Annotated in this window: 36 protein-coding genes and 6 pseudogenes; 23 read left to right on the top strand and 19 right to left on the bottom strand. The window is 60.5% G+C overall.

Going from position 1 to position 40,575, the window contains the following annotated elements; translation table 11 throughout:
* Window positions 1-691 precede the first annotated feature (691 nt).
* Together DN412_RS32265 and DN412_RS46020 are read right to left on the bottom strand one after the other, a co-directional pair.
* Window positions 692-1,117 (bottom strand): type II toxin-antitoxin system VapC family toxin, encoded by a 426-nt coding sequence (locus tag DN412_RS32265; protein WP_115215285.1) that lies wholly within the window; start codon window positions 1,115-1,117, stop codon window positions 692-694.
* Window positions 1,111-1,383 carry a type II toxin-antitoxin system Phd/YefM family antitoxin gene (locus DN412_RS46020; protein WP_115215284.1) on the bottom strand — a complete coding sequence of 91 codons (273 nt, stop codon included), beginning with the start codon at window positions 1,381-1,383 and terminating at the stop codon, window positions 1,111-1,113. The genes DN412_RS32265 and DN412_RS46020 overlap by 7 nt, the downstream gene beginning before the upstream one ends.
* A 600-nt stretch (window positions 1,384-1,983) precedes the next feature.
* Between DN412_RS46020 and DN412_RS32255 the strand changes: the two genes are divergently transcribed.
* Window positions 1,984-5,304 carry a DEAD/DEAH box helicase gene (locus tag DN412_RS32255; protein ID WP_115215283.1) on the top strand — a complete coding sequence of 1,107 codons (3,321 nt, stop codon included), beginning with the start codon at window positions 1,984-1,986 and terminating at the stop codon, window positions 5,302-5,304.
* 157 nt (window positions 5,305-5,461) lie between these two features.
* On the opposite strand, the gene DN412_RS32250 is transcribed toward DN412_RS32255, so the two are convergent.
* Window positions 5,462-5,914: a zinc-finger-containing protein gene (locus DN412_RS32250; RefSeq protein WP_115215282.1), complete on the bottom strand. Its 453-nt coding sequence runs from the start codon at window positions 5,912-5,914 to the stop codon at window positions 5,462-5,464.
* Between DN412_RS32250 and DN412_RS46245 the strand changes: the two genes are divergently transcribed.
* Window positions 5,821-6,381 carry a tetratricopeptide repeat protein gene (locus DN412_RS46245; RefSeq protein ID WP_341868086.1) on the top strand — a complete coding sequence of 187 codons (561 nt, stop codon included), beginning with the start codon at window positions 5,821-5,823 and terminating at the stop codon, window positions 6,379-6,381. The genes DN412_RS32250 and DN412_RS46245 overlap by 94 nt on opposite strands.
* 444 nt (window positions 6,382-6,825) lie before the next feature.
* On the opposite strand, the gene DN412_RS32240 is transcribed toward DN412_RS46245, so the two are convergent.
* Both DN412_RS32240 and DN412_RS32235 read right to left on the bottom strand, forming a co-directional pair.
* Complete coding sequence (locus DN412_RS32240; RefSeq protein WP_115215289.1) at window positions 6,826-7,140, bottom strand: H-NS histone family protein; 315 nt, start codon at window positions 7,138-7,140, stop codon at window positions 6,826-6,828.
* A 424-nt stretch (window positions 7,141-7,564) separates the two neighbouring features.
* Complete coding sequence (locus DN412_RS32235; RefSeq protein WP_115215281.1) at window positions 7,565-8,287, bottom strand: metallophosphoesterase family protein; 723 nt, start codon at window positions 8,285-8,287, stop codon at window positions 7,565-7,567.
* A gap of 429 nt (window positions 8,288-8,716) precedes the next feature.
* Between DN412_RS32235 and DN412_RS32230 the strand changes: the two genes are divergently transcribed.
* From DN412_RS32230 to DN412_RS32215, 3 genes are all read left to right on the top strand, one after another.
* Entirely contained in the window at window positions 8,717-9,091 is a 375-nt protein-coding gene (locus DN412_RS32230; protein ID WP_115215280.1) for a PHA-granule associated protein 4, read from the top strand.
* Window positions 9,092-9,320: 229 nt separating this feature from the next.
* Window positions 9,321-10,199, top strand: coding sequence for a hypothetical protein (locus tag DN412_RS44860; RefSeq protein WP_244222862.1), 879 nt, complete (start codon window positions 9,321-9,323; stop codon window positions 10,197-10,199).
* Between the two features lie 482 nt (window positions 10,200-10,681).
* A complete protein-coding gene (locus DN412_RS32215) occupies window positions 10,682-11,707 on the top strand; it encodes an IS110 family RNA-guided transposase (RefSeq protein WP_115215277.1) in 1,026 nt (341 codons plus the stop codon).
* Between the two features lie 922 nt (window positions 11,708-12,629).
* On the opposite strand, the gene DN412_RS32210 is transcribed toward DN412_RS32215, so the two are convergent.
* From DN412_RS32210 to DN412_RS32200, 3 genes and pseudogenes are all read right to left on the bottom strand, one after another.
* Entirely contained in the window at window positions 12,630-13,091 is a 462-nt protein-coding gene (locus tag DN412_RS32210; RefSeq protein WP_115215276.1) for a fumarate hydratase, read from the bottom strand.
* Between the two features lie 981 nt (window positions 13,092-14,072).
* Window positions 14,073-15,225, bottom strand: a pseudogene (locus DN412_RS32205) (IS110 family RNA-guided transposase).
* 263 nt (window positions 15,226-15,488) lie between these two features.
* Complete coding sequence (locus tag DN412_RS32200) at window positions 15,489-16,616, bottom strand: IS110 family RNA-guided transposase (protein ID WP_115215275.1); 1,128 nt, start codon at window positions 16,614-16,616, stop codon at window positions 15,489-15,491.
* Between the two features lie 27 nt (window positions 16,617-16,643).
* Here DN412_RS32200 and DN412_RS32195 point away from each other — a divergent pair, with 27 nt between their 5' ends.
* Complete coding sequence (locus tag DN412_RS32195; protein WP_341868085.1) at window positions 16,644-16,901, top strand: hypothetical protein; 258 nt, start codon at window positions 16,644-16,646, stop codon at window positions 16,899-16,901.
* A 292-nt stretch (window positions 16,902-17,193) separates the two neighbouring features.
* Here DN412_RS32195 and phaZ read toward each other — a convergent pair whose 3' ends face one another.
* The gene (gene phaZ, locus DN412_RS32190; protein ID WP_115215287.1) at window positions 17,194-18,435 is read right to left on the bottom strand and encodes a polyhydroxyalkanoate depolymerase; all 1,242 of its coding nucleotides are present in this window, start codon (window positions 18,433-18,435) and stop codon (window positions 17,194-17,196) included.
* Between the two features lie 304 nt (window positions 18,436-18,739).
* Between phaZ and DN412_RS45555 the strand changes: the two genes are divergently transcribed.
* The gene (locus DN412_RS45555; RefSeq protein WP_341868084.1) at window positions 18,740-19,105 is read left to right on the top strand and encodes an IS1096 element passenger TnpR family protein; all 366 of its coding nucleotides are present in this window, start codon (window positions 18,740-18,742) and stop codon (window positions 19,103-19,105) included.
* A 60-nt stretch (window positions 19,106-19,165) separates the two neighbouring features.
* Here DN412_RS45555 and DN412_RS32180 read toward each other — a convergent pair whose 3' ends face one another.
* Entirely contained in the window at window positions 19,166-19,459 is a 294-nt protein-coding gene (locus DN412_RS32180) for a hypothetical protein (RefSeq protein ID WP_115215273.1), read from the bottom strand.
* A 75-nt stretch (window positions 19,460-19,534) separates the two neighbouring features.
* Window positions 19,535-19,846, bottom strand: coding sequence for an H-NS histone family protein (locus DN412_RS32175; protein WP_115215272.1), 312 nt, complete (start codon window positions 19,844-19,846; stop codon window positions 19,535-19,537).
* Window positions 19,847-20,169: 323 nt separating this feature from the next.
* Here DN412_RS32175 and DN412_RS32170 point away from each other — a divergent pair.
* Together DN412_RS32170 and DN412_RS32165 are read left to right on the top strand one after the other, a co-directional pair.
* A pseudogene (locus DN412_RS32170) lies at window positions 20,170-20,738 on the top strand (XpsR family transcriptional regulator).
* A 67-nt stretch (window positions 20,739-20,805) separates the two neighbouring features.
* Window positions 20,806-21,006: a hypothetical protein gene (locus DN412_RS32165; protein ID WP_425267462.1), complete on the top strand. Its 201-nt coding sequence runs from the start codon at window positions 20,806-20,808 to the stop codon at window positions 21,004-21,006.
* A gap of 40 nt (window positions 21,007-21,046) precedes the next feature.
* Here DN412_RS32165 and DN412_RS44855 read toward each other — a convergent pair.
* Window positions 21,047-21,229, bottom strand: a pseudogene (locus DN412_RS44855) (SDR family NAD(P)-dependent oxidoreductase); the annotation flags it as partial.
* Between the two features lie 325 nt (window positions 21,230-21,554).
* Here DN412_RS44855 and DN412_RS32155 point away from each other — a divergent pair.
* Window positions 21,555-22,658 (top strand): aromatic ring-hydroxylating oxygenase subunit alpha, encoded by a 1,104-nt coding sequence (locus tag DN412_RS32155; RefSeq protein ID WP_115215271.1) that lies wholly within the window; start codon window positions 21,555-21,557, stop codon window positions 22,656-22,658.
* Window positions 22,659-23,507: 849 nt separating this feature from the next.
* Here DN412_RS32155 and DN412_RS32145 read toward each other — a convergent pair.
* A complete protein-coding gene (locus DN412_RS32145) occupies window positions 23,508-23,768 on the bottom strand; it encodes a hypothetical protein (protein ID WP_244222861.1) in 261 nt (86 codons plus the stop codon).
* 136 nt (window positions 23,769-23,904) lie between these two features.
* On the opposite strand from DN412_RS32145, the gene DN412_RS44160 reads away from it, so the two are divergent.
* Both DN412_RS44160 and DN412_RS43160 read left to right on the top strand, forming a co-directional pair.
* Entirely contained in the window at window positions 23,905-24,132 is a 228-nt protein-coding gene (locus DN412_RS44160; RefSeq protein WP_115215268.1) for a hypothetical protein, read from the top strand.
* Between the two features lie 100 nt (window positions 24,133-24,232).
* Window positions 24,233-24,421: a hypothetical protein gene (locus tag DN412_RS43160; RefSeq protein WP_133303115.1), complete on the top strand. Its 189-nt coding sequence runs from the start codon at window positions 24,233-24,235 to the stop codon at window positions 24,419-24,421.
* A gap of 376 nt (window positions 24,422-24,797) precedes the next feature.
* Here DN412_RS43160 and phaP2 read toward each other — a convergent pair whose 3' ends face one another.
* Window positions 24,798-25,364: a TIGR01841 family phasin PhaP2 gene (gene phaP2 / locus DN412_RS32130; RefSeq protein ID WP_115215267.1), complete on the bottom strand. Its 567-nt coding sequence runs from the start codon at window positions 25,362-25,364 to the stop codon at window positions 24,798-24,800.
* Between the two features lie 678 nt (window positions 25,365-26,042).
* On the opposite strand from phaP2, the gene DN412_RS32120 reads away from it, so the two are divergent.
* From DN412_RS32120 to DN412_RS32110, 3 genes and pseudogenes are all read left to right on the top strand, one after another.
* Window positions 26,043-27,220, top strand: a protein-coding gene (locus tag DN412_RS32120; protein ID WP_208647697.1) for an IS3 family transposase whose coding sequence is annotated in 2 segments (ribosomal slippage) — window positions 26,043-26,310 and window positions 26,310-27,220 — 1,179 coding nt in all. Because the reading frame shifts where the segments join, the coding sequence is not laid out codon by codon here.
* 338 nt (window positions 27,221-27,558) lie between these two features.
* A pseudogene (locus DN412_RS32115) lies at window positions 27,559-27,934 on the top strand (PHA-granule associated protein 4).
* 405 nt (window positions 27,935-28,339) lie between these two features.
* Window positions 28,340-30,379 carry a diguanylate cyclase domain-containing protein gene (locus DN412_RS32110; RefSeq protein WP_244222860.1) on the top strand — a complete coding sequence of 680 codons (2,040 nt, stop codon included), beginning with the start codon at window positions 28,340-28,342 and terminating at the stop codon, window positions 30,377-30,379.
* A 1,084-nt stretch (window positions 30,380-31,463) separates the two neighbouring features.
* Here DN412_RS32110 and DN412_RS32100 read toward each other — a convergent pair.
* Window positions 31,464-31,711: pseudogene (locus DN412_RS32100) on the bottom strand (H-NS family nucleoid-associated regulatory protein).
* Window positions 31,695-31,847, bottom strand: a complete 153-nt coding sequence (locus tag DN412_RS46015) for a hypothetical protein (protein WP_425267461.1) — start codon at window positions 31,845-31,847, stop codon at window positions 31,695-31,697. Before DN412_RS46015 ends, DN412_RS32100 begins: the two are co-directional and overlap by 17 nt.
* Window positions 31,848-32,426: 579 nt before the next feature.
* Between DN412_RS46015 and DN412_RS32090 the strand changes: the two genes are divergently transcribed.
* Both DN412_RS32090 and DN412_RS32085 read left to right on the top strand, forming a co-directional pair.
* On the top strand, window positions 32,427-32,945 hold the full coding sequence (locus DN412_RS32090; protein ID WP_115215263.1) for a DUF4142 domain-containing protein: 519 nt from the start codon (window positions 32,427-32,429) through the stop codon (window positions 32,943-32,945).
* 23 nt (window positions 32,946-32,968) lie between these two features.
* The gene (locus DN412_RS32085; RefSeq protein WP_115215286.1) at window positions 32,969-33,334 is read left to right on the top strand and encodes a cupredoxin domain-containing protein; all 366 of its coding nucleotides are present in this window, start codon (window positions 32,969-32,971) and stop codon (window positions 33,332-33,334) included.
* A gap of 276 nt (window positions 33,335-33,610) precedes the next feature.
* On the opposite strand, the gene DN412_RS32080 is transcribed toward DN412_RS32085, so the two are convergent.
* Window positions 33,611-33,952: a hypothetical protein gene (locus tag DN412_RS32080; protein WP_115215262.1), complete on the bottom strand. Its 342-nt coding sequence runs from the start codon at window positions 33,950-33,952 to the stop codon at window positions 33,611-33,613.
* A gap of 196 nt (window positions 33,953-34,148) precedes the next feature.
* Here DN412_RS32080 and tnpA point away from each other — a divergent pair, with 196 nt between their 5' ends.
* The 5 genes and pseudogenes from tnpA to DN412_RS46010 form a co-directional block, all read left to right on the top strand.
* Window positions 34,149-34,556 (top strand): IS66 family insertion sequence element accessory protein TnpA, encoded by a 408-nt coding sequence (gene tnpA / locus DN412_RS32075; protein ID WP_115215261.1) that lies wholly within the window; start codon window positions 34,149-34,151, stop codon window positions 34,554-34,556.
* The gene (gene tnpB / locus DN412_RS44155) at window positions 34,550-34,741 is read left to right on the top strand and encodes an IS66 family insertion sequence element accessory protein TnpB (protein WP_115215260.1); all 192 of its coding nucleotides are present in this window, start codon (window positions 34,550-34,552) and stop codon (window positions 34,739-34,741) included. The genes tnpA and tnpB overlap by 7 nt, the downstream gene beginning before the upstream one ends.
* Window positions 34,742-35,343: 602 nt before the next feature.
* Window positions 35,344-35,556 carry a hypothetical protein gene (locus tag DN412_RS43155; protein ID WP_133303114.1) on the top strand — a complete coding sequence of 71 codons (213 nt, stop codon included), beginning with the start codon at window positions 35,344-35,346 and terminating at the stop codon, window positions 35,554-35,556.
* Between the two features lie 310 nt (window positions 35,557-35,866).
* Window positions 35,867-36,157: a hypothetical protein gene (locus tag DN412_RS32060; RefSeq protein ID WP_039013194.1), complete on the top strand. Its 291-nt coding sequence runs from the start codon at window positions 35,867-35,869 to the stop codon at window positions 36,155-36,157.
* A gap of 489 nt (window positions 36,158-36,646) precedes the next feature.
* Window positions 36,647-36,810, top strand: a pseudogene (locus DN412_RS46010) (helix-turn-helix transcriptional regulator); the annotation flags it as partial.
* 607 nt (window positions 36,811-37,417) lie between these two features.
* Here the strand turns inward: DN412_RS46010 and DN412_RS32050 are convergent.
* Together DN412_RS32050 and DN412_RS32045 are read right to left on the bottom strand one after the other, a co-directional pair.
* Window positions 37,418-38,587 carry an IS91 family transposase gene (locus DN412_RS32050; protein WP_115215259.1) on the bottom strand — a complete coding sequence of 390 codons (1,170 nt, stop codon included), beginning with the start codon at window positions 38,585-38,587 and terminating at the stop codon, window positions 37,418-37,420.
* Window positions 38,588-38,608: 21 nt separating this feature from the next.
* The gene (locus DN412_RS32045; protein WP_115215258.1) at window positions 38,609-39,484 is read right to left on the bottom strand and encodes a tyrosine-type recombinase/integrase; all 876 of its coding nucleotides are present in this window, start codon (window positions 39,482-39,484) and stop codon (window positions 38,609-38,611) included.
* A gap of 608 nt (window positions 39,485-40,092) precedes the next feature.
* Here DN412_RS32045 and DN412_RS32040 point away from each other — a divergent pair.
* Entirely contained in the window at window positions 40,093-40,479 is a 387-nt protein-coding gene (locus tag DN412_RS32040) for an RNA-dependent RNA polymerase family protein (protein WP_208647696.1), read from the top strand.
* Window positions 40,480-40,575 lie beyond the last annotated feature (96 nt).

Here is a 40,575-nt window from a genome sequence, read left to right as displayed (position 1 = left end):
CGTCAACCTTGCCTGCGCCATGTGAGGCGGTTGAAAGAAGAGCGGGAAAGGGACGAGATACCGCGGATCGAGTGGAGCCATTCCGAAGCGGACGGGGCGACAAGATTACGGGTATTTTGTCTCTTTCAGGGAGGCGGCTAGTGCAGGACCTGACCGGCTGAGCGCCCCCGCCCGAGGGGTGAAGTGCATGCGCAATTCCGCGGCGAACGACGCGCCGGATGTGGTGGCACAGAACGCGCGCTCTGTTGGTACGGCCAGTCTCGCTGAAGCTATCTAGGCCATCTTCGAATGGCGGAGGCGAGACGGCTGATCCTATGAAAATCCACGAACCGCCTGTTGTAGCCACAACCGCAGGCGTCTACGGTATTTAACATAATATACACTCAGATTCGCGCATAAGAATAATTATGTTAAATGGTGGACGCAAGGGATGGTGTCCGTGGGAGCTTCGGTGTCTTCCGCATCGCGCTAGCACTATGCGTCGGTAAGCCATTGCGTGTAATCGCCGTGACTTCGACTGGGTACGACTCGGTTGGTGCCGATTGCCGAATGGGGTGACATGGTCTGGCAAGTGTTGGCGGTGCGATCCGTGTTCTGCTAAGCAGCTTGAAGCAAACAAGCCGACCGGTGCCGCTCCGTCGGCTGGACGGGATGTAGAAACAAGATTTTGCAAACCGACGCGTAGCGGCACTCAGAGGCCGAACCAGTTCGCCAGCCGCAAACCAGCCAATTCTGCAAAATCCTTTGTATTACGCGTCACCAGGGTTAGCCCGTGCGCTATCGCAACCGATGCAATCTGCCCATCCACGAATGGCAATGTGAATCCAGCCCGCTCGCGCGACTGGAGCAGCTCTGCGTGGATCCGCGCCGCGGCAGCGTCATAAGGCAAGACTGGCAAAGTGCCCACAACATCTTGTACAAATCGGCCAACAGCGTCCTTGCGTTGGCCGTCTGGCATGCGCAACCAACCAAAGCGGAGCTCATGCCAGACCGGGGCTGGAATTGCTAACTCCCCCTCGTAGCGGGCCAAATTATCCATTACCACGGCTTCAGGTCTCTGCCGCATGGCCTCTGAAACAATGTTGGTGTCCAGCAACCAACTCACGGCGCTCACCATGAGAATTCTCTTCCCCCATCGGGTTGACGCAATTGCTCAAAGGGATCGCCCTCATCCTCCCCTGCTGCATGTCTTTCGCGCCACTCGGCTAAGCGCGCAGAAAAGCCCGATGAAGACCCAACCAGCTGCCGATACTGCGACCACGACATCAAGACGCCGGCAGTCTGCCCGCGCCGGGAGATTATTAGGGGCTCTTGTGCCACTTCTACACCCCGGAGCGCATCAGCGAGATGTGCTCTTGCCTCAGAAAACGGGATAGTTTGCATGGAAACGTGCCTCTTGCTTGATGTGTACACTTCAATTGTACATCCTTGGGGGGCAAGCAGAAATTTCAAGGCAATGGCCGTTCTCCTCTGCGCTGCGCGTTCCAAGGGGGGCGACGATTGAACCACTTCAATACGCCCACCTTGATGTTGTCTTTAACGTGCCGAGCCGATTAGGGAAATCGCCTTCCAGAAGCGCAGGTGCCGTTGGGGGCGAACGTAGACCGACCGTCATGGGCATTGCCGGGGACACACCGACACCTAGCGTCGTCGGCCATATACCTGATCGTCGGGTTCGGCCGGGTGGCCGACGCCGTCGAGCCAAGCGATTCCGATCGAGGTGACCACCAGAGCCGGGCATCGACCACTGGCTACGGCACACGCCGGCCTCCCATCAGAACGACGCGGCGCCGACATCCGCCGGAAAAATCTCCGCCCCGCGTCGATCAAGGCGACTCGAATCGCTCGCTGAGGACGACCGCCGGTATGCCCAGCCTACCGAGAATACCCAGCTAACGTCGGAATCGGCATCCGTTGCCTTACCAGCCGTGAGTCCAGCCGCGTAGAATGCTCCCGGCGTTATCAACCGGCCTCCTACAGTCGATGTCTGTCCTCTACGATTCCAGGCAAATCGCGCGATGGCTGGATCCCTTCACGGTATCCAAAGCACGCGCTTATGCGAGTGCTGTCTCGGAGTTGCGCTGGATCGACGAGGATACCCTGGCGGGCCTGGTGCAAGGCACCCGCACGCGCCCGTATGACGTGCGTGTCTATTTCCACGACATCGACGACGACATCTGGGTGGAAGGGGAATGCACGTGTCCAGTCGGAGTCGACTGCAAGCACGTGGCAGCGCTGCTGATCGCCGGCATGGCGCACCAGCCGAAGCCATCGTCCACCGGCGTGCGTGCGGAACTGGTGACCTGGCTTGAAGGCTTTCGTGCCAGGCGTACGGCCGCCAATCCCGTGGCCAAGAAGAAGCCGTCCAGGCCCACGCATGCCTTGGCCTACGTGATCGGCCAATCGTATCGTGGCTGCGAAGTGACTATTTACAAGGCACGCGTTAGCGCCGAAGGCACGATTCGCTCGCTTGACGATCGATGGCAAAACGTCGAGAAAGCGCTTATTGAGCCCCCGAAATTTATCGCCGAGGAGGATCTGCCGATCCTGCGCGGATTGTGGCTGGGCCGCTCGCAGGCCTCCTATACCGGTGGTTTTGGCCTGCAGGGTGCAACCGGTGCCGTCATCTTGGAGCAACTGATGGCAACCGGACGTGCTTTTGTTTCCTTTTCCCCCGCGGGTTCCCACTATCCCGGAACGCACTGTGCGCTGCACTGCGGACCCGCGCGCAGCGCACAGCTGACTTGGCAGACGCAGCCCGACACGCGCGTGCGGCCACTCCTGCAAGCCGAGCCACCCGCTACCCTGTTGCTGACGACCACCCAGCCGTGTTGGTACGCAGACGCGGATTCTGGCGAAGCCGGAATCCTCGCCATGCCTTGGCCATCGGAGCAGATCGCGGATTTCCTGTCCATGCCGGCCATTACGCTGGACGAGGCAGTACTCGTTGGCAATGTGCTGCGTGAAGTGGCCCCCGACCTGCCCATGCCGCCTGCGCATGAAGCGGCGTCCGTGCGGAGGATCCACTGCGTGCCGGTGCCTGTACTGGCCCTGGACACGTTGTCGACATGGGCCTCGTCGCAGGATTTTGCGACGGTCAGCTTTGATTACGCAGGACACAGCCTCCCGGCACACAGCAGCACCACCCTCCTTCAAACCACCGGTGGCGAGGTCGTCCAGATCAAGCGGGACGCCGATCTCGAGCGCAAGCGTCTGACTGAGTTGCAAAAGGCCGGGTTCCGGAAAATTCGGGCCGGCCATGTTTTTGGGCCGGAACCGTTTCCGGCCGACATGCTCGGCCCCGAGGACGTCGGTGACTGGCCAAACCTCGTGAAGGCGCTGCTGCCTGTGCTTCGGGCAAACGGCTGGCGCGTCGTTATGACGGACGCTTTTCGGCACAACGTGATTGAGATCGATGCCATTGACGGCAACCTGCGTCAGACCGGCGATGGCTGGTTCGACGTCGAGATGGGCATCACTGTAAATGGCCGCACGGTGCGCCTGGAGCCCCTGCTGGCCGATCTTTTTCGCCGGGATTCGCGCTGGTTGTCGGGCAAGCTCAATGGCATCCCTGACGACGAAACGATTGATCTGAAGACCGACCGCCACGAGCGGCTTCGCCTGTGTGCCGACCGGCTTAAACCAGTCGTGCGCGTGCTGATAGATCTGTTCGACTCGCTCGCCACCGGCATGCGCATTTCCGAGTGGGATGCGGCCCGGCTCCATGCCCTGGATCAGACCGGACGCTGGCAGTTTGACGGCGCTGCATCGATCCGGCAGCTCGCGCAGCGCCTGATGGCGGGTCCCGGGGTGGCAGACGTGCCAGTACCGCGTGGCCTGAAGGCCGAATTGCGTGCTTACCAGCGCCAGGGCCTCGCCTGGATGCAGTTCCTGGGCGAGCACGGGCTGTCCGGCGTACTGGCCGACGACATGGGCCTCGGCAAGACGATCCAGGCACTTGCGCACATACTCACTGAAAAGGAACATGGCCGACTAGACCGGCCTGCGCTGATCGTCGTGCCGACGACCCTCGTGCACAACTGGCGCGAGGAAGCACAGCGCTTCACGCCAACGCTGCGCGTCCTGGATCTGCACGGCCCCCAGCGGCACGAGCGCTTTGACCAGATCCGCGAGCACGATCTCATCCTGACCACCTACGCCTTGCTGTGGCGTGACGAGGCAATCCTTGCCAAGTACGACTATCACCTGCTGATCCTGGACGAGGCGCAATACGTCAAGAACGCCGCCACCAAGTCCGCCGCGACCATCCGCGAACTGCGTGCGCGACACCGCCTCTGCCTGACGGGGACACCGCTCGAAAACCATCTCGGTGAATTGTGGGCCCAGTTCGACTTCCTGCTGCCCGGATTTCTCGGTACCCGCCAGGACTTCACCCGACGCTGGCGCACCCCCATCGAAAAGGGCGGCGATGCCGTTCGACGCGACCTGCTCGCGCGGCGCATCCGGCCATTCATGCTGCGCCGGCGCAAGGATGAGGTGGCCACCGAGCTGCCTCCGAAGACGATGATCGTGCGCACGGTGGAACTCGAAGGCGCGCAGCGCGATCTGTACGAGACGGTGCGCGCTGCCATGCAGGAAAAGGTGCGGGCAGCCGTCGCTGCAAAGGGCCTCGCGCGCAGCCACATCATCGTGCTGGAGGCGTTGCTCAAACTGCGCCAGGTCTGCTGCGATCCGCGGCTCGTCAAGATCAAAGAGGCCGCCCGGATCAAGGAATCGGCCAAGCTTGACCTGCTGCTGCACATGCTGCCCGAACTGATCGAGGAAGGTCGTCGTATCCTGCTCTTCTCGCAGTTCACCAGCATGCTGGATCTCATCGCGGCAGCCCTGCGAAACGCCGACACTCCCTACGTCATGCTGACCGGAGATACCACTGATCGCATCACCCCGATCGAACGCTTCAAACACGGCGAGGTACCGCTTTTCCTGATCAGCCTGAAGGCCGGTGGCGTTGGCCTAAACCTGACGGCGGCTGACACCGTCATTCACTACGATCCCTGGTGGAATCCCGCCGTTGAAAATCAGGCCACTGACCGCGCTCACCGTCTTGGTCAGGACAAGCCTGTGTTCGTCTATAAGCTGATCACCGGGGGCAGCGTCGAGGAGAAAATCGTCGCGATGCAAGCGCAGAAGGCAGCGCTTGCCGAGGCGATCCTGTCGGAAGATGCCGCCGGCGCCGTCAAATTCTCCGCCGCAGACATCGAGGTGCTGTTCGAGCCGATCCCGGCTGCACCGCCCGTCGTGGCAACGACAAAGTCTCGGTCCCGCATTAGGGCCGGAACATAACAGTGCCATGCCCCAACCGATATCGTGACTGCACTGCACGAGGGCATTCCGGCTTGCTAGCGCCAGATTTCGCACCAGAAGTACGATGACCCCCATGCTTGGATCCCTGAGCACCGCGAGCAGGAATTTCTGTTAGCGGAGTCTTCGTTACCCCTCATCAGGAACCCGACGGTTCACGCCGATGTGAAGCCTGGAACTCGGCGATGAAGTGGATTGCCTCTTCGCATTGCTCAAGCGAAAGGGCATGGATGCTGGGACTGTCGACTTGGATGTGGAGCGCTGCAATCAGCCACTTCATTGCTTTGCCCCGCGCCTCAAAGGCGTTGACACCGTCGCGCTGCATCTTCGCAGTGACCAAAGGCTCGAGGGCATCGTGCAGTCGGCTCTTCTTTTCGCGCAATGCCGCGTCGGCCAACCTTCCAAGCGGGGTGTGTTGCTTGCTTCGCGCACGCACGCCGATCCACGCCTGGCACGGGGAGCAGATCCACACAGGCCCGTGGTCCTCCAAATAGGGGTATGCCCCTTCTCCCACGCGGGCAAGAATCGCCTTCCCGCTGCAGTAATCGCAGAGGGGCTGAGGAGGAGCAGGTATCGGTCGGCCAACACGCATCAATTACCCTGAGTTGCTCAATGCAAGTGGGCGATTCTACGACATGGGATCGGGATCCTTCGTTCCCTACGCTGCCAACTGGTGCTCGTAGTAGGGCTGGTTCCGGTCGTCCAGGATTGCGTCGAGCGCGGCTCTCCAAAGAGCGCTTCGACGAAGCCATCGTGCTCTATGAGGGGGCGTTGTCCGTCCTTCCGAACGCGCCGCAGTTGCATTTCAACTTGGGGGTTGCACGCGAGGATGTCGGCGCCCCGCAGTCAGCTCTGGCAGAGTACGAGCGATGCATCGAACTTGCACCGGACGACGCCGATGCCCACTACTGCAGCGCGTTTGCATCAGGAACTGGGCCACTTCCAGAAGGCGCTGCGATACTTCAACGCATTCCGGAAGCTCGACCGTCCGTAAAGCCCAGTCGCGGCATTATTCGGCGACCAACCAACCTGATGTGCCGCCCCAAGAGGGCCGCATAAGGCACTTATCGTAAGAGGCTCAATTGATCACTTCCACGTGCAAAAGTGATGACCGCTCCATCCTAATAAGACACGGGAGCCTTCTGCTGAAAAAAAGCGCGTTAAATTCGGCCTAATTCAGACTTAAGCGATTCTTGCGGCGTCATATCATGCGTGGGCAGTCCTGCTACCGCCCGCTTCGCCGCCCTGGTGACGCGGGCTCTTTTTTTCGGTAAAGCAAGCGCCGATTGCCTGGCGCGCGCGACTGGGCAATACTGGGCGCGGGAAACTCACCAGTTGCCCGATTTCTTCATGGACGTTCTGCGGCTCTCTGATATCAGTCGAGAGCCGTCTTTCTTCGGTCTTCGCCCGATTTGACCGCGTGTGTTGCGCGGTCCGCCGCGGGCTGGCCATTCCCATGACGAGTTGCCTGCCCCGACCCGCTCACATTGGCGTTGCAATCGCTCATTCCTGCTGGATAAGGAAACGCTCGGGCCGTTTGCCCAGCCACGCCGGCGTCCGGCCACGTCCCGACCAGGTTTTGCCCGTTTTGGGATCCATGTACTTCGGCGGCAGCGGCGCTTTCTCGGTGGCCGCGGACGCTGTACTTGCGGGCCGGCCCCGACGACGCCGCGGTGCCACGTCTTCCGGCGACAGGCTATACCGAACCATTAGCTCGCGAATCTTTTCGACGACGCCCGCGACCTCAGTCGAACGCGCCTCTTCGATTTTGGCTTCCAACGCTTGCTTCTGCGCCAACAAATCCTGATAGGTTGCCATTTTTGCCTCCAATTGTTCAGTCACAATTGACTTATACGCATTCCAAAGACCATCTGCAAGGTATTCGTTCTCTACCTTCATACGGAACTTAACATTCCATTCACCTTAATGAATATTCGTATGGGCCTGTAACAGCGGTCGGCGGCGAATAAAGTGCCACGAAGATATCGTCCTCCCCAGGAATGGCGGAGATTTGCCCCGATGCCGTGGCTCGCAGAAACGGGTACGCTCGGCGGCCTGAAATCCGATTGGGCGATGGAATGGAGTTCGGTGCAAGCGATCCGCATACAACGAAGGCTTACGCTGCTGCGCATCTGCGGTTGAGTGGTGGGCCTCCCGTGAGCTGACCTTCGTGCACAATCCGGAAACGCGCCAGTCGTTTTTTGCCCAGCCCGCTGGTGCCCAATAGAGTTGCTTGCGAACCTCAACCGCTGATCGAGCCTGTTTCGCCTTGATCCGGACAAGTCAGGACGCTGCGCAAGAATTCTCCGTCGATCGTGGCCACAGCGCACGCACCGAGCCCGAAGAAGCGGCACGGTCCTGTGTTCGGATAAACCGTGGATTCGTGGTGATGACCGTGGAAAGCGCGTTGCACGCCCATCGCTTCGATGAGCGTGTCAATCGCATTGAACCCGTGTGGGTGGCAAGTCGGAGCCTCGTGGCTGATCAGGACATCCGCACGCTGACTCAATAGCGCGTCGTACGTCTGCGGGAAGATCGTGCTGCGATGGCGCCGCGGCAGACCGCCCCGCCAATAGTTTCCCTTCCCACATTTGGCAAGGTAGTCAGACCCGCTCTCTACGCGCGGTGCTTCGGGCGGCATCCAGATCTGGCCCCGAAAAATCCCCCCCAACCCTGCAATCCGAAGGCCTGCAATCGTGACCACCCTGCCATCCAGGTTCCGGTCGGCCAGGCCCGAGCGGAACAGGTTGTCGTAGTCGGCATCGCTGTCGGTGTCGTGATTGCCAGGAATCCACCACACCTGCGTCAGAGGAAGGATGCTGGCGAGCTCTTCATCCAGTGGGCGCCTGGCCTGGATGTCGCCAGCGAGCACCACTGCCTCGGGGCGGTGATCGTGGACGCTTTCAATCAGCGGGCCGAACTCGCCATGGGGGTCGCCGCAAACGAATACATGGCCTTCAGACATCGGTCGTTGGGGTAGGTGACTTGGTTTGAGTGGAATAGGCGGAACGATGACGTGACCGTGGGCGGCCGGCGAGTGTAGGCCCGCCATGCGTCTCGGCCACGGTCTGGGTAAACACGCCCCATACGACCTCGTGCAACTGTGCATGACCTATCGGCCGCGCTCCGTTTGCAAAGTGGCAGTCCGCTGTCACCTGATTATCTCTGAATGATCACCAATTTACCTGATCAGGAGTCTGTCGAATGCGTAACCGCGACTGCGCCCGCGCAAGGTTACTTCATCCACCAGTACAGGTTCTTAAGTCAAAGCCGCACGCGGGACGACAAGACCTGACGAAGTAGACCATTCCCCGCTTACAATGTTGCCATGCAATATGAATCTGGGCCGTAGAAGCGCGAATCGCCACAGGTCCTACTAGCAGGGGAGGCGGCAATGGCGACAGCTCTGGCTGCGACCAAAGGCGAAGCACTAAAGCTCCTGGAAACAGAGGGCGTCACGGTCGTGGATTTGGACTACGAGTCGGGATGGCAGGATGCGATTGAACTTGGCAGGCTGGGCGAAAAGCTTGGTATAAGTGTCCAATATCGCGGCCATGAGAGTATTGCCGTTAGCTCGCCCTCGGCGCTCGTTGCCGGACTGAGTCGTCCAAAGTTGACGTTCCGTCAGCGCAATCTTTACTGCCAATTTGAGCTCAGCATGCTGCCAGCGGGTGACTTGGAGCGCCTGGAGGTAAAAGCGGCGAAGCTCGGGGATTACATCCTCGCTGGACATCTAACGAGGGATGTCGATGCTGTGTGGACGGAGTAACGCATTGCCATGCAGCCTTCCAGACGTCCAAAACAGAATCAGCGCCGGGAGTCGCGCCTTGATTTGCTTCACCACCTTAGGGGTAAGTCTTATCTCGCACACGGAGATGGCTGGCCGGTCGCGGATTGCCCGTCGTCGCGGCACGAGCTACCATCCCCGAAGGCTTGTTGTGCCCGGTGATGTCGGGCCGGTCCTGCAGGGGTGCAATCTGACAATCAACGGGAACGCCGTGACGAATCAGCTCGATCTCTTCGAAGATAGCCGCGATGTCATGCTTCGCAACGACGTGCTCACGGCGCTTGAGCAACGCAATGCCGACGCCGGGCGTGAAGCACTGCAGCGCCTGGCCGCGGAATATCCAGACGACGCGCTTGTGCCGACCCTGGAGACACTTGTATGTGTGCTTGAGGTTCCCGTCCACGAACACTTCACGACTCACACGGCACTGCGCGACACTTGCGAAGCGTGGTGTTCGCCGTGCGTGCCGGCAGCGCGCCGAGCATTCGGCGACGCAGCTGGCGTGGCTTGGTGCTTACCACTGTGGCGTGCCGTCGCCCGGGCCGCCTCTCAATTACCGTTTCACCAGGAGATGCCCGAATGGCATGCGGCGCCGCTATGGATGCGCGCAGCGGAGTGGACTGCGGCATGTGAAAGCATCAAGCGAATCGGGTCATGGCGACGAATTCCAATCCCGCTCGCCTGGATGGCCGAGACGGTCTACCGGCTCCAGGGGCTTGATCCGGCGTGGCCTCTTTTGGCCGAGCTTGCTTGGCTGTCGCCGAGGAAGCTCGGCGCGCTCATGCAAACGCTCGGTGATTCGTCATTGCTGGCGCTGCGCCGGCTGTTCGATGCGAATTTCGACGGTGACGGCACAACCGATGATCTTGCCTGGTTTCCCGCTTGGGCAATGACGGAAAGACCGGGACTTGCTGCTCTCTTACGCGGGTCTGAGCCCTCGACGCACACATTACCCGAACAGGGGATGCGGATCATGCTGGAGTTGTTGACCCTTGAGCGCGAAGGCCGCCGGCATGATTTGGTAGAGCGGCGAAAGGACTTACGCAGCCTGCACCCGGGTCTCTTCGAAGCCTATATCCGTACGCGATAACATCAGAGCGCCCTAGCGAACTTCCCCGTAGCGGTGGCCACGAATCACGAACTGGTGCAGAGGATCGTTGGTCCAGCCCATGACTTGCCGGCATCTCCCCTGCCCGCCCCAGGTAATTCCTCGGCATGGCGGTCGCTGACCGGCGGAGGGGGCGGGGGCGGTTCAAAGCACCCTGCCGCTTCCAGTGCCACCAGTGGCAGCCCATTCCCCACCTACTTGCGCCCGATACGGCGGCACGTCATCGCCGCCGCCCTGGAGAGGCCAGGGTGCGTCGCGCGACTCTGAAGCGTTGCCAGCCACACAGAACTGCGCACGAAGACGCCATCAAATCCTGCGTTAAATCTGACCGTATGCTGCTGTCTGAAAAGTCCTGCTACCACCCGCGTTACCACCTCCGGTGGCGAGGGTTCTAATGAGATGGTCACCCCCGCACCCTACGAGCGGGTCACGCTGGTAAGGTGTTTCTCTTTACGGAGGCCATCATGCAGAACGTCACGCTGGTCGGAATCGACCTTGGCAAGCACAGCTTTCATCTTCACTGCAAGGACCGGCAAGGCAAGGCCGTGTTCCGCAAGAAGGTCAACCGCAAGCAGTTGATTGAGTTCCTCGCCACGTTGCAGGCCTGTACCGTGGTCATGGAAGCCTGCGCCGGTGCCCACTACATGGCCCGCAAGCTGGAGACGCTGGGGCATCAGGTTAAACTCATTTCACCGCAGTTCGTGCGACCCTTCGTTAAGGGCAACAAGAATGACTTCGTCGACGCCGAGGTGATCTGCGAGGCAGCATCGCGCCCCTCCATGCGGATTGTGAGCCCCAAGACGGAGGCGCAGCAAACACTCTCGGCGCTGCACCGTGTGCGCGAATCGCTCATCCGCGATCGCACCAAGACGGTCAACCAGATCCACGGCTTCCTGCTCGAATTCGGCATCAGCCTGCCGGTCGGCCTAGCGGTCATCAAGCGCCTGCCGGCCGTGCTGACCGAGCATCCGCTTCCACCGCGCCTGGTTAGCATCCTTGAGCGATTGCATGCCCACTTCAAGTACCTCAGCGAGCAGATTGGCGAGATCGACAAGGAGCTGAGTCAACAGCTTGCAGAGGATGACCTGGGCCAACGCCTACTGTCGATCCCCGGCGTGGGCCCGATCACCGCGAGCGTACTGGCCGCCGAGATGGGCGATGGCAAGCAATATGGATGCAGCCGCGACTTTGCCGCCTCGCTCGGATTGGTGCCGCGTCAGTACAGCACTGGCGGGCGGGCCAACCTATTGGGCATCAGCAAGAGAGGCGACAAGAACATCCGGCGCCTGTTGGTCCAATGCGCCCGCACCTACATGCAGCGCTTGGAGCGGCAAACCGGTCGATTGGCCGACTGGGTTCGGGTCATGCTGATGCGACGGCACTCGAACGTCGTGGCCTGTGCACTGGCGAACAAGCTGGCTCGCATGGCATGGGCACTGGCAGCGCACCACACCGCATTCAAGGCGGACGTGGCGGCTCCGCAAGCCTGAGCGCCCGCCATACCCATACCGCCACTGCTATATCGAAGCCCACCCACCTGGTTTCGCGACCGCTGACATTCTGATGACGTGAACGGCACACCGGCCCGACGGAGAACCTGGTAAAAAAATCGGCTTCCGAAGCCGCGGTTCTTTTGAGGTCCGTCAGGCGCGACTCTCATCGTGGCGCAGGGATTCATCCCCACAACGACGCCGGATAGATTTAGGCAAGCCAACCACTCCATCAAAACCCAGGGTTGCAAAAGTGGGGGTGACCATAGATTTTTTTCGCTTCTGCACGCATTCAATCGCGAGGCATTGCGTGCCCGGGGAGCTTGGCGGATACTGAACCTGGGTACTTGACAACGGGTGCCCGATTTCTTCTTGGACGTTCCACGGCTCTCTTCCGCGAGGTGGAGAGCTTTCTTTGCCGCTGCTATCGCGCGCCGCGTCGACCACCCGGTGTCCTGTGGACCGCATTGATCGGCAATTTCAAGCGCCTGCGCAGCCGCCACGCGTTTTCACATGACCACGCAGTCTGGATGTCACGGGCGCGCAAGATGCCCACATTCGGAGACTCTCCTCTTCACGGTTCGCAGAAACGGGTACGCACAGCCGCAGGGGGATGCCATGGACACGTATTGGCGTATTCAGACGGTCAGCGTTAAGCGAGAGGAAAATCGTGGGATCAAGATATGGGGGCGCGCCGGATAGGCGATGTGGTGGGCCTCTCGTGAGTCGCACACAGCGCCAACGGATCATGCGTCCGCTGCCCTAACGAAGCATGAGCTAGAGCCCGATACGGCAAGAAGGCAAAGAATTGGCCCGAGCTCGATGGGGCCTGTCCGGGGTGCTCAAGATTGGGCGCCGGTTTGCGCCCATCCTGCCTCAATCGACCGGTTGTCGAGGGCCAATACCAGCCGTAGGCGAAAGATTACGCCGAAGCTTCGGGTGTCGCGACGGTCCGTGCCACCTTCTTCGCCGGGGCTCGTTTCTTCGTCACGGAATTCACCGCAGCCTTCTTCGGCGCAACAGTCGCGGCGGCTTTGCGACCGGCCGCTGCCTTCTTCGGGGCGACCTTCGTGGCGGCAGCTTTGCCTGAAGCCTTCTTGGCGCCAGCAGCCTTCGCCTTTTTCGCCGCGAGCTTGTCCTTTGCGGCTTGTTTCTCAAAACGCGCTGCGGACCTTGCGGCCTCCGCTGCTTTCGCGACCTCACGCTTTGCTGCTTCAATGGCCTTCTTCGTGTCGGCCCGCAGTTTCAGCAAGCGCTTCTTCGCTGCCTGGGCTTCACGTGCGAGCACGCTCGCCTTCTTCGTCGGTACCGTCAGCTTCTTTGCGACAGGCATCCTCTTGGTAACCGCGCTCGTCGGCGTCGTTGCTTTGGTTGCTGCGACCATGTTGATTATCCGTTATTCGTTGGAGCGCGGAGTATAACCTTTGTCGCGATCAACAGTGATCCGGCTCGCCATGGTGTCGCGAAACGCCTGAGACATCAACCAACGATCCGATGTGTGTCAGCTGCGTTCCGCTGCATCGCAGCACACGTGGAGCTTGATTCCACCGACAAGACGGTTTACGGTAAAGGCTCGGTGTGCGCATACTCAGCGCGTCCTCGCACCGAGTTCACTCAGTGTCGTTCCTACCATCCTCCGTGGAACTCCATCCACGGACAAGCAGTCGTAGTTCCTTTTTCCGTCCCTCCGACAAAGGAGCCTTCTATGAGGGCAAGGATGTCAACCCCCTTCAGTATCGGGATTTCAGGTAGGCGGCTCGATACGTCTTTCCTTGCAAGCCATTATTTTTCGTTCGCCGACTGACGCGGCGGGCGAAACTGAGGAGGTCGGGGTGCTAAATACCGGCCATTGCCGGGCTACCTTCTTCTATGAAGGGTAAGTATTTGTCAAGGCGGTGTACACATCCTCCTGAGGGGCTCCTTGTCAGGAAAGCGCGTAGCAGGGGTCAAGGGCAGGCGAAGCCTGGCGTCAGCGACCCCTTGACGCTGCGAAGCGCGATACGCTGGCACAGGGGGTGGCGGGCGCGGGTTATTGCGCCTGCCACCCTACCGGCGGCATTCATGTAACTGTGCTTGAATGGCACGTCCGATTCTGCGCACCTCCCCCTGGCACCGCCTGGGCCAACGTGAAGCCGGTTGTCGCGCGCGTGGGACCTGGCGTCCCGACCTTCTTCTATCCGCTGGCGTAGAGCCAGCCTGATGCAGTATGCGCATTGCGCCGGAAAGTGTTCCGGGGAGGTACCCCATCTATCAGCATCGGTTGCATGAACAACCACGGTAGCCGCCGGGTACTTCCGCTTCATAGCCCTGATGGTGGAGCCAGTCTGGCTGGTAGTGAGCGTTGCGGGTATCGACGTCTGCCTGGCTATGCGGACGACTTAAGCTGTGCTCCTTGGGGGATCACGCCGTCCTCGAGATAGCGCCACAGGAGGATCACCAGCCGCCGCGCCACCGCGACGATCGCAATGCGTCGCGCGCGCCGGTTGGCGCCGGTGCCCTCAGTGCGATGGCGGAACCACTGCGCAAGCGCGCTGCCGGGCTGGTAGCGCAGCCAGTACCAGGCCATCTCGACCAGCAGTGACCGTACGCGCCGGTTGCCCTGTTTACTGATGCCCTGATCGGTGTGACTGTCGCCGCTGTCGTACGGCTGCGGGACGAGACCGGTGCAAGAACCGACCTGACGGCGGTTGTCGAACTGCCGCCAGAACAGTTCAAGCACCAGCCGGGACGCGCCAATCTGGCCCACTCCCTTCAGGCGTGTGAGGTGATCGATCCTTTGGCGCACCGTGGCGGGAAGGGCTTGGTGACGCGCCTTTTCCAGGGTGGCGAGCTGCTGCCTGGCGAGAGCGAGCCGTTCGCATTCGCGCAGGAGCCGGTCGTGCATTTCGGGGGACAGTGGGGAACCGTCATAGCACCTGACCTCCCCCCGGGCAAGCCCGGCTGGCGAACCCATGTTTGAGGTCGTCCCAGCAGCCGAGCGTGCGCAACAGCTTTCCGATCCGGTTGCGGTGCTGCAGGACCTCCTTCTGGAGCTCTGCGCGATCGCGGGTCAGGTGGCGCAGCGCCTCGTCCTGTACGGAGGGTACGTGAACGACGTGCATGCGGTCGCGCTCGCCGTGCAGCCATGCGCGCAGATTGAGCACGAGCTTGATGGCATCCAGGCGGTCCGTCTTCGCCCGCCGCCTGTGGCGTGCGACCGGAATGCTCGCGGCATCGAGGACGTAACATTCAGTGCCATGTGCCTGCAGTGCACGACAGATCCAGAACGCGTCCTGGCCGGCTTCGTAGCAGACAACGGTGCGTACGCCGGCTGGCAGCGACCATTGCTGCTTCTGGCGCTCGATCAGATCCAGGGCGGCCTGGAGGCGCGCCCCGGCCTGCGGATTGGTAAGGGTGTGCACCGCTGGTTTGTCGCGGCGACCGTCGTGGCACGCTATCTTCCAGCTGGCCGTGGCAAGCTCAAGTGAGACCGCCAGCACGAGTTCCTCTCTGCCGGCTGCGTAAGCGGAATTTCGCATGATGCCCTCCTTTAACACGGACCGATGCGATGTGGGAATTTTAGGGGCTCCGCGTTATCGCGTCCCCTTTCATAGCATCTATCCGTGCCGGCGTGGAAGCCGGGCACCACATACCACATGCGCAAAGCGCTGGGATTACCCCTGTTACCTGCGCGCCCCATCTGAAAGGACGGCTACCCGCGGGGTAGCCCGGCTCCTTTACGGGCGCGCTGACCTGCTCTCGTACCGCGTCGCTCTCCATGCTTAGATCGGAATGACCTCCACTATGGTTTGAGGCTTGCGCCGGGTGGAATCTCGCCGTACTCGAGATAGCGCCACAGGGCAATTGCCAATCGACGGGCAAGTGCGACAATGCCAACGCGCCGCATGCGCTTGCTGCCTGGCGCAAAGCGCTCATTGAACCACTGCGCGAGCTGACTAGTTGGCTGGTAGCGTAACCAGTTCCATGCCAGTTCGATCATGAGCCATCTCGAGCGTTTGTTGCCCGCCTTGCTGATGCCTTGCTCGACCTGACTTTCGCCACTGCTGTAAGGCGTCGGTGCCAATCCCAGGCAGCCGGCGATTTCGCGCCGGTTGTGAAAGCGCCGCCAGCCAAACAATTCCTTGTTTAGGAGCCAGGCACTGCCGACGCCGATCCCGCTGAGTCGCGCGAGCAGCGCGATGGCTGGCTGCGCGCCGCTCTTCACTGCCTGGTGCTGCTGGGTTTCGATGTTCTTGATCTGCGCGACGACCAACGCCAGTCGCGCGACTTCACGCTCGATCTCAGCAGCTAAACCAGCGGGTAGTTGCGAACCATGATCGTTCCACCAGTGGTTCCAGGATCGGTCCCCGATGCGGGTGACCCGCAGGTTGTGCAATACCAGCAGCGAACGAATCCGGTTGCTGTGGGCCGTGCGTTTCTGCTTGAGTCGACCGAGTTCGCGATGCAAACGGCGCTCGTCTTCCTGCTCTTCGGTTGGGATCCGCGCGACTGCCCACACGCGCCGCTCGCCAGCGTGGTAACGCATCAACATCGAGAGTGGCTTGTCGCTGTCGAGCCGGTCGGTCTTGGCCCGCCGCGCACGGCGGTTGACTTCAATGCTGGCCGAATCCACGACGAGGTTACCCATTCCTTGTTCCGTCAACCAGCGGTGCAGCCAGAAGCCGTCGCGGCCAGCTTCGTAGCAACTGCGCACCGGGGCTTGCGGCGCCAGTCCAAAGCGTGCTTTGGCCTTGGCAATCACTTGCAGGACTGCATTCAGGTCGCCAGCCACTAGCGTATGCCGGCTCGGTCCATGCCCGCCGTCGCCCAGCGACAGCTTCCAGCTCTTCTCGCCCAGTTCGAAAGCCATGTACAGGCAGCCGGAGACCGGCGTATTCTGCCCACGAAGGGCTGTGTCAGGCGCGTCCATTTGCGTGCTCCTTTAGAAGAAACGAGAGTGCAGATCTTCGTTTTACTCCAGGAGTTGCCTCCGCGGCCCTTCATAGTATCTGACATGCTCAGTCCGCATGAAATCGCCGCGCTGTTACTGCTTGGCGATGCGCAAGACATCGACGATCTCGAACCAGAACAACTGGACGGATTGCTGGTCCACAAACTGGTGACGATGGAGCATGGCCATGGTAGCGGTAATGCCCACCCTCGCTTGACGAGTCAAGGAGCTTCTATGCTTGAAGCCCTGCGCCGCATTTCGTAACACGGCGCGTGCGGCAGTCAGTGCGATCTTCGTTCTTGGCCATGAACGGTGTCCACCTCCGTGACTCGAGATGAGTTGTAATCGATAGGCCCCTATCACGTTGTGACCTATTTGTCGCGAAGGCGTTGCTAACGCCGAATGCCGTGGATCACCATTGCCTCGTTGGAAAAGCGGTATTGCTAGGCCCAGTGGTGAGCAACGTCATCGTGGACGGCCGACATCGAATTCTTGTGACTGCCGCTGGCAGGTGATGCCAACTGTGGTGTTTGCATGATGGGCGCGGGCACCGCGGCTAGATATCTTGTCGAGTCAGGGCGCGGATGCCAGGGTAGATCTCGGAGTGCCACCGGGGGCCAGAGAAAAGATCATAGTGGCCGCACCGGCGCGCCGTCACGTGCCGCTTGTCCCGTGCCGCAATGCCGCGGCACAAACCGTGCGCTGCGTGGGTCTGCCCGCAGCCGGAAATGGCGTCGTGGTCGCCTTCTATGGTCAGTAGCGTCGTAGCGCGGATGTCTTGCGGACGCACGGGCTGCCCTTGCACGAACCAATTGCCGCGTGCCAGACGGAATTCCTGGAACACGATCTGGATGGTATCCAGGTAGAACTCGGCCGCCATGTCGAGCACCGCATGGTGCGCATCGCAAATGCGCCGGAGGGCTTCGGCACGCTCGTAGTCACCCAGCGCGAGCTCCAAATAGTAGTTCCAGTGCGACGCCACCAAAAGACCTGGCTGCGCTGCTATCAAGCCGGCAAGCTGCAGGAAATTCGGGTACACCTTGCGACCGGCACCGGCGTAGCGATCGGGCACTGTGTAGATCAGATTCTGTTGAAACCATGCGAGCGAGTGGTCTGCGGCCACTTTCCCAACCGCGGTGGGGCAGCGACGCGCATCGATCGGCCCGCCCATGAGGATCAGGCTCCTGGGAGTCGGCTCGTCCGCGCTGGCCAACAGGGAAACAGCCGCCAGGGCTGGCACGGTGGCCTGGCAGATGGCGATCACGTGCAGCGGTTCCGCCGCGCCAATCTGACGGATAAACGCCTGCAGTTCGGTGACATAGTCCTCCAGGTGAAACGGCCCGTCCACCAGCGGAACACAGCGCGCATCAATCCAGTCCGTCACATAGACAATATGCTCGGGCAATAAGGTTTCGACGACCTCGCGAAGCATGACGGCGTGATGCCCAGCCAGCGGCGCACAGACCAGCACAGCAGGTCTTGTATGCGAAGCGGCGGCGCCAAGTGTGACCGGCTCAGGTGCGAAGCGCAAAAGGCGGCAAAATGCCCTTTCCAGGACGACTTGCTCGACCACAGGGATGACGCGGCCGTTGTGCTCAACAGCTGCGATACCGAACCCCGGCTTGTCGTAGGTTTGTCCCAGACGGGACAGCATTTCGTAACCAGTGGCAAAGGCGGGAGCGCCCGGTATCTGCGACAGCGGGTTCTCATGATCGGAAAACGCGCTTGCCGCGTTCGCTGCCCACACCGCGAATGGCGCGAACATTGCGCGCTGATACTCCATGAACCGGTAGAGCATGGAGGCCTCCAAGAAAGTACACCGGGCTGGCCGGCGGCCACGATCCAAGCTCCAGACCTCATCGGTCCAGATCGCTTTGATGAGGGCGATGTCGAGGCAGACGTACCGCGGGATCTCGTCTGCGGCCCCATACCTATACGGGTGCAGGGGCTGTACCAGAGTTTCACTATAGGCGGGGCAGCTATTGCTGCAGTGCCAAAGATCGGTGGAAAAGCTGATTCCTTGGTCGCGGCGATCATCGTCGATGTAGGACCGCTCGTCCCTCCGATTTACGCTGTATGGCTCGAGTCGCCAATTTGGCGACGTGTGCGTGCTCATTCCTGAGCACATCACGTCGGCTCAGCTTCACGAGATCATCCAGGCGTCCATGGGCTGGACGGACGATCATCTGCACCAGTTTATGGTGTCGTTGAGGCGGCGAGCGGCGCACCAGATGCCGAGGCCGTCATGTATCAATAGTCAGCATGACTCTCCTGGGGGCAAGAGGGCTGGCCCGCCGCTCGGTATCGGCACGCACGTCGATGGGCTCGACAGCCAGCCGCAGCACGCCAATGCGAATCATCGCATCCAGTCCCCGAGCAGTTGGGCAGCATTGCTGCGCCGCCGGGAGCGGCCATTGCACGATCAGCGTGCCGCCCAGGGCGCTGGAACTCGATGCGGCAATGGCTGAACATGCGGAGGGATGGCCCCTTGGCCGAACCGCTGCGTCGGTCCCTGCCGGCAAAGGTGACTAGCGCGACTGTTTTTGGATAATTTCAACCTGCTCATCGATAATGGCCAAGAGTTCGGATACTGAGCCGGAGAAACGCTGTCGTACCTTCTCTCGTGTTTTGCGCTCGCTGGCCGAACGCACGAGCTCGTAGCTACCACCTTCTTGCGAAAGACGGATGACTCGCAGTTCCTTGCTGGGCGGAACCCGCAGCCAATAAGAATACCCATTCCTTATCCCTTTCTCTGTGCGTTCGCGAGGAATCAGGTATGGCCGGGCAAGCATGATCTCGGCGTGAATCGCTTCAATGGACATAGCGCTGCTTAAAAAAACGAAACCCCTGCATTGCGGGCAGGGGCGAATTCTATTCTGGGGTGCAGAAGCTGAGGTTTAGGCTTCTTCTGCAATCAGGAATCTCTTGGGGTTCTTTCCGAGCCAGGCCGGTTGGCGACCACGGCCGGACCAAGTCTTCCCGGTCTTGGGGTCGCGGTACTTAGGGGGCAGTTCCGACTTCGGCTTGCTTGCACCGCTGCCAGCTGGACGGCCGCGACGGCGCTTGGAAATGTCTTCGACCGTCAAGCCATACTCCGCCATCAGGGTCTGAATCTTCTCGATGACGCCTGCTACTTCATTAGCGCGTACCTCTTCCAGTTGGGCTTCGAGGGCCTGCTTCTGGGATATGAGTTCCTTATAGGATGCCATGCGAGTTTCCTTTGGGATGCGCCCTGGCGTCAGGGCATGTGATCATTACTTCGCCGGCGGGTTCCGCGATCAGCCGGCATGTTCACAGTCCCCGAGGATTTTTTCTTTGCTGGCTGCGCCACCTCCCGCGCGCCAGAGCCTTGAGATTGCATCTTGCGTTACCCAACTCAAGGAGGGAAATGAGAGGATAACGTATCCCTCGTATGGGGGGAGAAAACATCCGGATTCACGCGGAGAAACCGTAACCGCCTAGTTTGTGCGGTGCACAAATGCTGATGCGGCTCAGCGTTTGTGCGTCCTTCACTTAACCACGCGGTAGAGGCATGAAAAAAGAAGAACTTAATGCGGTATTTACGCGTGAGCAATTGGACCGGTATTTCGCGTCGTACGTAGGGATGGAAGGGGGTAATCCGGGCGCGGCAGTTTGGTTCTGTGACAGCTCACCGGCGCGGAGTTCAAGCTCAGTCTATTTCCACTGCCTGCCCACCTGATCAACCAGACACCCTGGTCGAAGGCATTCCGCGGCCCGCCGGAGCTGGTGCCAAAACAACGTTACCTCGACCTTTGCCGCGGCGGCCGGCGCTTCTCCTTCATCGATGAGATCCGCCAACTCTGGAGGCCAAAAGTGGTGGTTTGCCTGGGCGAGCGGCACGCCGACGATTTCGCACAGGCGTTCGCCCTCGAGGATGTGCGAATCCTGCAGCCCGCTGACTTGCCGAAGACCCTGCGAGTGCTGGAGAGCGACGGCACCGCCTGGATCATCTGCCCGCCTCTGGCCGGCGCAGCGGGACTGACGTCTGACGTGTTGCTTGATGCGATGGGGCAATTCATCGCTGGCTGGCTGCAACCGGCCGATGTTCCTGCGCTCTGCTCGGGCGCAGCCACCTGCTGACCATGGAGAAGTAGCGATTGTTGGTGAGCGTGCGTCGGCGATGCCGCAGTCCGGCTTGAGGAGTTGCGTGCAAGCAAAGACTTTCCCATCGATGCGCAGGCCGCGCATTATTTTTACCAAGCACAACGACCACCGCAATAACAGCTTCGGCAATTCGCTGCGTGCGGTCCTGGGCACTGACCATGTGAATGCCGTGAGCCAATATGTGGCGAGCAAGCTGAGCCGGTTGCCGTACGCGGTATCGGCTAGCACCATCGCGGCTTTATGATTATCAAAGCCCGGGCGTCACCTCCGCACTGGCCGAACGCTTGACCGGCGGGCGCTACGTCGATGTGGATTCCGGAGTACGCCTTGGTGATCGTGTTGAGCAAGGACTTGCGACGCCCGCCGCTGATGACCTGGCTTCCGCGGCGGTGAAATTCCTCAGCCAGTCCAAGGCCAATGCCAGACGTTCCGCCGGTGATGAAGATCGTGTTGCCACTGAGTTTTATTGGATGTGGTCCTCCCAAGCGCCCACACAATGAATGGATTGTGTGGGCGGCTGTTCCGAGCGAATTTATGCTTCGAAGGCTTCGCGATTGGCCTGTACAAATTCGGCGACGGTCTGCGGCGCTGCAAGCTATGAACGGCCGTTCCAGCCACGGGGACTTGATTGACGGCGAGGGGTCGGCAAGCGCCAACCTGCACATCATCGGAAATGCGGGATTTCTGTAAGTTCGTCGGATTTCGCGTAAACTGCGCGCTGATCTCCGTTCGCTTATTCGTCCGCTCTGTCGGCGAGGGTCGAAGCTCACGTCTTGCATGGAGGCATCACGCATGGATGCAATGCCATTGTTGGATAGCAGTGCCATCGATCAACTCGCCAGCGCGCCCGTGCGCGACCTGCGCCGCGTGCCCATCCACCCCGATCACTGGTATCCACTGGCCTGGTCACATGAGGTCAAGCGGGGCAAAGCCCTCGGCGTGCGCTTTGCCGGCGATCCGATCGTGCTGGTGCGTACCGGGTCCGGCACCATATTCGCGCTGGAAGATCGTTGCGCACACCGGCAGGTTCCGCTGCACGCGGGCGTGGTGGAAGGCGAGTCCATCCGGTGCGGCTATCACGGCTGGACTTATGACTGCACCGGCCGCTGCGTCGATGTGCCATACCTCGGGCGTGAGCGCCTGCCCAACGGCGTGCGTGCCTATCCCTGCCGCGAGGTGCACGGCCTGATCTTTGTCTTTCCTGGCGATGTGGCGCTTGCCAAAGGGCGGCCGCTGCCCGCCCTGCCATCGGTGGCAGACAAGGCGTACAAGACGCGCCGCTTTGGCCGCGAGGTCAAGTGCCACTACTCCTTCATGCACGAAAACCTGATGGACATGAACCACCAGTTCCTGCACCGGCGGCAGATGGGGCAGATGCGTGCGCGGTCGCTGGGCCGCCGTCGCGGCGAGGACTGGGTGGAAGTTGACTACACGTTCGCGCGCATGGAAGGCAAGCAGCCTGTGGGCGAGGCGCTGGTGTTTGGCGCCAGCAAGAAGAACGGCGACCGGGACGACAAGGACGTGATGACGGTGCGCACCGGCTATCCGTACCAGACCCTCCAGATCCGCTCGGGCGACGGTACATTAGTGATGGACCTGTGGATCGTCTACGTGCCACTGGATGCGGCGCAGCGCACCAACCGGACCTTTGGCGTGCTTTCCATCCGGAAGCCCGGGATTCCGTTTGCGCTGGACCTCGCATGGCCGCTGCTGGTCTGGTTCACGGAACGCATCTTCAAGGAGGACCGCTGGGTCGTCGAGCGCGAGCAAGAGGCCCACGACAGGCAAGGCGCCGACTGGAACCACGAGGTGTTTCCGGTCATTAACGAATTGCGCGACCTGCTGCGCAACTGCGGCGGCCGCACCACGATCCCGATCCGTGAGGTGGGCAACTAGTCCACTGAATCACTGAAATTGGTCGGTGCCTGCCATGTCCCTTCACCTCCCATTTCAATGATTCAGTGGACTAGGACTGCCGCTGAGATCAATGAGGACCGGGGAGCGGCAATCATCGACATCGAAGGCGGGTCGGCCAACCGCCGGCGCGGCATCTAGCCAGTCTGTAGCCACAGCGGCGCAATGTTGACGGGCCGAGCCCAGGAAGAGCTGCCTGGGCGTTCCCATCAATTGGCAGTTGAGAGTTTAGTACGCTTGGCGGGCCACCGCTACCACGCGCGGTCTACCGTCGACCTCCTCGATTCGCGGCAGCTTGCCGACCTCAATGCACTGCCTGACCGCGGCCAGTAGCCCGGTCGCGTCCCACCTGTTCTCCTCAAGCGCAACCAAGGCGTCGCCGGTGATAGCAAAGCACCCGCCGCAGACGGCGCAGCGGTAAATGCGGCTGCCGTGCGGGCGGTCGTGCTGGTCCCGCCAGCGCCGCGCGAGTGCTGCGCATAGCACGCAAGGGACGGCTTCAGTTGCGCTCATAATTTGACCCCGTTTCGCATTTTATTGGTGATGAATCACAGCAGGCTGATATCCGGCCTGTTGCCCTGAGCCCACCGTCAGGACTGGCCGCGGCGAGGAGTCCTTCCTTGTCGTAGCGGACCTCATGGCAGGGTCGTCCCAGACGTTAGAGTGGGCAGGGTGGTTTGGTGCCATCGCGCCCAACGGCTCGCCACAAGCCTAGGCGGCGTGTGTCACTATTCACGGTGCCCTTCCGCACGATTCGCTTTAAATGGCCGAGGGCTTTGTGGTGCTGGGCACAATTCATAATTCGCGGCGCTACAGCCGGCGCCCCCTCGATCAACTGTCACCGAGCGGTTGGCGGGGAACGGGAACAAAGTCGAAATGGGCGGCTGCATACAGTGCATTGCACGCCCAGACTTCTTCGCCGTCCTTGTAGAAGGTGACCCACTTGCAGTCGCTGATGCAATGGGCGCCGGGAAACACCTCATCATGGCCATTGCCACCGTCCAGCGGGAAGGGCGCGTGGGGCACGGCCCAGTAGTGGCCGCTCGGTAAGGCTTCGATCGATTTCCGGGACATTCTTTTCAGAACCGCCATGCGGTGTCACGTAACGCACGACCTCGCCGCCCCGGCGAAACGGAGTGTGTCAATCCTGCAAAGGCTTTACACCGTTGCGAGACGGCCTCGTGTAGGCTCACTGCCAATCACCTCATGCTTGTACAGTAATTTCGCCATGGCGCAGTACCTCTCCATTGCCGTTCGAGCGTTCGGCGTCGGCGCCATCATTGTGATCATCGCCGTTGCCACGCGGCAAGTCTATCTGCAGGTCGCCGCAGATGATGGCTTTACCGGTGCTGATCAGGAACCCACAGCTACGATGATGATGCGGTGTAAGGCGATGCACGGTCGCCTGCAAAATCGGCATAGTTCTGCTTGTTCCAAGCCAGGTCTGATCGTCTGAGGGCATCGGAGTAACGCGTAAATCCCTCCGCAGTGCCGGCTTTGCACCCCCAGATTTCAGCCAGGCTCGGCCCAGTCATATGGCGCCCGGGCGCAAATGAATGGCACGCCATGCCCGTGCGGGCGGCCTGTGCCCCGCGGGCAATATCACCATCCCTTCTCGCGAAATCCCGTGGTTGCTGGGCGCAATTTTGGCAGGCGGCGTGGCGGGTCCGGCGTACAAGAGACTGACCGGCGATGTGCCCGCGGTGAAAGAATGGGGACAGCCCGCCGCCGTTGCTTGGCTGTGAATGTGGAGACTCTCTATCACGAGGCCAAAATTCCTCGCAGCTCAGTCAGAGCTCTGATCTCGTTATTCACAATCCCAGTCCCCATCGACGGGCTGTATCGGCATGCTTGCACAATGGGTCTACGGCGTGGAATGAGCCATAAGGATGACTTAGGGGTGAGCCTGTCGATCCCCTATCGGGTTTCCGCGGGCCGTCAAGTTGGCCTGACTTGTCCAAAAAGGAGCCCCCGGCCGAGGAACTCGAGTGCTACCAATAGTTTTGGGGCGGATCGCGAATCCACGGCCAAGTGCCCAGCGCTGTTCACCGAGACCCAGCATCCTCCGAGAAATTGGCCCCATCGGAACCGTGAATGCGCCAACCGGGAGCCAAAGCCGAACTACTTTGCAGCTGCCGGAGACACCTGCGCTGCACGATGTCGCGCGCTTTTCGAGGCTGCCGCCGCAGCCGTATTGAAACTGTTCTCGGCTACTTCCACGACCTGCTTTGCCGTCGACTGCATCGACTCATAGAGCGTAGTGGTCGCCTTCACGGCCTCCTGCCAGGCGGCCAGAGGCGCCGTCGAGCCTGATGGGGCGTTGCTCACCGCGCTATCAATGAGACCCTGCAACTGGCCCTTGCTTGTTGTGTATTGGACTTCGACGACCTTCTCGAACTCCGCCCGCGTAGCCGCAAGGATGTCCTGCAGTTGACGCCGATACTCCAAAACATTGTCGGCTGCAGGTTGAAATAATTCGATTTGCAATTCAATGAGTTGTTGCGGGTTCTGGACTGAAAGGGCTTTCATTACACCCTCCCGGGTATGCGCCAGGGTCGTCTTCATTGTCTGGAGGTTCAACTCCATCACTCTTTCGAAGCCCTCAACGGCCTTGTTGGTTAGTCCGACCAGGGCTTCAAGGCCCGCCAACTGCGCTTTCGTGTATTGTTCTGCGGTCCACTGAGTCATCTTGCATCTCCTAAGTGCGGCCCGTCCCCTGAGCTAACCGGTGGCTGGGCGTTATGGTGGGAATCAAGTGAATGACAATTGCAATGTCGCGCCCCCTTGCGGCGGACGCCGACGTGAAGGCCAAAAGAAGCGTCGATGCCGGCGACTCTCTATGGGACAGAGCGATGCGCTTATCGACAGGCCGGCTGTGCTCGGCAAGCCTTTGCTCGAACACGGTCTAGGGCCTTGAGAACAACGTATCCTTGGATTGTGACCTGAGGTCGGCTTCGGTTTGGCCCGAGCCGCTCCAGCGTAACCAGTTGCCGCGCGCACAGTGCCTCCACATCCGCGCTGTCCAACTCCGCAGGGTCAGGGCTGTCGTTTACCAGTACCAGGGTGGCGAACTCATGATGACTCAGCACAGTCGTCTCCTAAGCTATTGGTCTAATAGTGCTACGGGACTTCACTACCGTCCGTGACAGCGGCCTAGCTAGTACAGGCCGCTTCTTTGCTCTCGGACGCAAAGGTCTGGCTGGTGGGCGCTTGTGTCATCACGCCCGGAGGGAACATCTTAGCTGCTCGCAGCATACTGTTCAACGACTCGAACGCATGTCTGTGGTAATCCCTAGTTGTGGTGGTCTAATTTCCTCGGACAGGTCGATAGGAGGACAATCCGGAATCGACGAGGAAAAAAGATAGATGACAAGAAGGCGCCGACAATTTGACGCCAGCTTCAAGCTGGAAGTGGTACGGATGGTGCGAGACCAAGGATTATCGGTCAGCGAGGTTTGCCGGTCGATGGAGCTTGGTGAGACGGCCGTTCGGCGCTGGATGGCGCAGTACGATGCAGAGTGCGCCGGCGGGCCTGGCGTGGGCAAACCGCTGACGGCCGAACAGCAGCGCATTCGGCAGCTCGAAGCGGAGAACCGACAACTGCGCGAGGACAATGCGCTGTTAAAAAAAGCGTCGGCCTTCTTTGCACGAGAACTGAAGTGAGTTATCGCGTGGTAACTCACTTGCAACAGGAGGCCGTATCGGTCAGTAATGCCTGCCGGGTTTTGCAGGTGAGCCGCTCTGGCTACTATGCGCACCGGCGTGCCAAGCCGAGCGCAAAGAGCCTGCAGGAACAGACCCACGTCAAGGCAGCGTTTGCTGCCAGTGGTGCGAACTACGGCAGCCGGCGCGTGATGCATGCGCTGAGGGCACAAGGACTACGTATTGGCCGCTATCGGGTCCGCACGCTGATGCGCGAAACGGGATTGCGCGCGAGATGGAAGCGCAAGTTCGTCTCGACGACCGACAGCAGGCATACGTTACCTGTGGCAGAGAACGTGCTGGACCGGCAGTTCGACGTGGCCGAGCCGAATCGGGCCTGGACTTCGGACATAACCTATATCCGCACGGCTCAAGGCTGGCTGTATCTGGCTGTCGTGCTGGACTTGCACTCGCGCAAGGTCGTGGGCTGGTCGATGGCGCCGACCATGCCGGCCGACTTGGTCATGTCGGCACTGAGCATGGCGCTGCAGCAACGAAGGCCAGCGCCGGGACTGGTGCTGCACTCGGATAGGGGCAGTCAGTACGCGAGCGCGGAGTATCAGGCCTTGCTGGCACGCCATCAGATTGTTTGCAGCATGAGTCGAAAAGGCAATTGCTGGGATAACGCGGTGATGGAGCGGTTCTTCCTGAACCTGAAGATGGAGCGCGTGTGGCAGCGTCAGTATGCCAACCACGCCGAGGCGCGGCGCGACATCACCCAGTACATCGTCGGCTTTTATAACCCGGTGCGCTTGCACTCAACCCTGGGGTATCTGTCGCCCGCTGCCTACGAGGCGAAATCGATAGAAAAACAACCTATCTGCCTGTCCGAAATAACTTGACCACTACAAGTATCGATTCTTCCCCTGCATGGGACTGCCCCCTCCCAACCAAAAAAAGAACCCGCGCTTCCTGAGTGGTTACGCGGGTGGTAGCAGGACTACAGGGCCAGTCTATCTTGACTTAAAATTTTCTTACGTCAGAATTAAGAGACACTTTGACCTTAAATCTGAGGGAGACTATACGACTCCCTGTAGTTACAAACGAGGGCGTTAGCGAGGCCAACGCTGGTGAAGCTGGGCTCGCCATAGACCAAGGTGCAAAGAACAGCATTGGGTTGAACTCAATGGGACGCAGACGCCAACTGGCAGCCGCGCCGTGGACTTGAACGGAGGCAGGAATGACGACAGCTCGAGCTGGGACCAGGGGGGAAGCCATCAGGCTACTTGAGGCAAAAGGGGGTTGGACTCGTCGAACTGGACTACGAGTCTGGCTGGCAAGACGCTTCTGAACTTAGTCACCTGGGTGAGAAGGCTGGAGTCCGCGTTGAGTATCGCGGCCATGAGAGTATTGTCGTCAAGTCGCCAGCGGCACTTGCCGCCGGATTGAAGCGCCCAAAGCTAACGTTTCGTCAGCGCAATCTTTATTGCCAGTTTGCGCTGACCGACTTGACTGCCAGCGAATTGGCAGCCTTGGAAGCGAAGGCCATGAAGCTTGGCGATTACATCCTGGCCGGGCACCTGCTACGGGGCGCCAATACCGTTTGGGCCGAGTAACCTCGATGCATGTTCCTTGATTTCGGCCACGCTCTGCCATACCGTGACGGCCGATTATGCAGCCATCTTCCCGACGGTTGGCGATTGAAGCCCGCCACTATGCTGCCACGCTTGACTTGTCAACGGTTCTTCCATCGGCCAACTTGTGCGTCAGTTGTGGCGCAGCTGCGCGCCTGACGGCTCATTTGCGCCATTACTCGCAGCGGAAGCAAGTTCTCCCCGAGGCCGCGTCTGGTGGCTCTCACCCCAAGTGTGAAAACGCGCATGCCCCATCGGAATTCCGCTAACATTGAACATTCGATGCCCCATTCGGGTGAGCTGCCAATGGTCGCTCCTACGTCAAGTTCCGAACAATACCGCTCGCCTCCAACTAAGGCAGCGAATTAGACCATGAGCGTTTAGCCAGTGAAGAAGAGCAAGGCTGAAGGAATGGTGCGCTGGTCGTTAAAGTCCAGGGTGGTCGCTTCAACAGTCGTTGTGGTTCTTCTCCTCGCGGTCCTGCTGATTCTGGTTGCACGCCACTACGTCTTCGCCAACCTGAAGGATTCCCTGCAGGCACAGCAGGATGCACAGGTCAAACTGGTTGCTGAGCAACTTGACGACAAATTCGAAGTACGTGTCCTCATCCTGCACCGGCTTGCCGAGCAGCTTGCCCCGCTGCTGGACCGTGACCCGGCGGCGCTAAAGCGCGTCACTGAGCAGGCCGCTCCCATTCCTGAATTGTTCGATTGGGTATTTCTCGCCTGGGCGGACGGTAAGCGGGCATTCGATACCAGGCCGATAGACCAGAATCCTGATGTTTCGGACCGCCGGTACTTTCAGGACATTCTGCGCGGCGCATCTGTTGTCATTTCCGAACCGGTGATAACTAAGGTAACCGGTGCACCAGGCGTCGCCATGGCCGTACCTGTGCGCTGGGCTGATGGACGAGTTCGGGCGGTTCTTGTGGGAGGCTTGTACCTGCAGCGCGAAAACTTCCTCAAGGCGCTGTCCCGGAGTCGCATCGGCATAACCGGAGCCTATTGCCTTGTCTCGTCCGGGCAGTCCCCTCGCTACGTCATCCATGCTGACCCGGCAAAGGTACTTCAACCTGCAGCTTCCGGACATGAGTCATGCGGCACTGACAAGGCCATCTCCATATGGGAATTCGCTTGGCCAACGCGGCCCATTGTTGCTCGACATCGACTTGAAACAGCAGGGTGGCAGCTGGTTGCCACACTGCCGGCCAGAGAAGCCTTCTCGCCAATCATCCGTGCCAGGCTAAAAATTCTAACAATGGTAGGAGCAGCCTTGGCTATTGCTGGATTGCTGATGTGGCAGGTAGCCAGACGCCTGCTGGCTCCGTTGGAGAATCTGGAGCGGGCCGTGCGGGAAAGCGCGACGGACTTGCCAGCGCGCGCTGCGCTTCCTACCTCCAGAGCAGACGAAATCGGCGCCCTAGCCAGGACGTTCTCTAGCGTTATGTGCCAACTTGCCGAACGCACGAGTGCCCTGTTGAAAGCAAGGAAGCTGGCGGAGGAACGGGAAGCACGCATCCATGCCATTGCTAATCACATACCGGACCTCGTTGCCTATCTCGATATGGACGAACGCTACGTGTTCGTCAACCAAGCGTACGAACAGCGATTCGGGATGTCTGCGGGTGAAATCATCGGTCTGACGCCCAGGGACCTTTGGGGCGAAGACCATTATGCGAACGCGATAAGGCCTCACCTCAAACTCGCGCTTTCAGGCGAGCTGGTCACGTTTGACGCTGAGCATCCTTACGAGAACCCACCTCTTTATTTTAAGGTCACTTATCAGCCTGCCTGGAGTGGGACGGTCGACACTGTCGTTGGAGTGCATGTGTTCGCCAGAGACATAACAGTAGAGCGCCAGAAGATGCGGGAACTCGAGCAAAAGACGGTGTCAGACTACCTGACTGGCCTGCTCAATCGGAAAGGCTTTGACCGACGCCTGGAATCCGCCATGGCACTGAGCGAGACAAGCGGGCGGATAATGACCTTGCTCCTTGTCGACCTCGACAACTTCAAACTTGTGAATGACACTTACGGTCATCCGATAGGCGATAAGCTTCTGAACGTCCTCGCGACGCGCCTTAGGTGCTGTGTTCGCGAATCCGACGCCGTCGCCCGGATAGGCGGCGACGAGTTTGCCGTAATTTTGGAGGAGGTTTCTGGCTTGCATGCAGTGGAACGTGTCGCCGATGCGATAATCGCGGCGACCTCCGTGCCCTGCATCATTGATGACCAGCAGATTACATGCCGTACGAGCGTTGGTGGTGCACTTCACAAGCCCGGCAACGGCAACACTCGCAATGAGCTTTTCCTGAAGGCGGACACCGCACTTTACGCGGCTAAACACGCCGGCAAAGGCCGGTTCGTTGTCTTCGATAAATCGCGGAGGATTTCTTCGGATTCCAACTCCCGCACCAGCGCAGATTGAGCTTGCCCCTTCCAGTCCGGCGCGCGCATGACTAGGCCCTGCTGACGCCCAATTACGCCCGATCGGTTCTCTGTCGAGGGGGAATTTTCCGACCTTAGTGCAGCAATAACGGAACTCAGTCGAAATTGCTGGGACATTCGTCATTGCTGGGGAAGCCATGGCGGGTTGCGCAGGTGTCGGGACGTTCTTCGTGGCTGGGAAAGCCTTGGTGGCTGGCTCTGCGTTCTGGTCCTCCGCTACCGGAGAGACGCACTGGCCTTTCTCGCAAATTCGCTCCCCTTTGCACTGCATGTCATATTGGCATCCCACTGCACCGGCGTGCGGCGCAACCCCTACCGCCATTGATATGGCGAGAAGCAAGCCTAGCGCTTTCATACTTAGCTTCGCCCCCTTCTCTATATTGATCGCCAGTCCGTGCGTGTTGCCCTCCGCCCGTCAAGCCCTATTGGCGGGCTTCGCGTCCCCTAAGCCCAGCGGTCTTGTGCTGGCTCGCCGGTGGTCTTAAGGAGGGCTCATGTAGAAGTCACGGCGGCTACGCCGCCTCGGCCTCCCGCTCGCTGGCGGTGCTGGCGACGGTGCAAGCTTGGTCAATGGGCAGAGGGACCGGTCTCGCCGCAGCCTCAGCCGGCTCGGCCTGCTCCAAGGATGTGGCCGTCCCCGGGCTGGTTGGTTTTGGAAACATACGCAGCCAAGCCATCAACGCCGCCCGGCGCTCGTCGAAGCGAGAGCGAAGCAACAAAGTCGTCGAGTCATGCCGCTGCTGGGCCGCATTCTCACGAAGGCGATCCAGATAATGAATCCGGAAGCACATGGGACACCTCCTTTCGGAAGGCGGAGACGTCCCCACGAGCTATCGCTGCATTCCGAAGGAGACGACCACTTCTAGTATGGAATGTGCACGCTCTGAGCACCACCCGAACTGACCGTTTCACTACCGGGGCACCCGGAGCAGCCATGCCACAGAGCGCAGTACTACGGGGATACTGGCTGCTCCGGCCTGCTGGCCACCGCCCCGCGCGGCCTTGCGGAACGGTGTGAGGCCACTTTCACAAGACGACCGCCCCCAGCTAATCCGCTGTCGAAGCTATCCGATCCGGAAAAATTCCACACTCTGCCCCGCATTGACCGCCCGCCTCAGCCAATCGGGCATCTCGCCCTGCCCATCCCAGCTCATTCCCTCGGCGTTGCGGTAGCAGACCGGCGGCGGAGGGGGCGGGGTGGCGGCGGATCGAAGCACCCCGCCGCCGCCAGTTCTTCCATCGTCAATACGTACTCGGCCATCTGCGCCTGGATCCAGCGGATCGCGTCCGCCCTCTCAGTTTTCGTTGCCATCGTTGCCGTCGTTAGGGTCTTCCGGGTCGCGGGCCGGCGCCGGCACACCCTGCTCATCGTTGGCGAACGGCACCGGGCCGCCGGCCTTGCGCCGCCGCCCACTACCACCCTGCCGCTCGGGCGGTGCCACACGCACTTCTGCCAGCAGCTGGCGTGTGAGCGCCGCTTCGGCCTCGGCCCGCTCGGCCCTGCGCTGGGCCGCCGCGATCTAGCCCTGCGCGGACTCCAGGTCGCCCTCGGACTGGCGCTGCGCCTGTCGGCGGCCGCGAGCCGATCGGCCAGCGCCGTGGCCTGGGCCTCGAGCCGGGTCCTGTTTTCGGCTTGCGTCACCGCCGCGTCGCGGGCTTCGCTGCGCACCGGTGCCAGTTCCGTGCGCAAGTCTTCAGCGCGCGCTCGCTCTTCTGGCGCGCGCCGCTCGCTGGCCTCGGCGCCGGCGGGACAAGTGCGGTGAAACAGACCTCTTCGGTGACATGCCATAGTGTGTCTGTCGCGACGCAGCTTTATTTAACTTGGTCACCGAGGCTTTCCTGACATGACCTGCTTTGCACCACAATGTAAATTGTCTTCTTCTAACCTATATTCAATGTGTTGCCGTGGCCGCCCGTTGGGATAGGCTTCTGCGGGCGTCCCAAAATCCAGGAACCGAGCGACACCAAAACCCCACCGCCATGCGAGCTGGGAATGCATGGCCAACTCATCGCTGAGGAGCAAAACAATGAAGAACATCTCGGTAACTCTGGGAGTCATCTTGGCCCTCGCCGCAATCGGAGCCGCGGCCCAAACACCCAACGATGCGCAGATCGCTGCGATCGTCGTAACTGCAAACCAAGTCGACATTGATGCGGGAAAAATTGCAGAAAAGAATGGTCACTCCCGCGATGTAAAGGCTTTCGGAAAGCAGATGGTCACTGACCATACTGGTGTGAATAAGCAGGCGGTGGCACTGGTCAATAAGCTGAAGGTCACTCCGGAAAAAAATCCAACGAGTGAGAGCTTGCAGTCTGGTGGCGACGAGAACGTAAAGGCTCTGAAGGGACTTAAGGGTGCGAGTTTCGACAAGGCGTATATCGACCACGAAGTCACGTATCACGAACAAGTGATTGATGCAATCGACAAGACGCTCATTCCCAACGCTCAGAACGGTGAGCTAAAGGCGCTGCTGGTTGCTGTGCGCCCAGCGTTTGTGGGGCACCTGGAGCATGCGAAGAAGATCCAATCCTCGCTAGGCAAGTAATTCTCTGCACGCGCATGACGTCCATGCACCAACTACCGCCACAACCTGCTGGGCGGCAGCGAAGACACCTGCTCGCGGTTGTACTGGGCTTTGCGTGGGGCTTGCTCTGCGTTGGTCCCAGCGCAATCGCGGCCGAGAAGACGGCAAGACACACGGTGGTGATCCAGGGTGCGAAGTTTGAGCCCAAGACCATTGGCGTCAAGCGCGGCGATACGATTGTGTGGGTCAACAAAGATCCATATCCTCACACCGTCACCGCGCCAGGGGTGTTCGACTCGCACAGCATCGTTGCGGGTGGGTCGTGGCGATATATTGCGCACAAGACAGGCGAGTTTCCCTATGTCTGCACGCTGCACCCGAATATGAAGGGTGTGCTCAAGGTCGAATAGTCGGCCACATCGTGCCCGCAACGGCGGGTGACTACAAGCGCATCTGCCGTGCGACGCTCCGCCGGCTCGCCATTAGCGCGTATTTGCGTGATCCATTGCGATCTCGACCTCTACCTCGAGCTACTTGACGAAGCCCAACATTCAGATTCAGAAGATTCAAATATGCGGCCCGTTTTCATCCGACGCGGAGCGTGGTTATCATGGTCGGATGTAAAGTGCCCACATTGATCGAAAAAGGGGCCGAAGCCCATTTTTCCTAATGCATCAACGCACTGATCAATGGCCGATTTGCCGGCTGACGGCATTCTCCTGCTGGTTGAGTGTACGCTGTTCCTGGCGCGTGATATGCCCGCCATTCTGGCTTGCCATCATGCGCTCTTCCTGGCGGATCTGACGATCTTTGTTGTGCAGGGCGGCAGCTTGGCCGTGGGTCAACTCACCTTCCTTGACCTCCTGATGGATGCGCCTGTTCTGGTTGGTGAGGCGGTCGTTGACCTGTTCGCGACGGGGATGGTTTCTTTCCCAACGAGAGTCCTTGTCGCCAGCCATTGCACCTCCGGCGAGGCTTGCTGCAAAAGCGGCTACTGCCACGCTACCGAGAATCTTCTTCGCAAACATTGCACACTCCCCTTGGTTGGTCTGTCCTGCGGTACATGCCGAACATGTTCGACTAACGCCATGGAAACTGGCCGCGCTGACGCCCAGCGCGATTGGAGTTGTAACGCAATATTTCACAAATGGCTTTGTCAACTAGCTTCTACTGTCGCCTTGTCCAACTGCTGGTTAATGCTTCACGGCATATGGGGGTGAAGCGGTGGCCGAACAACGAGAAGGCGGTAGCGGACGCGAAGGAGCGAGGTATTTCCGGCATGACGAAGCCTTCCGGCGGGAGATGGTGGCGCAGTGGAACAATAGCGGCCTGAGCATTCGCGCTTTCTGCCGGCAGCATGGCCTGGCGATCAGCACTTTCGGCTTGTGGCGCAAGCGCGTAGACCATGACCAGCCGCCTGTGGTGCCTCTAACGGTGACCGCCGACACCGCCTTCATTGCGGCGGCCACGGGTACAGCACCCGCCGCGCAAGCGATGACCGACACGGCGCTATCGAAGGGGCATGACCAAGTAGTGATCGCGCTGGCCAGCGCCCGCATCGAGCTGACCGGCGCGCATGCTGCGCGCATCGTGCACTTCGTGCTGGGGCAACTGGGAGGTGGCCGGTGCTGATCACCGGCGATGTGCGGGCTCTCTGCCGAGATGCGGTCGACATGCGCAAGTCCATTGACGGCCTGTCATATCTGGTGCAGCCGCTACTGGCGCAGAATCCGCTGTTATGTGGCGAGGCCAAGTATGTAGCGGCCAACCGCGAGCACGTTTCCATGGCCTTCGTCCTTGTGGCCGGCGACACATAAGAGCTACTGTCTCAAACAGACGTAGGACGGCATCCTTCGGTTGAAACCGATGGGCCGCGGTTCCTCGGATAGCTGCCTTGTCCTGACCGCGTCCACATCCGCCGCGGCGTAGCGATGGATCGTAGCACCTGTGTGTGCCCGAGCCACGCTTGGATCGTCAGAAGAGCCACTCCCGATTGAAGCAGCATCATTGCGAGTGAGTGGTCCTATGATAGGCGTCATTGTGAACGCGCGGAGTACAACCGCACGCGTGGCTTACATAATAGATGTCAGCTTCTTCTTTGTGTCGCGTCCAACCGGCGCGATCCGAAGCAGCGGAGATGCAGCCCCTCCTCCGCAGCCCTTGCTACATTGGTATGTAGTACGTTCGCCAAAAAAAACAACGAATCCCAGAATGCTATGAGTCCTCACCCTTTCCCAAATATTGCGCTGGCGATATCCGCCTATGCGACCAAATGCCGGAACGAAACATCCTGTACTCGCAAGATCAATACTGCCCTTCGGGGTACACCGACAATACGACGGCACCGAGCTGAACAGTTTCGGTCATCGGAGAAGTCGCCCAGGTCATGCAACAGTAGAATGAGTTCCTTCAGCGTCGCGTGGACGAGAACAAGTATCAGGCGCAGATCGCTCATGCCCGGCTTGCAGAAGCACAGCAGCAAGCACGCAACGCAAGTCTATGTTCATCGCTTGCGAGCCACGTGCGACCACTCGAATCAGCCATGCGACAACAGAACGGCCCGCAATGGCTTGATAATTTGAAGCAGCAACATCGCAGCGTCCGCGATCTGCAATACCGAAACGGATGCTAACGGTGGAGGACTGAAGCCATTGCGACGCGATACGACACCCGTTCGAGCCTTATCGCCTCCTCCCGGCAACGCCGGCCTCATGTTCTTCCTGGCCCACACGCAGCGGCAGACCGTTGCCGGCCAGGGATGGCTGAAGGCGCCAGGATTTTGCACCGTTTCTTAGGTTTACTACGACGGTACAGTTACTACACTTGGTATGGGTCGCGGACGTCAGGTGCGCGACCCGTTCAATTACTTCCACAACTACACGCTGCACGCATTCTGTTCGTGCGGCATGCTCGTCTCGCCGGTCAAACAGGAGGATGCAATCATGCAAACTGTTATAAGGAGATTTTCCGGAAAGGGTGCAAAGGAGTTGTTCGATCTGCTGGAGACGCGCACGGCTGAGGTCGAAGAACTGATGCGTTCGGTCAAAGGCTTTGTCGGCTACACCCTCGCACGCAGCGGCGATGGCGGATTCTCGGTGACTGTTTGCCAGGACAAGACCGGCACTGACGAAAGCGTGCAGAAGGCAAAGGACTGGATCGCGAAAAACGCCGGAAGCACGGGCGTGGGCGCGCCGGAGATATCGGAGGGATCAGTCCTCATTCACCTGAAGTAACTTTGCCTTGCGACTGGCAGAGCGTGAGTTCAGCGGGCGGATTGGGACCTATGCAACCGGCCTCACCGTCCACTCCTCACGCCCACATCTTGCCGGGTTCGGCCAGACCTGCCTTTTGCAGATCCTCCGGGCTCGTCACAATGCGGCTCTTCTGGCTCTTGTGCTGCCTGATATGCATTCAACGGACCCACGTCCATACTATCCCGAAAAGCGGAGCGGGCAATCTGTCTTCTCCCTCATCGAGCGGCGAGTCGCGAACAAGCCGACGCACACGACTCATGGCTTGGGAAGCGCCGTCAGGCACCCTCCCCTCAGTTGACGGATTCCGGCCAGTTTGAGGGCGAGGTCCCCGAGGACGGCTGGAATCTCACGGAGGACAACTGGTCACACAAAGCGCGTCACGAGCGCTTGCATAGCCTTCGAGAATTCGATCTCAGAAGGCTTCCCGCCACATCCCTTGCAAGACGCTGAATTACCGCTTGATAGCGCGTGACCACGGGCATCGGGCTGCCCGAAGCCAGCGCGCGGCTGGCAATACGCCACGAGCTGCACGCAGCCAGCTCAAGGCGATCTTCCATAAGACGGAGGCCGGCACACAGGCACGGCTCGCTCACCTGCTTGCCGAACTTGGTGCGAGCGTGGGCCTTGGCTGACCACTGTCCGCTGCCACCTTCGAATGCATATTGGCCACAAAATTGGTCAGATGCGTGCGCCGCCCGCTTAAAGGTGTCTCTCTTGGGATAGAACAGCCAGCCTACCTGGGCAGTAAGCCGTTTAGCTGGCGACGCACAGTATTGACAATGCGGTTTACGTCTGGAGTTGTCGATTGTGTCCCAAGGAGGTCTTGAATGTCCCCATTGGCCTGGGAATGGCCGGCCACATGTAGAGTCTGGATTTCCGTTCCCGTTTAGGGTTGTTCGATGCCTGCCGTTGTCCGCAGGAATGTGAGTGTGCCACCGCGCGTTGCTGGCAGGCGGCGAACAAGCCTCGATGGAGGAAACCGCGGAGTGCTCCGAGGTGGTCGGAGTATTGGAGGCTATGGCGATTGATAGGCCGGGATGCCCCACGGTGCGGGAGGATGCGTAGTCAAACGGGATGCTGGATAGGGCCTGGTGCGGTGACGGTGCGGTCCAGTCGGGCAATCGTGAGGATGAAGCGGACGTGCGAGGGGCAGCGCGAAGCGGCAAGCGCAAGCGTCCGCTCGTGGGCCGCGTTGCCGCAAAGCCGACGGTCGGGTTGCACGTCCAGAAAGCGTGGTGCTCATGTCTGGCCTCGCCGCTTGGGTGGTGCGCGAATGGGCGCAGTGCGTTCGAGGATCTCGATGACGATCATCGGGGCACCGCAGTGCCGGCAGACGAAGACCGCAGGGGTAGCAACCCCGGGGTCGTCGGGCTGGGTGTCGATCTCAGGCACGACACCCAGCAGTTCACGGGCCTTCGCGAGACTGGCGCGGCGCACCGGGTTGGCGAGCAGTCCGTAGTGACGGATGCGATGGAAGCCGGCGGGCAGCACATGGAGCAGGAAGCGGCGCATGAACTCGCCGGTTTCGAGCGTCATGATCTTGTAGCGGGTGCGTCCCTTTGCCCGGTAGTCCTTCCAGCGGAAGGTGACACCGCGTTCATCGAAGGCGACCAGGCGCTGGTTGGAGATCGCCACGCGGTGCGTGTAGCGTGAGAGGTATTCGAGGACGGCGTCCGGTCCGGCAAAGGGACGTTTGGCGTAGACGACCCACTCGCAGGTGCGCAGCGGGGCAAGCCACCGTGCAAAGGTAGCCGCATTGGCAAGCTCCGTGTATTCGCCGAAGAACTGCAACTGGCCACGCTGGTGAGCGGATTCGAGCGCTTCGAGGAAGCGGCGCCGGAACAGACGCGACAGGACGCGCACGGGCAGGAAGAAGCCGGGCCGACATGCGATCCACCGCTCACCATCGGGCGACAGGCCCCCGCCTGGGATGATGCCATGCACGTGCGGATGATGCGTCAGCGCCGAGCCCCAGGTGTGCAGCACGAGCGTGGCGCCAATCTGGGCACCCAAGTGCCTTGGATCCGCGGCGATGGTACGCAGTGTTTCGGCGGCGATGTCGAACAGCAGCCCGTAGATCACCGTCTTGTTGTACCAGGCGATCGCGCCGACCGGTGCAGGCAGCGTGAACACGACGTGGTAGTACTCGACGGGCAGCAGGTCGGCCTGGCGCGCCTCGAGCCAACGGTGGGCGGCACTGGCCTGGCACTTCGTGCAATGGCGGTTGCGGCAGGAGTTGAAGGCGACCTCGATGCGCTCGCAACCTGAACAGCGCAGCACATGCCCGCCCAGCGCCGCCGTGCGGCACTGTTCGATGGCCGACATGACCTTCAACTGCCCCAGGCTCAGGTGTGTCGTGGCTCGCCACGCTGGCCCGTGGCTGCGGAAGATGTCCGCAACCTCCAGCATGAGGTGCTGCAGCGCGCGGGCTTACTCCGGAGGCAGGCGGTCCAGCGGGCTGGTGACCTCGTGCAGCAGGTCGGTGGCCACCTGCACGTAGAGCGCGGTGTTCTCGAGCTTCGCATGGCCGAGTAGCACCTGAATCACGCGGATGTCCACCTTCTGTTCGAGCAGGTGCGTGGCAAAACTGTGTCGCAGGGTGTGCATGGACACGCGCTTGTCGATGTGCGCAGCTTCGGCGGCGGCGTGGATGGCGCGGTTCAGTTGCCGAGTGCTGAGCGCGTCGACGGGATCGAGCCCGGGAAACAGCCACCCGCCATCCAGCATCTTGCCTTGGGCCCGGGCCACGTGCCACCAGGCGCGCAGGCGCTCGAGCAGCACCGGCGAAAGCATGGCGTAGCGGTCGCGGCGGCCCTTGCCCTGCTCGATGCGCAGCGTCATGCGCTGGCTGTCGATGTCGGTCACCTTCAGGGCCACCACTTCGCTGGCGCGCAGGCCGGCGCCGTAGGCGACCGACAGCGCGGTCTGGTGCTTGAGGTTGCCGGCCGCCTCGATTAGCCGCCGCACTTCATCGGGGCTGAGCACGACGGGCAATGTGCGGGGCACGCGCACCGGGTGCATCCTGACCATCAGCTCAGGCCGGTCGAGCGTGACCTCGAAGAAGAACTTCAGGCCGGTGATCGCGTGGTTCAGTGACACCGGCGATGTGCCGTGATCGACGAGATGCAGTTGGTAGCGCCGCAGGTCCTCGACGGTGGCGGTGTCAGGTGAGCGCCCGAGAAACCGGGCAAATTCGTGCACGATGTGCAGATAGGTGTCCTGCGTCTTCGGCGAAAGCTGACGCATGCGCATGTCGTCGATCATGCGCTGGCGCAGTGGACTGGCGTTTGCCGGTAAGGAGGTCATGATGCGGCTCCTGTTGGAGAACGAGGCGGATTGCCTCATTCGCCAACATAGAACCGTGTGACCGGTCTCTCCCTGACCGCCACCGTATGGCCGTAGCCCCTACCGCGCGAGCGGTTTAGTGTACGCCCGTGAGAGCGTGCGATCTGCGGGGTGAAAGTCCCCGCCGGAGTTGGCCACAGCTCCGTAGCTGAAGGTAACTGCGTCGTCGCGAGGCGAGGTGGGGAGTAACCGGAAGCGAACTGTCGGTCCGTAGGCTAACGAACCTGTTTCGGCGGGGTATGGCGGCGAGCCTGCACTAAAGTGGCGAAGCCTGGAAGCAACACAGCACGCTGTCGTGGCGGATAAAGCGGTGCGGTGGCGTACCACGTGGTTGAGGACGGAACGATAGGACGGTAGCACGAAGCAAGCGGGGAGACCTGCCGGCGAGGTGAACGCTGGCAGGAGTCAGAGTCCCGATAGTACTGCACACGGAAGGGTAAAGCCGTGGAGACCTGCGTCAGAGCAAAAGGCGCACTAGGGAAGCGGGGCAGGAAAGTTGATAGCAAAAGACCGGAAGGAAGCAGAGATGAAGATCGAAGCATCGCCAGTGTCGGAAACGACTAGACGAGATGCAAACGCGCTGGGAAGCTGCGTGCAGCGGAAATTCGCGTCAGCTTCAATCTGGACGGACGCTATGTTGGCTGCTCTACAAAACGGAGTTAAGGGAGGTAATTGACAAGGTGTTTCGCCTGGACACGCTCGCGCTGGGATGGGCTCAGGTCGAGAAGAACGCCGGGGCGGCGGGAGTGGACCGCATGAGCGTGAAGCGATTCGCGCAAGCGCGGGACCGCTATCTTGCTGAACTGGCGCATGCATTGCAGGACGGTAGCTATCGCCCGCAGCCGGTGCGGCGCGTCTACATACCGAAAGGTAAAGGACGTCGCCCGCTCGGTATACCCGCTGTGAAGGACCGCGTAGTTCAAGCGGCCGAGCCTGTCAGATTTCTTGTGTGTTGAGGTCATGAGACGATATCGAAAGAAACGCCCTTATGACCGAAACAACAAGCATGACGAAGAAGAGCAAGAAATCGAGCGCACCGAAGCTGTTTCCGG

The sequence above is a fragment of the Cupriavidus lacunae genome (assembly GCF_003353055.1).
GTDB classification, from domain to species: Bacteria; Pseudomonadota; Gammaproteobacteria; order Burkholderiales; family Burkholderiaceae; genus Cupriavidus; species Cupriavidus lacunae.
The sequence above is the reverse complement of the archived record's forward strand: the minus strand, read 5'-3'. Positions and strand labels throughout refer to the sequence as shown.

Excerpts from the sequence above, each read along its gene's own strand:
- DN412_RS32265 (WP_115215285.1), bottom strand. The coding sequence starts at position 1,117 with ATGGTGAGCGCCGTGAGTTGGTTGCTGGACACCAACATTGTTTCAGAG.
- DN412_RS46020 (WP_115215284.1), bottom strand. The coding sequence starts at position 1,383 with ATGCAAACTATCCCGTTTTCTGAGGCAAGAGCACATCTCGCTGATGCG.
- DN412_RS32255 (WP_115215283.1), top strand. The coding sequence starts at position 1,984 with ATGTCTGTCCTCTACGATTCCAGGCAAATCGCGCGATGGCTGGATCCC.
- DN412_RS46245 (WP_341868086.1), top strand. The coding sequence starts at position 5,821 with ATGCCCCTTCTCCCACGCGGGCAAGAATCGCCTTCCCGCTGCAGTAAT.
- DN412_RS32250 (WP_115215282.1), bottom strand. The coding sequence starts at position 5,914 with ATGCGTGTTGGCCGACCGATACCTGCTCCTCCTCAGCCCCTCTGCGAT.
- DN412_RS32240 (WP_115215289.1), bottom strand. The coding sequence starts at position 7,140 with ATGGCAACCTATCAGGATTTGTTGGCGCAGAAGCAAGCGTTGGAAGCC.
- DN412_RS32235 (WP_115215281.1), bottom strand. The coding sequence starts at position 8,287 with ATGTCTGAAGGCCATGTATTCGTTTGCGGCGACCCCCATGGCGAGTTC.
- DN412_RS32230 (WP_115215280.1), top strand. The coding sequence starts at position 8,717 with ATGGCGACAGCTCTGGCTGCGACCAAAGGCGAAGCACTAAAGCTCCTG.
- DN412_RS32215 (WP_115215277.1), top strand. The coding sequence starts at position 10,682 with ATGCAGAACGTCACGCTGGTCGGAATCGACCTTGGCAAGCACAGCTTT.
- DN412_RS32210 (WP_115215276.1), bottom strand. The coding sequence starts at position 13,091 with ATGGTCGCAGCAACCAAAGCAACGACGCCGACGAGCGCGGTTACCAAG.
- DN412_RS32200 (WP_115215275.1), bottom strand. The coding sequence starts at position 16,616 with ATGGACGCGCCTGACACAGCCCTTCGTGGGCAGAATACGCCGGTCTCC.
- phaZ (WP_115215287.1), bottom strand. The coding sequence starts at position 18,435 with ATGCTCTACCGGTTCATGGAGTATCAGCGCGCAATGTTCGCGCCATTC.
- DN412_RS32180 (WP_115215273.1), bottom strand. The coding sequence starts at position 19,459 with ATGTCCATTGAAGCGATTCACGCCGAGATCATGCTTGCCCGGCCATAC.
- DN412_RS32175 (WP_115215272.1), bottom strand. The coding sequence starts at position 19,846 with ATGGCATCCTATAAGGAACTCATATCCCAGAAGCAGGCCCTCGAAGCC.
- DN412_RS32155 (WP_115215271.1), top strand. The coding sequence starts at position 21,555 with ATGGATGCAATGCCATTGTTGGATAGCAGTGCCATCGATCAACTCGCC.
- DN412_RS32145 (WP_244222861.1), bottom strand. The coding sequence starts at position 23,768 with ATGGCGGTTCTGAAAAGAATGTCCCGGAAATCGATCGAAGCCTTACCG.
- DN412_RS44160 (WP_115215268.1), top strand. The coding sequence starts at position 23,905 with ATGGCGCAGTACCTCTCCATTGCCGTTCGAGCGTTCGGCGTCGGCGCC.
- DN412_RS43160 (WP_133303115.1), top strand. The coding sequence starts at position 24,233 with ATGGCACGCCATGCCCGTGCGGGCGGCCTGTGCCCCGCGGGCAATATC.
- phaP2 (WP_115215267.1), bottom strand. The coding sequence starts at position 25,364 with ATGACTCAGTGGACCGCAGAACAATACACGAAAGCGCAGTTGGCGGGC.
- DN412_RS32090 (WP_115215263.1), top strand. The coding sequence starts at position 32,427 with ATGAAGAACATCTCGGTAACTCTGGGAGTCATCTTGGCCCTCGCCGCA.
- DN412_RS32085 (WP_115215286.1), top strand. The coding sequence starts at position 32,969 with ATGCACCAACTACCGCCACAACCTGCTGGGCGGCAGCGAAGACACCTG.
- DN412_RS32080 (WP_115215262.1), bottom strand. The coding sequence starts at position 33,952 with ATGTTTGCGAAGAAGATTCTCGGTAGCGTGGCAGTAGCCGCTTTTGCA.
- DN412_RS32060 (WP_039013194.1), top strand. The coding sequence starts at position 35,867 with ATGCAAACTGTTATAAGGAGATTTTCCGGAAAGGGTGCAAAGGAGTTG.
- DN412_RS32050 (WP_115215259.1), bottom strand. The coding sequence starts at position 38,587 with ATGCTGGAGGTTGCGGACATCTTCCGCAGCCACGGGCCAGCGTGGCGA.
- DN412_RS32045 (WP_115215258.1), bottom strand. The coding sequence starts at position 39,484 with ATGACCTCCTTACCGGCAAACGCCAGTCCACTGCGCCAGCGCATGATC.
- DN412_RS32040 (WP_208647696.1), top strand. The coding sequence starts at position 40,093 with ATGCAAACGCGCTGGGAAGCTGCGTGCAGCGGAAATTCGCGTCAGCTT.